We start from the raw sequence: 57,671 nt of genomic DNA on the forward strand, positions 1-57,671 counted from the left end.
GACCGGACGTCGTATCGACGCGACGACCGCTCTCCAATGGGGATTGGTCGACCACGTGGACGAACTGCCGGCCCCGTCGCCGGCTTCATGAGGCCGCGTACCGAAGGTGTCCGTCGACGACGGTGGCTGCGACCAGATCTGCCGACAGTTCGGCGAGCACGTCGTCGGGTCCGGCGGACATGAGGCACAGGTCTGCCCGATCCCCCGTACGAAGATCCCGCGTATTCGCCGGCGTGTGCAGGTCGCCGAGGAACATCGCCAGGGCGGCAGCTGCACCGACACGTTCATCTGGGCACAGGAGTTTTCCCGATCTGGTCCGCCGATCTCTGGCAGCACGCATGGCGGCCCACGGGTCGAGGTCCCCGAAGGGCGCATCCGTGCTACCGGCGATCGGCACCCCCGACCGACGAAGGCCGGCCACCCTCCACAACTCGTGATGCTCCGCCGGGGGTACCTCGCGGAGGTACTCATCTCCGCGTTCGGCCACGAAATTCGGCTGCGTCACCACGGTCACCCCGAGATCCGCGAGGTCGTCGATCACATCGTCGGGCACCATCGCCGCGTGTTCGATTCGGTCGCCCGCGCGCACACCCGCGCTCCGGAATGCCGACAGCGTGACGACGAGTTGCACGACAGTCACGCAGTGCAGGGCCACCGCGTAACCGTGCTCATGTCGCTCCGCGACCCAGGACGTCAACTCGTCGAGATCGAGTGTGCTGTCGTCGAGAATCCGTTTGACCGGACCGAACTCCAACCGTGAGTAGTGTCGTCCACCGTGCTGCGACATGACCATCACCCGCTGGGGGAGTCGTTCCTCACGTACGGCGGTGTCGAGTGCGTCGAGGTCGGCGGCACCGAGATCCGGGGTCGCTTCGGTGATCCCGGTGACGCCGAACCTGGCGAGCCGGACTCCCAGTGGTGTGAAATCCGTCGGACCGTCTGCGGTCACGGCAGCAAAGGTGTTGTCCTGGCGAAAGAATCGGCCGGTGGGATGATCCGGCCACCCGAGGGCGATGAGGCCTGGCGTGTTGACGATCCACATCGCACCGCTGCGATGCTGGATTCGGACCGGTGCGCGGGCGAACAGTTCGTCGAGGCGATGACGGTCCAATTCCCCTGCAACGCTGTCGTGATAACCAACAGCGCGGATCCAGCCGTCGTCGCGGGGTCGAGAACGGCCGAGAGCCTCGGCGAGTTGTTGCGGTGTGGCCACCTGTTGTGGGCCGACGGACACCGACTGCAGCGCAGCCACCGCCGCCCGGAGGTGTAGATGGTGATCATGTAATCCGGGAAGCAGAGTGCCGCCCCGGAGATCGAGGACCGGCTCGTCGTCCCCCGGCTCGAGGTGGACCGCGACGTCGGTCAGGCGTCGGTCGGTGATGCGTACCGCGACCGGCTCACCCGAGAGTCGCTGCGCCCCGGTGATCAGCATCTGGGACCTCGACGTTCATCGACGAGACGCAGAACCTCGTTGTCGCCGATCGTCTCGAAACCGGAACCGATTCGGGGAGCGGTGGGCGGCGTCACGGCGACGGTCACCCGCTCGGTGTCCTCGAGTACGGGGCACCCGGCGTACTTGGCGGCGACGCCGGCCATCGACACGTCGATTATCTCCCCGCCACCGCGGGCGAGCGACTGCACCACCGCAGTCGCTGCTTCCAGTCCGGTCAAGGGGTCGGCGATCGCGTCCCCGCAGAACACCGGCCCACGAGTGCCCCGGCCGACGAGTCCGCCGGCAACTGCGGCATCGTCGCCGAACGCGACGCGGTTCACCATCCCGGTAGCGCGACCGTAACCGGTGATCCGCACCCATACCCGCCCGGCGCGCGGCGACCTGGTGGACGCGTCCAGCCCGGCGTGTTCGAGAGCGCGCGGGCGGGAGGCCTCGATGACCACGTCCGCGACATCGAGCAACCCCGCGAGCCCAACCGCCCGGTGGCTCAATTGTGTGGTGTAGAACTGCTTTCCGCTGTTCATCCAGGCGAAGAAGTCGGGGTTTCCGGCTCGCGACCCATCGGGACGTTCGGGGCTCTCCACCTTGATCACGGTCGCACCGAGCTGTTGCAGAAGGTGACCGCACAACGGTCCCGCCCACATCGCGGACAGGTCCACCACCAGCAGCGACGGCGGGCGGGTGGCCTGCTGAGCGGGCCATGCCCTGACGATGTCGACGGGGGACGAACTCACCGATCCCAATGCGGCGGCGGGTATCTCGAGCAACTGCGCACGATCGACGACGTCGTCGACGTGAAGATGCGGCAACGCCTCGGCCAGTGCCTGCCACGGACTGTCGATCGGATCGTCCCGCGCGAAAAGCGCTTGCAGTGAGTCGATGTCGCTCGCCCGCGAGAGCGTCATCGCGATCCATCCATCGCGACACCGCATGAGACGGGAGCTGCCGCCCGCGGACTGTTGTCCGGCGCGGGAGCTGCCCATCAAGGCCGCCCGGCCGGTCAGCAGTTCGCCGACATCAGCGCCGAACACGTCGGCGAGCATGTCGGCCCGCGCCATGATCGGCGCGCGGGAGTAGTCAGGAGCTTCCGGTTCGCCGGTCAGGTAGGCCATACCGCTGCTGGCCCATCGCTGCGCGTGTGTCCCCATGTCGGCGCTTTTTCCCTCCGCTGCCCGCGGTCCGCCGGGACCGGCTGTGGTCAGTTCGACGAGGGGGTCGGCGTCTGTGGGTCAGCCCCTGTCGCCTGCGGTGGCCGGTGGAACACCGCGAGTTGCGCTGCCGCTGCCGCGAGCCCGACGCCCGCCGCGAGAGCGGCAGCTCGTCCCGAGCTGAGTCTCGAGTCCAGGCCTATGGCCCGGTCCACGCTGTAGTGGCCAGGCCCCAAGGCGGCCAACGCAATTGCTGCGACCGACAGATTGGCGACGTACTCCCAGCCCTCGGATGTGATGAAGAAGCCGTTGGGCAGGTGGACCGAACGTGCGGCGACGGCCATGGTCCCGACGACCGCGGCGGCCGCTACCGGGGTGGCCGCGCCGGCGACGATGGCGGCTCCCGCACCGACCTCCACCACCGCAGAGGCCTTCGCCTGGAGCGTGGGTTGCCGGAAACCGATCGACCGGAACCAGCCCGCGGTGCCTTCGATGCTGCGGCCGTGTTTGGTTCCGTGAGCGATCATCGTGCCCCCGATGGCACCTCGGAGAAGGAGTTGGACCGGAGTGAGGTCCGAGGCCGGCTTGGTGAACAGACGTGACATGACTTGCTCCATTCGGGTTCTTGTGGCAGCGAGCATAGCTGCTCGCTGCGTCGCGCAATTCGCCCCGCGTGACCCGCCCCGCAATGTGAGATGCGTCAATTCGGGCAGAGGGGGTGACGTACATCGCAGTTTGATCTAACATCACTGTCACCTTTGACCGCACAGCCGTGAGGATTGGCGTCTCTATGCAACATCTGGTGTTCTTGTTACTGGGGTTAGGTAACGGAGCGGTTTTCGGCGCACTGGCGCTGGCGGTCGTCCTCACCTACCGCAGTTCCGGCGTCGTCAACTTCGCGACGGGCGCCATCGCGTTGTACACCGCGTACACATACGCGTTCCTGCGCGAGGGTGAGTTGCTCATCCTGATCCCGGGGCTCCCCAACACGATCGACCTCGGCGGGCCGATCGGGATGTGGCCCGCGATCGCGATCTCGCTCGTGATCGCAGCTGCCCTGGGGCTCGTCCTGTACCTGCTCGTCTTCCGGCCATTGCGGACCTCACCCCTGGTGGCCCGCGCAGTCGCCGCTCTTGGTATCTCCCTCTTGATCGCGGGACTGGTGGCGCAGAAGCTGGGTACCGATCCGGTTTCGGTGGAACCGATCTTCCCGACTGACGTCTGGCAGTCCGGCGAGCTCCAGCTGTCTGCTGATCGGTTCTTCTTCGCGCTGACGATCGTGGTGCTGGCGATCGTGCTGGCTCTGGCCTTCCGCTACACGAAGTTCGGCCTGGCCACTCGTGCGTCGGCCGAGACCGAGCGAGGTGCTTATGTCAGCGGCATCTCGCCCGACCGGATCGCTGCCTACAACTGGATGCTTAGTTCGGCGGTGGCGGGTCTGGCCGGAATCCTGATTGCACCCATCGTCCCGTTGGTGCCGGTTGCTTACACGCTGTTCATCGTCCCGGCTCTGGCCGCCGCGATCCTGGCTCGCTTCGATCTCGTCGTGGTCGCGGTACTGGCTGGTCTGGCCGTGGGTATGCTTCAGTCCGAAGCGCAGTATCTGGCAACCCAATTCGACTGGCTGCCGTCCGTGGGCCTGCCGGATCTTGTGCCGCTGATCCTGATCCTGGCCGTCCTTCTGATCCGTGCGAAGCCGCTGCCGACCCGCGGTGCGATCATCCTGCAGACCCTCGGCAGGGCGCCGAGACCGAACCATGTGGCGTCCACCGCGGTGGTGATGACGATCATCGGGGTCCTGGCGCTCGTGTTGCTCGACGAACGGCTGCGCACGGGGCTGATAGTCAGCTTAGTCATGGCCATCATCGCGTTGTCCTCGGTGGTCGTCACCGGCTACGCGGGTCAGGTCTCCCTCGCCCAGCTGACTATCGCCGGTGTCGCGGGCTTCCTACTCGGGCCGATCGCCAACACGTTCCATCTACCGTTCCCGATCGCCCCTGTCGTGGCCGCGTTGTGTGCGGCTGCGCTCGGCGTACTGATCGGGTTGCCCGCGCTACGGATTCGAGGACTCACCGTGGCCGTGGTGACCCTTGCGATGGCGTTCGCAGTCGAAGCGATCTGGTTCCGTAACGTCGACATCGTCGGAGCCTCGGGGGTCAGGGCGCCCGAACCCAGCCTGTTCGGTTGGGATCTGGGTATCGGACAAGGTCTGGACTACCCGCGGGTCACATTCGGCGTCCTGGTGCTGCTCGTGCTCGTGGGGGTCGCCGTATTCGTCGCCCTGCTCCGGCGGAGTCGGCTCGGCGCCGAGATGCTGGCGGTCCGTGCGAATGAGAGATCCGCTGCGGCTGCCGGTGTCAGTGTCGTCCGCGTGAAGATCCTGGCCTTCGCGATCGGTGCGTTCATCGCCGGCATCGGCGGGTCGCTCCTGGCTTACCAGCAGCAGACCGTGACGTTCAACTCCTATGCCGCGATGGGTGGTGTCGCCCTGTTCGCGACTGTCTATCTGACCGGAATCACCTCGGTGTCCGGCGGTGTGCTGGCCGGCCTCACGGCCGCCAACGGTCTGCTGTTCATCGTCGTCGACGAGCTGTGGTCGGTCAGCGGCTGGTATGTGGTGATCTCCAGTGTGTTGCTGATCTTCACCGTGATCCTGAATCCCGAGGGAATCGTCGGACCGGCCCACACCTTGTTGGCCACGCGCCGCGCAGCGGCTATCCCGGATACGAGCGAGCCGGCAGCGGACGCGGACGCAGGGTCCGATGCCCGGGCAGTGGGGCCGTCGACACGAGCGCGGGTCGTCGATCGGTCGGCGGAGCCTGAACTCGTCCTGGCCGACGTCTCGGTGAAATACGGTGGTGCGGTGGCTCTGTCAGAGGTCTCGCTCGCGATCCCGAAGGGCGCTCTGGTGGGCCTGATCGGTCCGAACGGTGCCGGCAAGACCACGCTGATGGACGCGATCACCGGATTCGCCGAGTACACCGGCGACGTGACACTGGCGGGCGCGTCGTTGAGTGAACTCGCGCCGCACAACCGGATTCGCGCCGGCCTCGGCCGTACCTTCCAGGCCATCGAGCTGTACGACGACCTGAGCGTGACCGAGAACGTCAAGGTCGGTCGCACCGCCGCGGTCCACCGTCCCGACGCCAAGGCCGAACACGGCGACCTCGGTCATCTGTCGGAGGTCTTCGACCTCCTCGGCATCAGCGACATCGCCGAGCGGCCGGCAGGCGAACTGTCGCAGGGACAGCGGCAGCTGGTCTCAATCGCTCGCGCGCTGGCGGGCTCACCCAACCTGCTGCTGCTCGACGAGCCGGCGGGTGGTCTCGACAGTACCGAGAGTCGTTGGCTCGGAGAGCGACTCCGCAAGATACAGGACAGCGGGATCACCATCCTGATGGTCGACCACGACATGGATCTCGTGTTGAACGTCTGCGACGAAGTGCATGTCCTCAACTTCGGCGAACTCATCGCCTCCGGTACTCCGGCGGAGATTCGGGCGAATCGAACCGTTGCCACCGCATACCTAGGAAAAGAGGCTCAGGTCCATGGCTGACGTGAATACGGTCGACACCGTCAACGACTCCGACGCCGCCGTGCCCACGGGAGTCCCGATCCTGGAGTGCCGGGAGGTGACGGCCGGCTACGGCTCGGTCCGGGTGGTGCGCGATGTCGGCTTCTCGCTCCAGGAGGGTTCGGTGCTCGCGATCCTCGGCCCGAACGGGGCGGGGAAATCCACTCTGATGAACACGCTGGCCGGCCTGTTGCCACGCAAGGGAGGGGAGGTCATCGTGGAGGGCAAAGAGCTGCGCAGTGGTCGTCCCGCGGAGGCCAATCGGCATGGCCTGGTGCTGGTTCCGGACGACCGGGCTCTGTTCACCTCGCTGACCGTGCGCGAGAACCTGGCGATCGCCAAACGGTCCGGTGGATTCGGTGTGGACGAGGCCATAGAGCTGTTCCCGGCCCTGGGCAAACGCATCAAGGTCAGCGCGGGGTCTCTGTCGGGTGGCGAGCAGCAGATGCTCGCTGTGGCCCGTGCGCTGACCCAGAATCCGCGGGCGCTGCTGATCGATGAGATGAGCATGGGTCTGGCCCCGGTCATCGTCGAAGAGCTGCTCCCGGTCGTCCGTCGTATCGCCGATGAGACGAATGCTGTCGTGGTGCTGGTGGAGCAGCATGTGCAGCTGGCTCTCGAGGTGGCCGACGAGGCGCTCGTGATCGTGCATGGCGGTGTCCGTCTGCGCGGCCGGGCAAGTGAGATGGCCAAGAATCCGGCACTTCTCGAGCAGGCGTACCTGGGCGAGGCCGTCTGATCTGACCCCGCTCTGCCGGTCACTTCCGCCGTGTGGGGGGTGACTGGCATCGTCGTGTCCGCGGCTGGTGCGGTGAGCGAGTCCGGGCCGGTGAACCGTCCTGGGGCTGGTGGAGGCCGTGATCCCATCGGGAGAATGCCGGTATGGTGCACCGAGGAACTGTGATCCAGAGACGCGTGAGCGGGCTGGCAGGATGTATCACGACCGCCTCACCGAGCACGGTGTGCAGACCGTCGGAGTCACCCGCGAAAACATCGCACGATCACGACCCGGCGCGATGATCGCGCGCCGCGGCACCCCGATCTGGTAGAGCGGGAGCGGCCATCGCCGGCCAGGCCGGATCAGTGGGGGGTGGCTGACCTCACCTGCTGGTGGACCCTGGCAACCACGCGACTCCGGCTTGGCTGGATCGATCGGCACCGGGTAGATCACGGTGGCCTACCGGCGCAGCCCGGACGACGGGAGACGAATGGTGAAATGCGTCGGCCGCCATCCCTTGCGAGGATGACGGCCGACGCCGGGTCGTACTGGTCGGTCAGGGCTCAGGCGCCGGGTGTGTCGTAGAGCGAGGGATCGACGGTCACCTTCTGATAATCGGTGAGTTCGCCGTTCTTGGTCGCCTTGGCGAGGAGGCCGTCGGCGCTGCAGATGTTGGGGGAGATGGGGAGCTGTTCTCCGTTGCACTGGAACATGAGTCCGTTGGTCAGCGGATACTCGGTCGGCGGTGCCGTCTTCATGGCTGCCATGACGGTCTCCGCCGTCGGGTCGGTGACCTTTGCCGCGTTGAGTGCCTTGATCATGCCGAGCATCGGAGCGTAACCGACCGACGAGAGATTCCCGAACTTCGCGCCGTCACCGTACTTGGCGAGAACTGCTGAATAGAGTTGCGAGTCGGGGGCATCCGGGCTCAGATCGAGTGTGGTGGCGACGTTGATGCCCTCGTAGCCGTTGGGGATCGAGCTCCCCCCACCGATCGTCAGGCACCGATCGATCGCGAAGATCGGAGCATTCGGCTTGGTTGTCTTGATCGCCTTGAAGGCGCTGGTGCAGAAGCTGTCGTTACCGATCACGAAGAAGTTGTCGGCGTCACCGCCGGCCGCGCTGATCTGCGGTGTCATGTCTGCGGTGCCCGGCGGGATGCCGACCACACTGAAGTCGAGGCCGGCGTTGCCCCAGATCAGCGATCCGATCTGGCGGGTGGGTCCCTCGGCGCCGGGGACGCCGATGGCGATGCCGACGGTGTTCTTCAGCCCCTCGTCCTTTGCCGCCGTCGCCGAGCTCGCGAAGTAGGCGGTGCCGTTCGTCAGCAAGTACACGCCCGGCGCGCTGAGGCCCTTCTGGGTGGTGCCACTGTGAACCACCAGCGGGATCTTGGCTGGCGACAGGACGTCGATGAGGTGGTCCAGTTCACCTGGAGTGGGACCGACCACGGCGGCGGCACCGGCCTGCACCATCTGGTTGGCGCAGTCGGCGGCGGCGGCGGGTTGAGCCAACGCTTCGCACGACTTGACCTCGATGGGATGACCACCGATTCCGCCGAGGTACTCGTTGGCGTAATCGGCCGCGGCGACGGCGCCACGGATCTCGTCGCTGACGTCGATGGCCTGCGACTTCCCGTCGCTGATGAACCCGATGGTGATCGGTGTACCGGTGGCCTTGTTCGGGGTGCCCAGCACCGACTCATTGGCTGAGGGCTCCGCGGCGGAGTCGCCACCGTCATCCGAGCCGCCACAGGCGACCATGCCCGCGGTGAGGATGACCGACAGGAGGGTCGTGGTGATGAACCGCCGGCCGGTCCTTGATTTCGTCATGCTGTGCTCCTGAGTTCGGGACGAGGGATTCCGCCCGCAGATGGGTTTCTCGACTGAGCGTCGTACCGGACTCCGCGTCGATGGAGGGTGAGTCATAAAAAGTACGGACTGTCAGATGAGACACCTTGATACTGGACTATGGCGCGGGTCACTCCCAGCATTCCCGCCGTATGTTACCTAATCGTTACCGTAGAGTCTGGAATAAAGCGAGCTAGAACCCAGAAAAGCCATTGTCAAGCGAGGATGGTGAGCCCGCTTGAGCATGGTCGGCGTCTGACGGAGTAATGATCACTTCGTCAGAAATATGTGACGATCGTGAGTAGCGATGCGTCGGAGCTACGACAGGCGTGTCGCGAGGTACCTCAGTCCCCGCGGACCACCGCCCTCATCGAATCGACGTCGACGAACTTCACCCGCGGTCGCTTACGCGGCTTGCCCGCGGCCTTCTCCGCCTTGTCGATCAGGGTCCAGCCGGCGAAGTCGACGACTTCGGGTGCTCTCTCGGCCAGGAGTTCCGCGAACGAGTCCGCGTCCTGCGGCGGATCGGCAAGAGCTTCGGCGACGTAATCCTGGAGGAGGAGATCCACGGTGTCGGCTGCACATTTCTTGTTGGTTCCGATGACACCGGACGGACCACGCTTCACCCAGCCGGTGGCGTAGACGCCCTGAACGGGCTCGCCGCCGTGCAGAGTGACGACCCGGCCCTCGACGTTGGAGATGACCCCGCGAGCGTCGTCGAACGGCACTCCGGGGACCGGAACGCCGCGGTAGCCGACCGCGCGCAGCACCAGGGTCGTCTCGATGGCGTCGGTGACGTCGGTGGGAACGGCGACGACTCCGCCGGACTCGGTCAGTTGCAGTTCGTTGCGTGTGATGCTGATCGACTCGACGTGGTCTGTCCCGGAGATCTCGGTGGGGGAGGAGAGGTATCGCAGGACCAGACGTTTCGCCGCGCCTGTGTCGCCGTCCGCGGCAACCCTGCGGGCCAGGGAGATCTTCGCCTTCACCGACGACTCGGTGTCGGCGGCGTCGAGGATGCCCTGCGTGACCGGGTCGATCTCGACGTCATCCGGGTCTATCACGAGGTCGACGCCCGGAAGATGGCGCAGTGCCATCATCTCGGGGTTGGTGTAGCCGGCTTGTGCGACACCGCGGCGGCCGAGGACCACGACCTCGCGGATGTTGCTCGTGCGCAGCACCTCGAGTGCGTGATCGGCTATGTCGGTGCGGTCGAGGTCATCAGGATCGGTGAGCAGAATCCGAGCGACGTCGAGGGCGACGTTGCCGTTGCCCACGATGACGGCGCGCTCGCCGCTCAGGTCATAGGTCCGGTCCGCGTAGTCGGGGTGGCCGTTGTACCAGCCGACGAACTCGGTGGCGGTATGACTGCCCGGGAGGTCCTCGCCGGGGATGCCCAGGCGACGGTCCGACGACGCTCCCACCGCGTAGATGACCGCGTGGTTGTGGGCGAGCAGCTCCTCGTGCGTCAGATCGACGCCGATCTCGACTCCGAGGTGCAGCCTGAAGTTCTTGCGGCGCTCCAGTGTCCGGAAGATGTCGGTGACCGCCTTCGTGCCGGGATGGTCGGGGGCGACCCCTGAGCGCACCAGTCCGTACGGCGTGAGCAGGCGCTCGAACATGTCGACCTGAACGCCCTTCAGCGAGATCAGCTCGGCGGCCGCGTAGAACGCGGCCGGTCCCGAACCGACGATGGCCACGCGCATATCCGAGAAATCCGCTTTGCGCCACAACGGTTTCGGGACGTCGAGTTGTCCGGACTGCAGGGGGTGCTGTTCGAAGTAATCGGCATTGAGCTCGATGAACGGGAGCTCCGGGTCGTCCAGTTCGTCCTCGGCCTTGATCGCGTCGACGGGGCAGGCCTCCACACATGCGCCGCAGTCGATGCATGTCTGCGGGTCGATGTGCAGCATCTCGGTCCGCATGAAGTCCGGTTCGTCAGGCGTTGGGTGGATGCAGTTGACCGGGCAGACATCGACGCACGATGCGTCGTTGCAACAAGCTTGCAGGATCACAAAAGCCACGTGAGTCAACCTCCAATATCTGACAGTTACGTCTAGTTTGATCGTGAGTGTGTGCCTCTGTCAAGGGATGACCGAGCCGCTCTCGACTGGGTTCGGTATTTGATCTAACGTCTGTGTCACTATTGATCGGTGGGCGGCGCGCGGGCGGGCCACCCACCGCGTACGGACGAGGAGTGACATGACCGAACAGAACCGCTTGGTGGTGTGCGCGAGCCACAGCCCCGGCATGGAGCGCGACACCGATCTGGTCTTCGGAACGGAGTTCCGGGCGGGTCTGGCCGAGGCACGCGCCGTGGTAACCGAGTTCGACCCCGACTTCGTGGTGTTGTTCGGTGGCGACCACCGGCGGGCTTTCCGCCACATCGTCCCGACCTTTGCCGTCGCGCTGTCGGCCTCGATACTTCCCGAAGGCGGCCACGCGGAGGGTCGCCTGGACGTTCCGGCTGACATCGCCGCCGAGCTCGGCGCCCATCTGCTCGACTCGGAGTTCGACATCTCGATCTGTCGGGAGGTCGGCCTCGACCACGCGTTCGCGCAACCGCTACGAGATCTGACCGGAGACCTGAATGCGTACCCGGTCATCCCGCTACCCATCAACTGTGCGACCGGGCCGCTGCCGTCGGCTGCGCGGGTCCTGTCGTTCGGCGACGCGGTCGGACGGTTTCTCGACACGATCGACGCGCGCGTGCTCGTCGTCGGGACCGGCGGACTGTCGCACTCGCCGCCGAGCCTGGAACTCGATGCCTTCGACATCAGCGACGAGGAGCGGCGGCGCGTGATCACCGAGGGCGCCGCGGCCGCGCGGAAGAAGATCAAGCCCGAGTGGGACAGGGCCTTCCTGGATGCGCTGGCCGAGTGGGATGGTGCCGAACTCGCCGCACTCACCGACGACGCGCGTGCGCAGGCCGGCGTCGGCGCCAACGAGGTGCGAACCTGGCTCGCAGCGGGCGCCGCCGGCGGCGGGAAGCCGCTGCACACCGTCGCCTACCAGCCGGTCGAAGAATGGATCACCGGCATGGGTCTCGTCGTATCGCGTTGACCTGCGCCCGGCGACCGACACGATGAGGGGGTGGAGCCCCTGGCGCATCGCTACCAGGGGTCTCTCGCGACAGCCTCAGTTCGGCCGTCCGGACAGGTGGTCCGTCCGCCCGGAGGACGCGACCGGTCAGCGGCCCTGCCAGACCGGGGCGCGCCTCTCCGCGAATGCGCGCGGGCCCTCCTTGGCATCCTCGGAGCCGGCGACTGCGGGCAGTGCCGCGTTCGTCATCTCCCAGCCGACTGCTTCCTGAGGACGATCGCCACTCTCGTTCTGCGCCAGGGCGATTCGCTTGGTGGCGGCAACCGCGAGCGGCGCGTTGCCGGCGATCGTCGCAGCGAGCGCCAGCGCGGTGTCGAGAACGTCGGCCGCGGGCACCACCCGGTTGACCAGATGCAGGTCGAGTGCCTGGGCCGCGGTGATCGACTCGCCCGTCAACAGTAGTTCCATGGCGACCGCCGGCGGGAGTTTCGCGGCGAGACGGAACGCGCCGCCTGCTCCGGCGATCAGCCCGCGGGTCACCTCCGGCAACCCGAACACCGCGGTGTCGGCCGCAACGACCAGATCGCTGGCGAGTACCAGTTCGGTGCCGCCGCCGAGCGCCGGTCCGTTGACAGCCGCGATCGTGGGCTTGCTGATCGCCTGTCCGACGTATCCGGCCAGGCCCCACTTCTCGCGTCCGGGCGGGATCACAGCTTCCCCGCGCATGATCGCCTTCAAGTCGGCGCCGGCACAGAACGCCTTGTCGCCGGCTCCGGTGAGCACGACTGCGCGAACGTCGGGATCCTTGTCTGCTTCTGCCAGGGCATCCCCCACCAGAATGCACATCTCGGCGTTCACGGCGTTACGCGCCTGCGGGCGGTTCAGCGTGATGAGCAAGACGTGGCCGCGGCGCTCGATCAGCGCGGGGGCTTCGGCAGTCACGGTCATGATCAATTCCTCCAGGATCGGTAGTACGGACAACGGTTGACGATCAGGCCCAGACGTCCGCGGTCTCGGCCGGACGGCGAGGCGGTGGCGTCGGTAGTGCAGGCGACGTCCGTGAGAACGCCGGTGCCGGTGCGGGTTGGGTGACCCCGCCGATCGCGGTGAACACACCGCGACCGACCATGTGCGCATCGGTCTCGGCTTCGGCGAACGTCAGCACCGGGGTGACACACGCGTCGGTCCCGGCGAACATCGCGGCCCACTCGTCCCGTGTCCGCGAACCGAAGCGTTCGGTGAAAATCGTGCGCATCCGCGGGAAACCGGCCGGGTCTCGCTGCTCGCCCACCTCGAGCGGATCGATACCGAGTACGGCGAGGAGCTCCGAGAAGAACTGCGGCTCCAAGGCGGCGACCGCGACGTACTTCCCGTCAGCACACTCGTAGGTGTCGTAGAACGGCGCGGACCCGTCGAAGACGTTGACGCCGCGATCGTCTGACCACCGACCCGCGCCACGCATGGCCCACAAGAGGTGCCCGAGCATGGGGGCGCCGTTCACGATCGCGGCATCGACGACCTGGCCTCGACCCGACGACTGTCGCTCGACCAGGGCCGCGACCAGCCCGATCACCAGAAACATCGAGCCGCCGCCGAAATCGCCGAACAGGTTCAGCGGCGGCACCGGGCGTTCACCCGGCCGGCCCACGGCGTGGAGCAGCCCGGTCATGGCGATGTAATTCAGGTCGTGCCCGGCTTCGGCGGCACGCGGACCAGTCTGTCCCCATCCGGTCATCCGGCCGTAGATCAGTCGCGGATTGAGCTCGGCGACGTCGTCGGGTCCGAGGCCCATCCGCTCCGCCACGCCCGGACGGAACCCCTCGATCAGGATGTCGGCTCGCTGAACGAGCCCCCGGATGTCACGCAGGTCCGCCGCGTCCTTCAGGTCGGCCTCGACGATCGTCCGACCTCGAAGTCCGGCCGCGGCGGGGCGATCCGGGGCCAGCGAGCCACGACGCTGGACGCGGACGACGTCCGCGCCCAGATCGCCGAGCAACATCGCGGCGTGCGGCGCCGGTCCGACACCTGCTAGTTCGAGTACGCGAATCCCGCCGAGCGGTCCGCGCGCCGAAGTTGCGCCGTCAGTCACTCGAGGGGAGTGGCTTGGCGCTCTTGACGTCCAGCAGCTTCCCGTCCAGCGACAGGCTTCCGGTGCCGGGCTTGGTCACCAGGATCTCGACGGTGTCGTCGGCGTCGACGTAGCGTTTGCCGATCTGGGTGCCGCCGTCGAGGCCCGCGGCGGGGCTGAGCCCGGCCACCGGTGACTGCGTCACATCGATCATCGGCTGACCCCCGCAATCGAGTGCTGCCTCGCCTGCCGGCGCCTTGATGATGATGACCTGGGTGCCACAAACCTGGCTTTGTAGACGACTTCCGGTCTTGAACACGGTGTCTCCGTTCTCTTGCTGATCGGATCAGGTGGTGTGCACGCGCTACGCGTGTGCGGTCGCAGGACGATCGACGATGTCCTCGACGACTTTCTTGCGCAGTATCTTTCCGGTCGCGGTTGCCGGGAGGTCGTCGAGGAAGACCACCCTGTCCGGTGTCCGGGAACCACGGAGGCGCTCGCGTACGTAGGTGCGCAGTTCGTCGTGGTCGGGCGAGGAGCCCGCCTCGACGACCACGGCGGCCACGATGGCCTCACCCCAATGAGCATCGGGCACACCGACAACCACCACCGAATGGACCGCGGGATGCTGTACGAGTACGTCTTCGATCTCGGCGGGTGCAATGTTCTCGCCGCCACGGATGATGGTGTCGTCGTTGCGCCCCACGATGAACAGATACCCGGCGGAATCGGTGTATGCGAGGTCCTTTGTGGGAAACCAACCTTCGGCGTCGAGGACCGACCCGGCCCCCATGTACTCACCGGAGACCTGCGGTCCACGTACCCACAGCTCGCCTTGCTCGCCGTCGGCCACCGGGAGGCCGTCGGGGCCACGCAACTGGATCTCGATCCCGGGCACCGGCCGGCCGACGGAGCCCAGGCGTGCCTGGACGTCGCGATCGTCGCTCTCCATGGCCGCGCGATGGTCGTCGGGACCGAGAAGGGCAATGGTCGAACTCGTCTCGGTCAGTCCGTACGCATTGACGAAGCCCGCCTGGGGGAACGCGCGTAGCGCTGCTTCGAGGGTGGGGCGCGGCATCCGTGCCCCACCGTAGGACAACGATGCGAGAGCGGGAAGGTCGGCCGGCGCACCCGCGAGGGCATCGACGATACGGTCCAGCATCGTCGGCACGACCATCGCCGAGGTGGCGCCCTCGCGGCGGGCGAGTTCCACCCACCCGTGTGCGTCGAACTGGGGAAGATAGATCATCCGCCGGCCCGCGTAGACGTTCGTCAGGATCGTGCCCATCCCGGCGATGTGATAAGGCGGAACGCTGATCAGCGCGCCCTCGTTGTCCGCTGCGGAGCCGTATTCCACTGTGCTCATGACGTAGCTCAGCAGATGGCTGTGTCGCAGGATCACACCTTTGGGGGCGGAGGTGGTCCCGCTGGTGAACAGGACGATGGCCGGATCGTCGGGGTCGACGTTCGCGGCCGGCAGGGGGTCGGCGGCAGCGGCCCGCGCGGCCGTCGCGAACTCCTCGGTGGTCGTCACGTTGTGATCCGACGACAGTTCGGACACGTATCTCGGGTCTGCCACGACCAATGGAGAGCGGGTGCGCGCGATCAATTGCTCGAGTTGCGCGGCGGCCAGGCGGTAGTTCACCGGGACGAACGGGACATCGGCATGGGCCGCGGCGAACAGCAGCACCGGGAGTTCGAGTCCGGATTCCCCGAGGAAGACGACGTTCTCGGCGCCTGCCTGCGTGATGACGGTCGCTGCGCCGGTGACCAGTTCACCGAATTCGGCGTAGGTCAGGGAGGCTCCGTCGACGGTGATGGCCGTCTTGTCGGGGTTGCCCGACAAGGCCATGTCCAAGATCAGCGAGATGCTCATTCAAGACTTCCAAATCTCTCGTGTGAATGACGTGGGTCACTCCTGCACGGAACCATAGTAGATCATCTGACACCCTGTCCATGCAATGGCCGAGCCGAGTCCCTGACGCGGATGCGGCGAATATTTGCCCAGTTCAGAATCCATCATCGCAAGATGGGGGTGCCGAAGCCTGCTCGGTCCGGCCGCGATCGAGCGAGTCTTGAATATCGGTGATCTGACATCTAGGGTCAGTTTCGAACGTCGACAGGCCCGACGAGTTCGCAATCGAAAGGTGGCCGAGATGGCGCTTGCCATATCCTCCGAACACATTGACCTGGCCGACGCCGCCGTCGGCCATCTCGCGCGGCACGGTGTGCGTGCGGCTGCGCGGGCCTCTCTGGACGGGGCTGTCGAACTCGAGACCTTCTGGTCGAGCACTGCAGACCTCGGTTGGCTCGGCTTGCACCTACCGGAAGAGTACGGGGGCTCAGGCTACGGCATCGCCGAATTGGCCGTTGTCCTCGAGGCGATGGGGCACGAGTTGGCTCCCGGCCCGTTCCTGTCGACCGTGGTCGCGTCGGCCGTGATCGCTCACGCGGGCGACGAGGATCTCCGCGCCGAACTCCTCCCGGGTCTCGCCGACGGTTCCACGACAGGCGCTGTGGGGCTCGCCAATGGATTGTCCCGCGACGCCGACGGTCTGATCAGCGGCCAGGTGCGCGCGGTGTTGTCGGCACCTGAGGCAGACCTCCTCGTGCTTTCCCTCGGCGACGACCTCGTCGTGCTCGACAAGGCCACAGCCGGCGTCGAGGTCGCGGCGGCCGAGGCCCTCGACACCACTCGCGGTATCGGCACGGTGTCGCTGACCGCAGTCGCGGTCCCGACCAACCGTGTTCTGCGCAGCGCGAGTCGGGCGGGCCGCAGTGTCCTTCGCGTCCTGGCCGCCGCAGAGGCGATCGGCGGCGCGCTCGCGTGCCTCGAGATGGCCACCGATTATGCGAAGGTCCGCGAACAGTTCGGACGGTCCATCGGGTCATTCCAAGCGGTCAAACACCACTGCGCCAACATGCTCATCGCCACCGAGGCGTCGATCGCGGCCACCTGGGACGCGGCGCGTGCGAGTGACATCGACGGCATCTGGTTCGCCTCGGCGGTCGCTGCCGCGTACGCGGGCCCGGCCCAACTGGGCAATGCCCGGATGAACATCCAGCTGCACGGGGGCATCGGGTTCACCTGGGAACACGACGCCCACTTGTACTTACGCAGGGCGACCACCGTGGCCGCGATTCTGACCGACGGCGTCGATCCGCTCGCCGACATCGTCGATGCGTATCGTGCGGGGCAGGCGCAGGGCGCGTCGTTCGACCTGCCACCAGAGGCCGAGGAGTTCCGCGCGGCTGCACGCGCCGAGGCGCAGGCCGTACGATCCCTGCCCGAGGGGCAGCGCCGTGACCACCTGGTCGACAGCGGATACCTCGTGCCGCACTGGCGTAGGCCCTGGGGACGCGAGGCCGGAGCGATCGAACAACTGGTCATCGAGGAAGAGTTCGAGGGTATCGACCTGCCCGATCTCGGGATCACGGGTTGGGTCAATCTCACCATCGCGCAGGTGGGTTCGGATGATCAGCGAGAGCGGTGGATCGAACCGGTACTTCGCGGTCGCGACCAGTGGTGCCAGCTGTTCAGCGAGCCCGGCGCGGGTTCGGATGCTGCTGCTGTCCGGACCGTCGGCAAGAAGGTCGACGGCGGTTGGCGCGTGACCGGCCAAAAGGTCTGGACCAGTGTCGCTCTCGAATGTCAGTGGGGCCTCGCGACCGTCCGCACCGATCCGGACGCCTCGAAACATGCGGGTGTGTCGATGATGGCGATCGACCTCTCGTCCGAGGGAGTCCAGATTCGTCCGCTCCGCGAGATCACCGGTGAGGCGCTGTTCAACGAGGTCTTCTTCGACGACGTGTTCGTTCCCGATTCCGATGTGGTCGGGGAGGTGGGCGAAGGATGGAAGGTCGCCCGGGCCACTTTGGGCAACGAGCGGGTTTCCATCGGCGGCGGCAGCGGTTCCATCGACTTCGGCGTCGCGGAACTGGTCAAGTTGCTGGACGGGACCGGCGCCCGTGACGCGGAGCATCGGGTCGGCGAGATGATCGCCGAAGCCCACACACTGCGTCTCCTCAATCTCCGCCAGGCCGCCCGAGCGGTCATCGGTGCCGGACCAGGACCCGAGGCGAACGTCACCAAGCTGATCAAAGCCGAACACTCGCAACGAATCACCGAGCTGGGCATCGACCTGGCCGGTACCGCCGCGGTCACCGGAAACACTCCCGGCCTCACGTACGCCTACCTGTTCGCGCGTTGCCTGACCATTGCCGGCGGCACGTCTGAGATCATGCGCAACACCATCGCCGAACGTCTGCTGGGCCTGCCGCGCGAACCATCGGTTCGATGACCCCCTCCTTGCCGCTCGTCGGTATCACGGTCATCAGTCTCGAGCAGGCGGTGGCTGCGCCGTATGCCACTCGTCAGCTGGCCGACCTCGGCGCGCGGGTCATCAAGATCGAGCGCCCCGGGGTCGGGGACTTCGCCCGGGGTTACGACGAGACGGTGCACGGGGATTCGAGCTACTTCGTCTGGCTCAACCGGTCCAAGGAATCGTTGACGCTCGACCTCAAGAGCGAGGTCGGGCAGCGGATTCTGCGCGAACTGCTCGCAGATGCGGACGTGTTCATCCAGAATCTCGGTCCGGGGGCAGTGCGCCGGATGGGTTTGGGTGCCGACGACCTCGAAGCCTCGCATCCCGGTCTGATCGTCTGTGAGATCACCGGTTACGGAGAGGGGCCGTGGCAGTCGCGGAAGGCCTACGATCTGCTCGTCCAGGCCGAGGCCGGTCTGATCGCGGTGAGCGGGACCGAGGACGAGGCCGCCAAGGCGGGGATCTCCGTGGCCGACATCGCGGCCGGGACCTTTGCCTATTCGGGTATCCTCGCCTCGCTGTACACGAGGGCGACGACGGGCCGCGCGCCCGCCGTTTCGGTGTCGCTCTTCGAGGCCCTCGCGGAGTGGATGGGTTCCCCGATGTACTACTCCCGGTATGGAGGCACCGCTCCGCGTCGGACCGGAGCCAGGCATGCGACGATCGCGCCGTATGGTCCGTTCACCGCCGGTGATGGCGGTATCGTCCTGCTCGCCGTCCAGAATCAGCCCGAGTGGCAACGACTTTGTGCGGAGGTCCTCGGCCTGCCGGAGTTGGCGGATGATCCCAGGTTCACCAAGAACCCCCTGCGCGTGCTCAACCGGGAGGAACTGGAGGCGATCATCACCGCCGCGATCCAATCCCTCACGGCGGACGAGCTGGAAGACAAGCTCGAGGCCGCGGGTATCGCCAACGCCCGGACGAACACCATGGTGCAAGTGTGGGACCATCCGGTGCTGGCCGAACGCAAGCGGTGGCGCACCGTGCGCACACCCGGCGGACAGATCGGTGCGTTGTTACCGCCGGCTGATCTGAGGGGGGTCGATCCCCGGATGGATCCTGTTCCGGCACTGGGCGAACACAGCGAGAAGATCTTGGGGGAACTGGGCGTGGACGCGGCGACGATCGATCAGTGGCGGCACGCGAACATCGTGTGAGGCAGCGGTGAGCTGTGGCGGTTGCCTCCCGGCGCGCCCTACCCCATCGCAGACAACAACGGATCGAGTCGCTCGCCGGTGAGCGACTCGATCCGTTTGTTGTGTGGTCGTCAGGGTCCTATTTGGGCTGGAACCGCAGCGCTCCGTCGATGCGAATGACCTCGCCGTTGAGGTAGTCGTTCTTCGCGATGTGCTCCACCAGGGCGGCGTACTCTGACGGGCTACCCATCCGAGATGGGTAAGGAACCGTTGAACCCCAGTACTTTTCGGCCTCCTCCCGTTCCATCTTGAAGGCCGGTGTGAAGAAGGTGCCCGGTGCGATGGCCATCACGCGGATGCCCTGCTTGGTGAGGTCGCGCGCGGCAGGCAGCGTCAGACCGACGACGCCGCCCTTGGCCGCGGAGTAGGCGGTCTGTCCGATCTGACCTTCGAACGCGGCGATGCTCGCGGTGTTGACGATGACACCACGGTTGCCGACCTCGTCGGGCTCGTTCTTGGCCATCGAGGCGGCGCCGAGTCGCAGGACGTTGAAGGTCCCGTTGAGGAACAGATTGACGTACCACTGGAACTGTTCGAACGAGGCCGGCTCACCGTCGCGACCGACCACGCGTGACGCGCCAGCGGACCCGCCGTGCGCGTTGACGACTATCCGAAGGGGCGCAAGCTCGTTGGCGACCGCGAGGGCCGCGTTGACACTGCTCTCGTCGAGCACGTCGGTGCTGACGTAGCGCACGTGGTCACCGAGTTCGACTTCGAGGGCCTTGCCTTTCTCATCGTTCAGGTCGGCGATGACCACGGACGTACCCGCGGCGGCCAGGGTGCGAACCGTGGCCTCTCCGAGACCGCCGGCGCCACCGGTGACGAGCGCGGATGCGCGACTGATATCCATCTGAAGCTTCCTCTCCTGCTGCGGCATTCGGTCGAATGCCGATCAGACCACCCGTAATGAGTTCCCTCAAAGATGACATAGTCGTCAGAAGTAGTCAATGACGGACGGGTCCCAGGCTTCAGATGTCGTGTAAAGCAACGCTTCTGGCGAAGCAACTTTCCGACCATGGGTCAGAAGAGCACCGACGAGTCCGGTCTCAGGGGTCAGGCCAGATGGCTGAAGAATCCGCGCCGGATGCACGCGATCAGGAGATCGGCGGTCTCGTCCTCCGACAGCGGAGGTGACTGTTCCCGCGCGGCCTGCGGAATTCTGGCGACCAGTGAGCGGAAGATGATGGCCGCGACCACGGGGTCGAACGGATAGTCACGTCGCGTCGCGACGAGGTCGGCCACCATCGCCGCATCCATGGCCGCCTGCCCGCAGACGCCGAGTTGACCCACGATGTCGTTGTCCGTGGTCTGCTCGTTCCACSCCCCGATCGAACCCGAGTAGCGCCTCATGAAATCGTCCAGGCTGCGGATCCAGGCACGGAGCTCTGTGGTGTCCGGGTCGGTGAGATTGATCTTGCTCAGGCGCTCGGCGTGATCTATCGCCAGATCGGCGGCTTCGATGCTGATGGCGACCAGGAGGTCCTGCTTCTCGCTGAAGTACTTGTAGAACGTCCCGCGGGCGAGTCCGGCCTCTTCTACGATGTCGTCGACGCTCGTACGGTGATATCCCTTGAGCTGGAACTGCTTCGCGCCGGCATCCACCAGAGTGCGCACGGTGTTGATCGCACGCTTGCTCAGATTCGCGGTCCGGTCCTCGACGGACAGGCCGACGGTCGAAGGCAGCGGAGGCACCTCGATGACCACGTCCTCGGGCGGCGTCTCCAGAGGAATGCTGTTGAGGACGGACGACGGGGTCTCGGGGAACAGCAACAACTGCAGGTAGACAGACAGCGAGTCGACCACCGCCTGGGTGTCTCGACCGTAGGTGCGATCAGTGGCGAGGAACAGGTTGATGCGGTGCACGATCGCGATCATCGCCATCGCGGCCACCCGCGGTTCGATTCCCTGCAGGTCCGAACGCTCGAGCCTGTCGGTGACCAGCTTTGTGTAGGCCGACATGAAAGTGTCGATCTGCGGCCGGACGGAGGTGTCGGACATGGCCACACTCGTCCACTGCACGAACATCGTGGAGTATCGGTCGAAGACCCAGCTCCACTCGCCGAGCCACCAGTTGAGGTTGTCGAATCCGACCTTGGTCGGGCCCAGCGGGCCGATACGCCGCGCGACCCGGAACAGAGCCCGCCCGCACACATCCAGGAGTTCGAGGAAAATCTCGTCCTTGCCGGGAAAGTACTGGTAGAGCGTGGCCCTCGAGATGTCGGCCTCTTTGGCGATGGCGTCCACGGAGGTGTTGAAGAAGCCCAGCCGGCCGAACAGATCCAGGGAGACCTCGACGATCTTGGTGCGTGTGTTCGCGCCCCGGCTGCCCACCTCGGGGCTCGACGGGCCATAGCTGGCCCTGCGCGTTATCGGCGTTGCATCTGACATGGGAGTTCAGCCTAACCGCTGATCGCCACAGCGGACGACCGACCGTCCCGAAACGGCACGATCGTCTTCGTCACGCTGCCACATGTGGTACGACGAAATCGGCCGATCCGGCGATGGCGACCGCGCCATTCTGCCGGGTGCACGTCAACTCGACGGCGGCAATGGTCTCGCCGCGGGCGTTCTCGGTGATCGCGGTGACCGCGCCGGTGCAGGTCAGGACATCGTCCGGCCATACCTGTTCACGGAACCGCACACCGTAACGGCGTACGTTCTCGGCCCCGAGCCAGTCGGTCGCAAAGGTCGCGAGCAACGCGGACTGGTGCATTCCCTGCGAGAACACGGACGGGTTCCCGGCGCTGCGTGCCATGGTGTCGTCGTAGTGCATCGGGTTCAGGTCCCCAGAGGCTCCCGAGTACCGGACGAACATCTGACGGGTCAGCGGTCCGAACTGTCGAGGCGTGGCGGTGCTTCCGACGGTGAGGGCGGTCATCGGGTTGCTCCTCGGGCAGCGCGTTCGATGAAAGTTGCGGTGGCCTGGGCGACCAGATCACCGGTTCGGTCCCGGAACTCGGTTCTCACGACGGCGAATCGCATCTGACCTCCCCGCTTGCCGGGCTTCTCGTATCGGTCGACGATGCGCTCCTGCGCGATCAGGACGTCGCCGACCCTGGGGGGAGGGCCGACGAACGTGTACTCCTGCTCGCCGTGTAGCAGTCGTCTGCGGTCGAAACCGACGTTGATCCGTACTCCCGCCGGTGCCCACTGCGCGGCGTTGACGAGAAATGTCGGTGGGATGATCGCGTCGGGTCCCTGATAAGCGGGGTTGTCCGACTGCATCGCGGCGGCGAACTCGCGGATCTTGCCCTGTTCGATCACCATCTCCCAGGGTTGGCCGGTGGTGCCGACCGGCGACGGTTCAGGCGGTTCGCTGTTGGTCATCTGGTTCTCCAGTGCTCAGTTCGGTGAGATATCGGTCCACGAGTCCGACGACGGTGGTGGGATACCTGCGGGCGATCTCCATGTCGAGACCGTCTCTGGCCAGCAGGATGGCGAGACGGTTGTTGATGAGCGACAGCACAAACGCTGCCAGCAGTTTGTAGTAGCCGATGTCGCCGTCGACTCGTCCGCCGAGTTCGACGTATCGACGGAGAGTCGCTTCGCTGTCGAGGATACCGGCGGGGCGGATGAAACCGAGTGCTTCACAGAGGAATTCCTCGAACATCAGCCACCAACCCAGATCGATCTCGGGGGGTCCGGTGGTTGCGGTCTCCCAGTCGAACAATGCGGCGACCGACATGTCGTCGGCGAAACACATGTTCCCGACACGAGCATCACCCCACACCACGCCTTCGCGGTCGGTGGTCGGCGCCCCGGTCATGATGGCATCGAACGCGCGCGCCAGGGTCTCCGCGCCGACGGCGAGATCGGGGCGAGCCCACTCGTACCAACGTCGGAGGTTGTCGAGATAGCGGGCGAGCCCGGTCGACCCGGTCGCGGAAGCTTCGCGCAGGAAGTCCAGCACGTCCGGGTCGTCCACCTGATGGACGGCCACCAACGACTCGATCGCGTTGTCGTAGAGGAGTTCTCGCTCGGGAGTCGAGAGCTCGGTGGTCCAACCACGCTTGTGCCAGCTCGGCACGTCCGAAGGCGTGCGGCCACGGACACGTCGCATCAGATAGAAGGGGGCGCCGAGGATCGAGGAATCGCGTTCGATGCACACGATCTCCGGAACCGCGACGCGCGCCGTCCGGCCCAGCCGTTTCATGATCTCGGCCTGGCGGGGTGCGTCCGGAGTGGTGAACAACTGGTGGTCCGATGCCTGCATCCGCAGTACGAGGTCCGCGCGTCGCCGGTTTCCGGCCGGGTCCGTCCACGTCGCGGTCAGGAATACCGTCTTGCCCGAATAGCCCGCATCCGGCGCCGAGAGATCCGAGATCTCGAAGTCGGTGCCGTCGGGTGCGATGCGCGGGGGAAGCCAGGAGTCGAGAACCTCGCGTGCATCGCCGCCGAGGTCACCCCGGGTCGGTGTGTAGACCATACGAATTCCATTCCTCCGGCCCGGGCGCCGCCGCGAAACTCGGACTGCCACGCCCTTTCATAAAGTGACCAACACTGTCAGAATAGGCCCATGACCGACGAAAAAGCCAACTTTTCGGGGATCGCGTTCGATCCTGCGCTCGGGACCGGGCGACCGCCTCGGCCGGCGGTGGGTGCGTACACGCTTCCAGGGCGCGTACCGGATCCCCGGCCGGTGATCGGCCAGGCGGTCGAGGCCGAGCGCCTGGGCTTGAGCACACTGTGGCTCAGCGAGCGGTGGGGCACGAAGGATTTCGGTGTCATCGCCGGGTCGATCGGCCAGGTCACGGACACGATCGAGATCGCCTCGGGGATCACTCATTTCCAGTCCAGGCATCCGGCGATGCTCGCTTCGATGGCGATGACGGCCCAGGCGATGTCGAATGGACGGATCGTCATCGGGATCGGCCGCTCGGTCGACGCGATGTGGCGTGCGGTCGGGCTACCCCCATCCACGAATGCCTCGATCGTCGACTCGGCCGAACTGTTCCGACGGCTGTGTCGCGGCGAGAAGGTCACATACGACGGACCGGCCGGCAGATATCCCTCGCTACGCCTGGCCGATGTTCCGGACCAGCCGGTTCCGCCGTTGGTGTTCGCCGCGATCGGCCCCCGGGGGCTCGGCATCGCGGGCCGGTACTTCGACGGGGTGCTGTTGCACCCGTTCCTGACACCGGAGGCCGTCGCCCGATCGGTCCGGGTCGTCCGTCAGGCGGAGAAGGATGCGAAACGCGCCTCCGGCAGCGTGCGGATCTACGCCACCGTGGTCGTGGCCTCCGGCCTCGACCCCGCCGAGGAACTGGCCGTGATCGGTGGCCGTGCGGTGACGTACTACCAGATCCCGGGGTTCGGCGAGCAGCTGGCGAAGGTCAACGGATGGTCGGTCGAGGATCTGGACGCGCTCCGTGCGCATCCGCACCTGCGCGGTGTCCGGGGGGCGGCGGATTCGGTTCGGACACGCGAACAGCTCACCGAGGTGGCGTCCTCGCTACCCGAGGAATGGATCCGGTCGGCGTCCGCGGTGGGTTCGGGGACCGAATGCTGGCGGACATTCGATCGGTACCGCGATGCCGGCGCCGACGAACTGGTTCTGCACGGTAGTACGCCCGATCAGCTCGGACCGCTGTTCGGCAGCGCCGAGGGCGCGGTACCGTCGTTGGTCTAGGGTGACATTACTGCCAGAAATACGGACGGGCCGATGGGTGATCACGACATCGTGGCTGCCACGCTCGCAGAGCACAGTGAGAGGTTGTACGTGTACGAATTCGAAGGCATGTACGTATCGGGAAAATGGAGTCCGACATCGGGGCCGCCGATCGAGGTCCGTTCGCCCGCCGACGGCGAATTGCTCGGACGGGTCGGCGAGGCGACCGCGGCCGACGTCGCCGTCGCGGTCGAGGCCGCCCGGACGGCGCTCGAGCATGGCCCGTGGCAGTCCAGCACCGCCGCCATCCGCGCACAGGCGATCACCGCCCTGGCCGATGCGATCGGAGCACGGACGAAAGAGTTGGCCGACGTCGTCTCCGCCGAGGTCGGGTCACCACGGAAGTGGACGACCTTCGGGCAACTGGCCACCGCCCTCGGGGTCTACCGGGCCTGTGCGGCGATCGTCGAGGACTACGAGTTCGAGGAGAGACGCCCGTCGGCGACGGGTGGCGAGGTTCTGGTGCGTCGACTCCCGGTCGGTGTGGTGGGAGCGATCGTGCCCTGGAACGCACCGTTGTTCACCGCCGCGTTGAAGATGGCTCCGGCGCTGGCCGCCGGGTGCACGATCGTCCTCAAGCCGTCACCGGAGGCACCGCTCGCCCTCTCGATGCTGGCGGAGTGCATCGAGGAAGCCGGTATCCCGGCGGGGGTGATCAACATCGTCTCCGGTGGTGTGGCCACGGGAGCGGCGCTCGTCGCCCACCCTGGTGTGGACAAGATCAGCTTCACCGGATCGACCGCTGCCGGAAAACAGATCGGCGCCGCGTGTGCGCAGGACGTCCGTCGAGTGACCCTCGAATTGGGAGGCAAGTCGGCCGCTGTCGTGCTGGACGATGTCGTGGTCGACGCCACCCTCATCAACGGACTGGTCACCGGCGTGATGGCCAACAACGGGCAGATCTGTGCCGCGCAGACGCGGATCCTGCTGCCGCGCAGTTGCTACGACGAGATCCTCGAGCCGTTTGCGGCAGCAGTCTCGGCGATGCGCATCGGTGATCCAGCAGAACGTGACACCGAGGTGGGACCGGTCATCAACGCGGCGTCCCGCGACAGAATCGAGAACGCGGTGGCGGGCGCGGTCGACGCCGGTGCTCGCCTGGTCGCCGGCGGTACCCGCCCTGACGGTTTCGACAGCGGTTCGTATGTCAGCCCGACTGTGCTGGCGGACGTCGACAACGACATGGCGATCGCCCGTGACGAGTTGTTCGGGCCGGTTGCGGTGGTCATCGCCTACGACGACGAGAACGACGCGGTCGCCGTGGCCAACGACTCGGAGTACGGACTCGCGGGTGCGGTCTGGTCGGCGGATCCGGTGCGGGCAAGCCGGGTGGCGGCGCGTATCCGAACCGGTTCGGTGTCGATCAACTCAGCGGCGCCACTGGACTTCGGGAGTCCCTTCGGTGGTTTCAAGAAATCAGGTATCGGACGCGAGGGTGGCCCGGAAGGCATTGCGGCATACCTCGAATCGCAATCGATCATCCTCTGACGTCTCGTCGGAACGTAGTGTGGAAGGACAATAAATGGAGACCAAGGCCGCGGTTCTGTGGGAGCGCAACACAGCTTGGCAGATCGAGACCATCGAACTCGATGCCCCGAAAGAACAAGAGGTGCTCGTCGAGCTGCATGCCTCGGGGATGTGTCACTCCGACGAGCACATCGTGACCGGCGACATGCCGTTCCGGTTGCCCTGTATCGGCGGGCATGAGGGTGCGGGTGTGGTGAAACAGGTCGGCTCCCACGTGTCGTGGCTACAGCCGGGCGACCACGTCGTGTTCGGATTCATCCCGTCCTGTGGACGGTGCCCGTCGTGTTCCAACGGGCATCAGAACCTGTGCGATCTGGGTGCCAAGATCTACAGCGGGAACCAGATCCAGGACGATACGGCGCGCCATCACACCAAGGGGGAGGACCTCGCGCTCGCCTGTGGCGTGGGTTCTTTCGCCCACCACACGGTGGTCAACGAGGCGAGCTGCATCAAGATCGAACCGCACCACCCCCTGGACCGCGCATGCCTACTCGGTTGCGGATTCATCACCGGATGGGGATCGGCGGTCTACACCGCCGACGTCCAGCCCGGCGAGAACGTCGTCGTCGCCGGGGTCGGGGGCATCGGAGCCGCGGCGGTCCAGGGGGCGAAGCTCTCCGGGGCGCGGACGGTCACCGTCATCGATCCGTCGGAGTACAAGCGGGAGATCGCACTTCGGATGGGTGCCACACACGTGGCCGAATCGTGGGAGGACGCCCGGGGTGTGGTCGCGGAGGCGACGTGGCACCGGGGAGCCGACAAGTTCATCTGCGCCATGGGCGTGGGCGAGGGACGTCTGGTGGCAAAGGCCCTGGCGATGACGGCCAAGCGCGGGCGGCTCATCGTCACCAACATCCACCCGATGCTCGAGCGCGAGATCTCGGTGAACCTGATGGACCTCACCCTGCAGGAGAAGCAGATCGTCGGCAGCCTGTACGGTTCGGCCAATCCGCGCGCCGACATCCCGAAGGTTCTGGAATTGTGGAGCGGTGGGTTCGTCGACCTCGACGCGATGGTCACACGCAGCTACCCGCTCGAGGGCGTCAACGACGGCTACGACGACATGCGCGCGGGTAACAACGTGCGTGGCATCCTGCGTTACCCGGCTGCCGACGCGCCAGAGGATCAGTCGTTGGAAAAGGCTGCTGCCGGCGTGTGATCCGCTGTTCCTTCCACGCTCGAACAGCCGGTGTCAGACGAACAGAAGGGGAGGACGCCGTTCGGCGTCCTCCCCTTCGTCGGCTCGGACTAGAGGATCGCGCCGCTCACCTTGTAGTCGATGATCTCCTCCATGGGCAGTCCCAGCTCCTCGAGCACCGCGTCGGTGTGCTCACCGTGGGCCGGCGCACGGGTCAGCTCGCTGGGCGTCTCGTTGAACTGGATCGGGGTGCTCACCAACTTGTAGTCCACGCCGTTCACGTCGGTGAGGTCCGTGATGTAGCCGTTCGCCAGCACCTGCGGATCGGTGACGACCTCACGTGGTGTCTGGACCACCGACCAGGACCCGTCGATCTTGGCCAGTTCGGGCTTCCACTCCTCGAGCGTCCGTTTGCCGAATGCGTTGCTCAGGACCTCGATGACCTCGAGCCGATTCTCACCGCGCTTCGCGTGGTTCTCGAACCGGGGGTCGGTGATCATCTCGGGGATTCCGAGAACGGTGACGAGTTCGGGCCAGTAGCGGTCCGACTCGAGCATGACCAGCGAGATGAACCGACCATCGGCGGTCTTATAGGTGTTGACCAGCGGGTTCGCGGCCGTCGCGGGAGTGTGCTTGGGGTACCGCTCCATGTTGAACGCGTGCGCGCCCGCGATGGTCGCGCCCATCGACCATGCACCCATCGCCAGCAGGGAACTGTCCACGGTGAGGGCTTCGCCGGTGCGTTCGCGATGCAGGAGTGCGGTGGAGACGGCGCCGGCCAGGGTCAGGCCGCCGAGAACGTCGCCGAACGCCGGACCCGGCATGGTGAGGCGGTAGTCCAGTTCGTCCGGGCTGATGTTGTCGGCAGCGCCGCCGCGACTCCAGAACGAGGTCATGTCGTACCCGCCGCGGTTCGCTTCCTCGCCGCGCTGGCCGCTCGAGGAACCGCGAACGTACACGATCTTGTCGTTGACCGCCCGAACGTCCTCGACGTCGAGGCCCAGCTTCTTGCGGGCGTCGGGACGGAAATTGGTCAGGAATACGTCGGCGGTGGCGATCAGCCGCATCAGCAGGGCGCGTCCCTGTTCTGACTTGAGATCGATTGCAACGCTGCGTTTTCCGCGGTTCGGGAGTTCGAACATGTGATTGACCCCGCCGGCCGGGATCAATCCCGACGTCACGAGCCCGCGCTGGGGATCACCCGACTCGGGATGCTCGATCTTCAGTACGTCCGCGCCCCACTCGGCGAGGATCGCGCCCGCCACCGGCACATACGTCCAGGCCGCCACCTCGACAACACGAATTCCGTTCAGCACACCGACCACGTCAATTGTTCCTCTCGGTCCTGACTCGATGGGCCGCGACTGATCGTCGCCGTGCCCCATCGGGCTATATCTGACTAAGTGTACACGAAAATACCCGCGTTTTGTGTCGCGTGTCACTACGAAGTTGGACTCTAGATTGGCAGGTGGATGCGAGATCCACCCCTGCGACCCGATCCTTGAGCCAAGTTGGCAAATCAATATCTGACACAGTGGTGATGAATGCTAACCTGAGACCGGGGTGACCGCCGTCACGCGCGTCGCGCAGCTGCCGGCCGCCCGGACAACAGTGATTTTCGGAAGGACGAGCAGATGTCTAACGAGGCAGGTCGGATTCTGCCGGAGGTGACCCCGGAATCGGAGGCCTTCTGGACCGGAGGATTCGACGGTGAACTCCGCATATACCGATGTCGAGACTGTCGAGGCTGGATTCACCCGCCGGTCGGGGCATGCTGGCGATGCCGGAGTCGCAACGTCGGACCAGAGGCCGCGTCCGGGCGTGCACGAATCGCGTCCTTCACGGTCAATCACCACCCCTGGCTTCCCGCTTTCCCTCCTCCCTACGTCATCGCGGTGGTCGAACTCGACGATCAGCCCGATGTCCGCCTGACCACGTGCATCGTCGGCGTCGATGTGAATGCGGTCGAGATCGGACAGCCGGTCGAGGTCGTGTTCGAGTCACACGACGATGTGTCCCTGCCCTTCTTCAGGCCGTTGGCAGCATGAGTTTCGTGGACGACAAGGCGGTCATCAGCGGGATAGGTCAGTCCGAGATCGGCCGGCGGATCGGGCGTTCGGGTATCGACCTGGCGCTCGAGGCCGCCGAGCGCGCTGTGGCCCACGCGGGCCTGACGTTCGATGACATCGACGGTGTCGCAAGCTATCCGGGCCCGGTACAGGCGGAGGGCGGGTTCGTCGGTGCGACCACGCACGATGTCCGCGATGCCTTCGGGTTGAGGACCAGGTGGCACGTCAGCGGTGTGGAGACGTCGGGCCAGATAGGCACGCTGCTCGACGCGGCTGCGGCAATCTCTTCGGGCCGCGCCACACACGTGCTGTGCTTTCGGTCGGTCTGGGAGGCCACTGCCCAGGCATCTGGTCGCGCCGCCGCGCTGACGGGCAAGGCGATGCGTGCGTCGGGCCATGCGGAGTTCCGGATGCCATTCGGAGCCGCCTCCCCGGCCAGCTGGATCGGCATGTACGCACAGCGTTACATGTATGAGTTCGGCTTGACCAGAGAGCATCTCGGAAAGTTGGTCATCAACGCACGCACCAACGCGGCCCGGAATCCGAACGCCATCTACCGCAAGCCGATGTCGATGGTCGACTACTTGAACGCGCGGATGATCTCGACTCCCATGGGATTGTTCGACTGTGACGTCCCGTGTGACGGAGCGACCGCGATCATCCTGTCGCGGCGAGAAGAGACGGTTGGCCTGAAACAGACACCGATCACCATCGAAGCGGCAGGCTCGGCGCTCTACGAGCGACACTCCTGGGACCAGCGAACCGACCTCACGACGATGGCCTCACACGACGCCGCCGCGTCGATGTGGGAAGGGACCGACCTGACCCCGGCCGATGTCGACTTCGCAACGCTCTACGACGGATTCAGCTACCTGTGTTCGCAGTGGATCGAAGCGCTCGGCTTCGCCGAGCACGGCAAGGTCGGGCAGTTCCTCGACGACGAGGGGTACTACGCGATCGACGGCACGTTGCCGATCAACCCCCACGGTGGGCAGTTGTCGGCGGGCCGTCTGCATGGTTACGGGTTCCTGCACGAGGCCTGTACCCAATTGTGGCGGCAGGCCGGAGATCGCCAGATCAAGAAGGACCTGTCGGTGGCCGCCGTGGGGATCGGCGGGGGTCCGGAGGCGGGTTCCATGCTGCTGAAACTCGGTACCTGATCGGGACGGTTCATCCGACGTCGTTGGTGTCCACCCGCAATCCGGGTGGACACCGACGACGTCAGTTGCTGTGCGCGGGAGACGAACTCAGACACCGTCGACCGACGTAGGAGTACCCGACTGCGAACCCGGGGAAGTCCGGTCATGATGCCTGATCCGCCGGGGCAGAGCGAAGGGGTTGGACGCAATCAGCCGCTGCTCCCTCTCAGTGGGACCCCGCCGGCGGCATCGACGTCCGGATCGCTCCCCGGCACCAACCGCTTGGGGTGACATCAATGTCAGTTCTGAGCTGCGTTCGACCACCTCGACGTTCCAGATTCTTTGCGCGAATGCCGGATTTCTCCGAGAATAACTTGACTCTTGTGACGCCTGTCACTAAAGTGACATAGTGTCAGATATGGGAACGATGCCCAGGTTCACAGTGGCCTGTTCCCCCCCTTGTAGCCCGTCATACGTAGCAGGAGGCGTTGTGCCGCTCCAGGATTACATGCACTTGATCTCGGTCGACGATCACTTGATCGAACCGCCAGACGTCTGGTCGACCAGGTTGCCGAAGAAGTTCCTCGATGAGGGTCCGCGGATCATCGAGATGGACATGAGTCAGCAGCAGGGGGACGAAGGTCTCTCGGCGGCCCTGCTCAATGCCGCACGCGGCGAGGGCGGTCGGGCCGCGAAGAAGAAGATCGCGGAGGTGTGGTCTTACGAGGGCCGCATCTACCCGAACATCGGACTGAACGCGGTGGCCGGCAAGAAGCCGCAGGAGTACGGCATGGACCCGACGCGCTACTCGGACATGTTGCCCGGCTGTTACGACGCCAAGGCCCGCGTGGCCGACATGGACATCGATGGTGTGCAGGCTGCCCTGTGCTTTCCCTCGTTCCCGCGATTCGCCGGCACGGTCTTCCTGGAGGGCGAGGACAAAGAACTCGCCCTGCTGTCGGTGAAGGCATGGAACGATTTCCACCTCGACGAGTGGGCGGCGGCGGCTCCCGACCGGATCATCCCGCTGATCATTCTCCCGCTGTGGGACCCGCAGGCCGCCGCGGAGGAGATCTACCGCTGTGCCGCCAAGGGGGCCAAGGCGATCACTTTCCCGGAAAACACTGTCACGCTGGGTCTTCCGTCGTTCTACACCGACCATTGGGACCCAGTGTTCCGCGCGGCCGAAGAAACCAACATGCCGTTGTGCATGCACTTCGGTTCATCGGGTCGGGCCCCGATCACGTCGCCTGAGGCGCCGATGGCGGTCATGATCGCGCTATTCGGCACGAACTCGATGTATGCGACCGCAGACCTCCTGTTCTCGCCGGTCTTCTACAAATTCCCCAACCTGAAGATCGCTCTGTCCGAGGGCGGGATCGGCTGGATGCCGTACCTGCTCGAGCGAATCGACCTGACCTGGGAGAAGCATCGCTGGTATCAGAACGTGAACAAAGAGGTCCGTCCCTCGGATCTGTTCCGGTCGAACATCTACGGCTGCTTCATCGACGACCACGAAGGTGTTGCCCGTCGCCACCAGGTCGGTATCGACAACATCACCTGGGAATGTGATTACCCCCATTCGGATTCCAACTGGCCCAACAGCCGGCGGTACACCGAGAAGCTCCTCGCCGAGGTTCCCGATGAGGAGGCCCACAAGATCGTCGAACTCAACGCGCGGAAGTTGTACAACTTCCCGCGCACCGAGGCCGCGGCTCGCTGAGGACTCGATCATGGCTCATGGCAAAGACATCGACGCAGCCGACTGGGTCGATCAGGATCTGCTCACCAGGGACGAGTCCCGGGACCGTCTCGAGGAGGAGATCGAGTTCGAACGGAACAAGCTGAACGAGCTCCGATCCGGACCAGGTAACGAGGATTCGGTCGAATTGGCGAGGCGCAGACTGGTTGCCATGGAGAACCTGAGGGACTCGCTGTGACTGCACCGGGCACGCGGTTGCGCGGCAAGGTCGCTCTGGTCTCCGGATCCACCAGGGGCATCGGACGGTCGATCGCTCAGCATTTCGCGGCGGAGGGAGCGAAGGTTGCCGTCACGGGCCGAACTGTGGAGCGCGGCGAGAAAGTCGTGAACTTCATCCGTGACGCCGGCGGCGACGCCGAGTTCTTTCCGCTCGATGTCACCTCCGAGGACAGTGTGCGGAACACGATAGACGCGGTCGTCTCGCGTTTCGGTGGACTCTCGACGCTCGTCAACAACGCGGCACCGACAGACGTGGTCGCCACGACGGTCAAGCCGTTACATGAGTACTCCACCGCGGAGTGGGACTCGATCATGACCGGGACCCTCACCGGCAATGTGTTCTGGGCGTCGAAGTACGCCTGGCCGCACCTGGTCTCGGCCGAAGGAGCATCGATCCTGAATGTCTCATCCGGTCAGGCGATCGCAGGTTTCAAGGGGTTCGGAGCCTATGGCGCAGCGAAGTCTGCGGTGACGAGCCTGACGCGGTCACTCGCCGTCGAAGGTGCGGCGGATGGGATCCGGGCGAACTGCATCCTGGTCGGCCGCGTGGTGTCCGGACGCGGAGATTCAGGTCACCACACCGGTGGCGGACGGCTCACCCGCATCGGCAATCCGATGGATATCGCCTATGCGGCAACCTATCTCGCCTCCGATGAATCGGCCTTCGCAACTGGTTCGATGCTCACCGTCGACGGAGGGTTCTCCATCAACGGTGACGCGGTGTCCGATGCGGAAGCGGCAGCGTTCGCCACCAACTGAGGCTCGACGCCATCACCCCGGCAGCCGACGGATCACGTCGGCAGCCGGGGTGATCCGCGTCAGCATCGCCAGCATGTTCGTCACCATGTAGTCGTGACTCTCGGCACTCGTACCCGCTGTGCAGTCCTCTGCGAGAACGACGTCGTATCCTCGGTTCACGCCCTCGAGCGCCAAGCCGGGAAGCGCGACATCTGTGGATATGCCCGCGAGCACCAGCGTCTGTACACGCTGCAGTCTCAGCATCGCATCGAGATTGGTGCCATAGAACGCCGTCAGACCGGTCGCGCGTGAGCTGACCAGATCTGTCGGTTCGGGACCGAGGTCCGCGGGGATGACGATGTCGGGACTTCCCTCCACCATCATTCGACCGCGGATGGCCAGTTTGCTCAGATAGGAATTCGGCAGCATCCCCATCTGGTCGGACCGGTGGGCGATGGTGCAGTGAACGACGGGCAGCGACCGCGCTCGGAAGGCGCGGGCCAACTCTGCCGTGTTCCGGACCAGGCCGCGGACGGAGGCCTGCTCGGCGAGCCCGGAGAACAACCCCGGAGGCGGGTCGAGCAGCCCCTGCTGGCACTCGCTGATGACCAGGGCGGGGGAGCTGTATGGAGTCATTCTTCCTCCGTGACTCAGGTGACGTTGAAGCCAGTTAAGATCTGGAGTGGTTGATCAAAATCGTGTGAAGATGCAGTTCAAGGTATTTGCCAAAACATGACACGAATGCCAGAATAGCTCCAGCATAACTACCAGAGGCGGTGCCCATGATCGAAACCGACGAGATCGCGTCGACCCCGTTGCATGACCTTTCCTGGTGGCAGCAGTCCCCGGCCGAACGAGACGCGGAGTTCGCGACGCTGCGCCGCGATCGGCCTCGGATGTTCGTGCCGCTGGGCCCAGCCGAGGAGGGCCGACGCCCCAAGGGGTTCTGGGCCCTGACCACATACGAGGACATTCTCGAGGTGAGCAGGAGGCCCGAGGACTTCTCGTCGGGCATCGGTGGGACGCAGATCTTCGATCAGCCGGCCGAACTCCGGGAATACCGCGGTTCCATCATCGACATGGACAACCCCGAGCATGCGCGGCTGCGCAAGATCGTCTCGCGCGGGTTCACCGCGCGGAATCTGTCCGGGTTGCGCGACGAGATCGAGGAGACGGTCAGCGAGATCCTCGACGAGATGTCGCAGACCGGCGAGGCCGACTTCGTCGAGGAGTTCGCGTCGTTGTTGCCCCTGCGCATCATCGACAATCTGCTCGGAATCCCGCGTGAGCACGAGAAATTCATCCTCGAGGCCACCAACACGATCCTCGGCGCATCGGACCCCGAGTACATCGAGGACCAGTCCGCCCGCGGTATCGGCAAGGCGGTCACCGCCGCGAGCGAGGGACTGATCGCGCTTCTCAACGATCTCGCCGAGGACCGGATAGCCGATCCGCAGGATGATCTGATCACCAAACTCGTCGCCGCGGACGACGAGAACCTGACACCCCAGGAGATGGCGAAGTTCTTCATCCTGTTGGTCGGCGCGGGTAACGAGACCACTCGCAACGTGATCTCGCACGGCCTGCACGTGCTGACCCAGCACCCGGATCAGCGGGATCTGTGGTTGTCGGATTACGAGGAGTACGCGTCCACGGCCATCGAGGAGATGCTCCGGTGGGCGACACCGGTCATCCACTTCCGCCGCACGGTTGCCCGGGACGGGGTGATGCTGGGTGACCTCGAATTGTCCGAGGGCGACAAGGTGGTGATGTGGTACACCTCGGCGAACCGTGACGAGACGATGTTCGACGATCCCTATACCTTCGACATCACCCGAGATCCCAACCCACATGTGGCTTTCGGCGGTGCCGGTGCCCACTTCTGCCTGGGCGCACATCTCGCAAGGCTCGAGCTCGACGTCGCCTTCCGGATGCTGTTCGAGCGCTATCCGGACATCAGGTCGGTGGGCGAACCCGTGCGGTTGCGGTCGAACTTCCTCAACGGGATCAAGCACCTTCGTGCCGAGTACACCCCGGTGACGAAGTGACGGAACTCGCCTACGTGCGTGCCGACGAGGACGCGGTACAGAGTGGGCTGACCGACGGTGTCCTGACGATCCATCTGAACCGTCCACAGGCGGCAAACGCGCTTCGGCCCGATGATCGCGACGCGCTCACCGAGCTGTTCCTGGATGCGAACGCCGACCACGAGGTTCGCGTCGTCGTCCTCCGGGCCCGCGGGAGACAGTTCTGTGCCGGAGCGGATGTGGTGAAACTCGCCGATGGGCATGCCAAGAACGTGAAGCGGGCCACTGGGCCGATGAAGACCATCATGGGTGGTGCCCAACGTCTGATCGCATCGGTGCTCGACTGCAGCAGACCCGTGGTGACCGTGGTGCAGGGGGCCGCTGCCGGAATCGGCGCTCACCTCGCCTACGCCTCGGACCTGGTCGTGGCGACCGACAATGCGTACTTCGCCGAGTCCTTCGTCAAGCGCGGCCTGGTCGTGGACGGAGGCGGCGCGTACCKCCTCCCGCGGCGGATCGGAATGCAGAAGGCCAAGGAGATGGCGTTCTTCGGCGACAAGCTCTCCGCTCAGGAGGCATTCGACCTGGGCCTGGTGAACAGGGTGGTGCCGCCGGAGGATCTCGAAGCCGCCGTCGACGACTACGTCGGACGACTGGCCGTGGCGCCGACGAGTGCGGTGGGATTGACGAAGCGGTTGTTCAACGAGTCGCCCGACGTGGACCGAGCGGGATCGTTCGTCACCGAAGCCATGGCTCAGGAAATCCAGTCGTACTCGCTCGACGCCCGCGAGGGCGTGTCGGCCTTCGTGCAGAAGCGCCCACCGGAATTCGTGGGGTGGTGAGATGGCCGACACCGAAAAGCCGGCGGGGGTCCGGCCGGCGAAGCCCCGCGCCGACATCCCCACCGTCGAAGCCGCGACCACACCATATTGGGATGCCGCCGCGCAGGGCACACTACTCGTGGCCAGATGCGGGGACTGCGGAAAGGTCCACCACTACCCGAGGCCATTCTGTCCGTTCTGCTGGGGCGAGAACGTGACCAGTTTCGAAGCCAGCGGTCGAGGGACGCTGTATACGTACTCGACCGTCTACATGAACGACCTGCATCCGTTCAAAGAGCGGCTGCCGTACGTCGCAGCGATCGTCGAACTCGACGAGGGTCCGCGGCTGATGACGAACATGGAAGACTGCGAGCCCGCAGACCTCGAAGTCGGGGTGCGGGTGACCGTCGGCTTCCGTCCCATCACCGACGAGTTCACGGCCACGATCTTCCGTCCGGCCTAGGTCTCTCGACCGGCAGGGCTCGTGCGGTCGAAACATACACAACGCAGAGGAGTATCAGCACCATGAGCGGATTGCTCGACGGCAAGGTGGCTTTGGTCACGGGATCCGGACACGGAATCGGGCGAGGCCACGCGCTGGAACTCGCCAAGCACGGCGCGACCGTCATCGTCAACGACCTGGGTACCTCCCTGGATGGTCAGGGCACCGGCAAGGTTGCCGACGAAGTCGTGCAGATCATCGAAGACCGTGGCGGCAAGGCCATCTCGGATTTCAGCGATGTCGGTGACGAGGAGTCGGTCGATCTGCTCGTCGAACGCGCCTATTCCCAGCTGGGCCGCCTCGACATCGTGGTCAACAACGCCGGTATCGTCCGCGACAAGGCGATCTGGAACATGAGTGTCGACGATTTCGACCTGGTGATGCGGGTGCACGTGCGGGGCAGCTGGCTGACAAGCCGAGCCGTGGCCCGGAAGTGGCGTCAGGAATCCAAGGACACCGGCGCCAAGGTCTACGGGCGGATCATCAACACCACCTCCGGTGCCGGACTCCAGGGCCACTTCGGGCAGACGAATTACAGTGCGGCGAAGGCGGCCATCGTCGGGCTCACGCAGACGCTCAGCCTCGAGCTCGCATCGACCGGCGCGACCGTCAACGCGATCAGCCCGGGTGGGCGCACTCGCATGTCGGCCACCATCGCCGGCGCCGCGGCGCCGATCGAACCCGACGAGCGGTCCGAGGACGAGTTCGACCCCAAGGATCCGTCTCTTGGTTCGCCGGTGGTCGCATGGCTCGCCAGCCCGGAGGCCGGACACGTCAGTGGACAGGTCATCAAGGCACTGGGCGAGAACATCCAGTGGTTGAAGGGTTGGACCCCCGTCAGTGCGGTGTCAAACGGCGGAAAGCGCTGGGACGCCGAGAAACTCGGTACTGTCCTGGGGGTCGACCTGTTCGGCACGCGCGCCTCGGGGTTGCGTCTGGGCGGATAGTCCACGCACCCACCGCGACGACCGCGCCTGCCCTCTCGGACAGGCGCCGTCGAGTGGTCCATGCCGTCGGGTTCCGCCGGCCCGTCCAGGATGAGCTACCTCCGCATCATCCCGCTTGTCACGGTGGGCCCGCGTCCGAGGGGCGGATTCTAGCGATCCCCGCAACACCCTGGCTTTCAGGGAGTTGCGGGGATCGTGGTTTCTGCAGAGTTGAAGGATCGGTTCTTCGAGGCGCTGGATCGCGAAGGCGGGAGTGTCACGGTTGCCGCTCGTTGTGTGGGTGTTAATCGCAGTACTGCGTCTGGCTGGGTGCGTCGAGCCGGGTTACGCGGGCGTGGCAAGCCGGGGACCTCTGGGCATCCCGGGCGCGCTCGTTATGACGAGTTGCGGGCGGCTGGTGTTCGTCGTCGCGACGCCGCCCGGCAGGTGGGCGTCAATATCCGGACTGCGCAGGATTGGGATCAGGGGATACGCAAAGGTGCTCACGCGCGCCTTCATCCCGATGGTCGCCGCATCGACTACAAGACCGGTATGACGACGTACGACTCAGCGGGGCGACGGCCGTCGGTGGCCAAGATCGAAGCCCAGCTGCATCCTCGGTTCCTGAGCTTGTCTGAGCGTAAGCAGATCGCTGACATGCACCGTGCCGGCGACTCGTTGCGCGAGATCGGACGCCGGTTGGGGCGGGCGGCGTCGACGATCAAACGCGAGATTGATGCCTACTCAGTGTCAGGGGTATACCGTCCTTATCGGGCTCAAACGGCCTGGGCGAGTGCGCGTTTACGTCCTAAGGAGTCCAAACTCGCCACCGCTGGGCCGCTTCGGGATTACGTCCGCGACAAACTTGCCCAGCAGTGGTCTCCAGAACAGATCTGTCACGCTTTGATCATCGAGTTCCCCGATGACAAGGCAATGCGAGTGAGTACCGAGACGATCTACCAGGCGATCTACGTTCAGGCCCGCGGCGGGTTGCGCCGTGAAGTCGCCGACGCGTTGCGGACCGGACGTACACGTCGTAAGACTCGCCGGTCCCCAGACCGCCGCGCAGCCCGGTTTGTCGACGAGATGGTGATGATCTCCGATCGGCCGGCTGAGGTCGAGGACCGGGCGGTACCGGGCCACTGGGAGGGTGACCTGATCGTCGGTACCCGTTCGGAATCGGCCATCGTGACGTTGGTCGAATGCACGACTCGCTACGTCCTGCTCGGGCATCTGCCTGGCGGACACACAGCCGAGGAGGTTCGCGACGTGCTGATCCCGCTGATCGGTGCTCTACCCGAGCATCTGCGGGGGTCGTTGACCTGGGACCAGGGCTGTGAAATGGCGGCGCACAAGCAGGTCAGCGTCACCACCGGTGTGTCGGTCTACTTCTGCGACCCCCATTCACCATGGCAGCGCGGCTCTAACGAGAACACCAATGGTTTACTGCGCCAATACTTCCCAAAGGGAACCGACCTGTCGGTACACAGCGCCGAGGACCTCGAACTCGTCGCCCAAAGACCCAACGGCCGACCACGCAAAACGCTCGACTGGAGAACACCAGCCGAGCGCCTGCGTGATTTACTTGTGCCAGTCTAACCAACGGTGTTGCGAGGACCCCTAGAATCCGCCAGGAGCGCTCCGGGCCCTGATGACACCGGGATAGCGGCACCGATCGACCCGTGCTGTGCCTCAGGCGATATCGCAAGTCGGCACCGACGGTCGTCTTCCTGGTGCGTCGGAGTGTGCCGGACATCAGACCGACTGCGGCCGGCGATCTCTCGGCTTCCCGCGCAAGAACCCCGATCTCCCCGCTGGATACTGGAGCACGACTCGATTTCGGGGTTCGCGATCGCCCACGTGCCGCACGCTGCGCAGCCCCGAAGTCGATGTGGCGAACCGGATTCCGGTGGCCGTCGGTGACGACGTCCACGCTGTCGGTCAGAAAGCGGGGGACACCGTCGCTTCCCATGGCGCACGGTCGATTGATTCCGGCTGGTCGGATATGTTCCGTGTCCTCCGTGATGGCGAATGGAGTTCGCCACCACGGAGGACAGTCGTCTCCCAGACGGAGGAGATCAATCGTCGATGACCTTGATCGCGCTCATCGGACAGCGACTGGCGCCGTTGCGCGCCGCGGATTCCATGCCGCCACCGACGGTGAAGTCGGCGTTGGCCGCGTAACCGTCGTCATCCAGTTCGTACAGGTCTGGTTCGTGAAGCGCGCACATCCCGTGCGCCTCACATTCGTCGAGAGCGATGTGGACTCGCATCGTGAACTCCTCAAGGGGTCGTAGCGGGCTGCAGGTGACCCGGAGCTGTCCGGGTCTCGGTCGATCACGTGTTCCGAGCGTTGGCTGGCGGGGTACGTGACGGCGGTGGATTCTCGACGAGAAGATCTCGCAGGCGAGTCCGGTCGGTCTTGGCCATCGCCGTCTGGGGGATCGTGTCGACCAGCACGAGATGGTCGGGCGATTTGTAGTCGGCCAGCAAGGACGTCGTCCACTCGCGAAGTTCGTCCAGTGTGGGTGGTCGATGGGGATCCGCGGGTACGACGAACACAACGCCGATCTCACCGATCACCGGCGCGCCGTGCCCCACGACAGCAGCGTCGAGTACCAGAGGGTGCCGCGCAATCGCCTGCTCGACCTCGACCGGATGCACATTGAAGCCACCGCGGATGTACATGTCACCGGACCGGCCTGCCAGCCGGAGATTGCCCTCGGGCGTGAACGTGCCGAGGTCGCCGGTGAGCAGGTAGCCCTCGGAATCGAAAGCGGCAGCTGTCAACTCCGCATCGCGCCAGTACCCGCGCATCACACAATCACCCTTGATGCGGACCCGTCCGACCTGACCGGGAGGGAGAACCGCCCCCTCGTCGTCGACGACTTGCACAGTCATCCCGTTCTGTGGGCGCCCGACGGTCCGGGTTTGGACCTCGGGCGGATCAGCCGGGTCGGTTCCGCAGACCGTCGGTGACTCGGTCATGGCGTAGCGGACGACCAACGGAACCCCGATCAGTTCCGTCGTGCGCTCGACGAGTTCGGGTGACGCCGGTGCGGTGGCAACGACGCCGACCCGGAGATCGGGGAACGAACCCCGATCGAGACCGGGTAGTTCGAGCAGCTTCGCCCATTGGGTGGGGACTCCGCCGCCGACCGTGACGTGTTCGTCGGCGAGCGTACGAGCCATACCGGCTGCCGTCCACGGCGCCGGTGGAATGATGAGGGCTGTGCCCCAGAGCAGTTGGTCCCACAATTTAGACATGTAGCCGGCATGCGAGAACGGCGTAGAAGTCATGCGGCGGTCATAGGGGGCACTCATGATCCCAGCGGCCTGTGCCGACGCGGCGAGGTTGTCGGCGTCGAACCAGGCTCCTTTCGGCAAACCGGTTGTCCCGCTGGTGAAGATGATGGCGACCGGGTCGCTACGATCGACATCGACGACCGGGGGTTCTCCTGGATCGGAGTACCACGTTCTGAGCAGCCGCAGGTCGACGACGGGCACCCCGCACTCCGGTGGTTGGTTCGACGCATGAACGATGAGCGCCGGCGCGGACACCCTCAGGATGGCTCCGGTCTCTGTCGGGCCGAGCCTTCCGTTGACGCCCGCGGTGACGGCGCCGAGCATCGCGGCGGCGGCGTAACAGGTGGCGTAGTCGACACCGGACGGGAGCATCAGGGTGACGACATCACCCCTGCCGACGCCCAACGCGGCGAAGTGTGCGGCCACCGAACGCGCCCGGGACACCCACTGGGCGAAGGAGACCCGCGACCCCGGCTCGACGTAGGCGTCGCGTTCGCCGTGGAGTTCCGCAGCTGCTTCCAGCAGTTCCCGGGTGTTGGCGAAGGTGTCCTGCAGGGGCGGTGCGATCGCGGGTACGGCTGAACTCCGAGCGCTCACGGTTCTTCCGATCCGAGCAAGACCGTGCCGCTGGAACAGAACCAGCCTCCGGTACCGCTGACGCAGGCGATCTTCGCGTCCGGGACCTGTCGTGCACCACCCTCGCCGCGCAGCTGCCTGGCTGCTTCGACGAGTAGGAAGAGTCCACGCTGACCGGGGTGACACGCGGACAGGCCACCCCCGTCGGTGTTGGTCGGCAACGCACCGCCGAGACGTAGGTTCTGCTCGGCGACGAAGGCGCCACCCTCTCCTTTCCCACAGAACCCGAGATCTTCCAGGCTCAGCAGGAGCATGTAGGTGAATGCGTCGTAGATCTCCGCGACGTCGACATCAGACGGGCGCACACCGGCGCGTTCGAAGGCAAGTGGGCCGGTGACCGCGGCGGGACCCACGGTCATGTCTTCCCACTGGCTGGTGAGCATGTGGGAGGTGGCGTCCGCAGAACCCAGCACCCAGACCGGTGGTGACTTGAGATCGGGCACCCGATCCTCGGCCACCAGGATGATCGCTGCGCCGCCGTCGGAACGGATGCAGCAGTGCAGCTTGGTGAATGGATCGGCGATCATCGGTCCGGACAACACGTCATCGACGGTGATCGGGTCGCGGTACATCGCCTCGGGGTTGTCGGCGGCGTTGAACCGGGCCGACACCGCGACCTCCGCGAGCTGCTCGATCGTCGTACCGTACTGATGCATGTGACGCCGTGCGGCCATCGCGTATTTCGAGATCAGCGTGTGGCCGTATGGCGCGTCCCACTGCAGTGGGCCGCGGGCACCCCAGTTGATGTTGGCTCCCCGCAGCCCCTTCCGGATGTCGGCGCGGGCGGTGGACCCGTAGGTCAGCAACACCACGTCGGCGTGACCCGCGGCGATCGCGTCGGTCGCATGGGAGACCATGACCTCCCAGGACGCACCGCCGACGGAGGTCGAGTCGATCCATCGCGGTCTGATGCCCAGATACTCACCGACGTCGGTCGGGGGCAGCGTGCCCTGACTGGTCGATCCCAGCCCGTCGATGTCGGCGGGGCTCAGACCGGTGTCGGCCAGCGCCCGACGGCTGGCCTGGGCCATGAGCTCATACGCGTTCTTGTTGTCGACCTTGCCGACATCGGAGAGCGCGACACCGGCGATGGCGACCTTTCGATTCACTGTGCGGCCTCGAGGTCGAGCAGCTCGGCGAGTACTCCGGAGGCGCCTGCGAACAGATGCTTGTAGACGATGGCGCGTTTCAGATACAGGTGGGCGTTGTGTTCGAACGTGTAACCCATCCCGCCGTGCACCTGGATACTCCCGCTTCCGTTGCTCATAGCGGCCTGTGCCGCGACCGTCTTCGCTGCCAGGATCTGGAACTCGGTGTCCGACCGGCCCGCCTTGAATGCCGTCGCCGCGAAAAACGTCTGCGCCGTGGCGGACTCGGCCCGGACTGCCATGTCGACGACGGCATGTTTGATGGCCTGGTGCACGCCGATGGGCCGTCCGAACTGTTCGCGGGTCTTCGCATGCTCCACGCAGATCTCGGTGATCGCCTCGGCCAGGCCGGCGAGGTAGGCCGAGGCGAGGATCTGGGCGCGACCCCAGATCCACTCGCTGCCGGCCGGCAGCCAGGCGGTGACATCGCCCGCCGTCACCGTTGCGGTGGCCAACCGCGTTCCCGGGTCGACCGATTCGGCCGGTGTGACGTCACCGAACTCGACCAGTTCGATGAGCGCGGCACCGTCGCGGGTGACGAGGAGGGCATGGCTCGCGCCCGTGCAATCCAGGAGGTCGAAGGACCCCTTGAACCCGTCCGCGCCGATCTCCCCGTCGCCGCGGAGTTCCGCGAGCCCGACCATCGCGGTCCCCGCGGCGATCTGGTCGACGAGCTCGAGGTGTCCGGTCGCCGCGGCGACCCTGGCGCCGAGCGTCGACGCCAGGAAGGGCCCGACTGCGAGATGCTTGGCCAACTCCATGACCACCATCACCTCGTCGTCGATGCCCTGACCGAAACCGCCGAAATCCTCGTCGAGACCGAGAGTGAGCAGACCGAGTTCGGCACCGCCGCGCCATATCTCGGGGTCGACGGGTGACGCGTCGTCGCGATGAACGCGGATCTCTTCGACCGGTGGTCGCGAAGTGATGAAATCCCCTGCGGCGGCGACCAGCTCGAGCTGGTCGCCGGATGGGAGGAGGTTCATGGTGTACTCCTTGCTCAGCGCGGGAGTCCGAGGACCCGGTCGCCGACGATGTTTCGCTGGATCTCGGACGTCCCGCCGCCGATGGATTGCGAGAACGCGTACAGATAGTTGCCCACCCAGCCGTTCTCGTCCCAGCGGGAGGTGCTGCGCAGGGCGTCGGTTCCGATGATGTCCAACGCCAGTTCCGCGACCTGCTTGGCCAGGTCGGCGTAGAACAGCTTCAGCATCGACCCCTTGGGGCCGGGCGTATCCGTCTGCATGCTGCGGCAGATGCCGACGTAGGTCATGGCTCGCAGTGAGGTCACCGCGGCGCGCGCTCGCGCCAGTCGTCGTGCGATCTCGTCGTCGGCGATCGCCGGACGGCGTCCGTCGGGACCGACATGATCGCGGGCGAACTCGATGAGGTCTTCCACGACCTTGGCCAGACGGACCTGATTGGCCGTGAACGCTGTCCCGCGTTCGAACGAGAGCGTGGACATCGCGACGCTCCATCCGTCGTTCATCTCACCGACGACGTTCGAGAGCGGAATTCGTACGTTGTCGTAGAAGACCTCACAGAACTCGGCGCCGCCCTCGATCGTCTCGATGGGGCGGACCTCGATGCCCGGACTGGTCATGTCGCAGATGACCCAGGTGATGCCCTGGTGCTTGGAGCCGGTGTTGTCGGTTCGCACCAGAAGTTCCTGGTAGTCGGCAATCGTCGCGAAGCTTGTCCAGATCTTCTGTCCGTTCACGACGAGGTCATCCCCGTCGATCACCGCCCGGGCGCGGAGGGCGGCGAGATCCGAACCTGCTTCGGGTTCGGAGAAGCCCTGACACCAGATCGATTCACCACACAGAATCCGCCGGAGATGAGAACTCTTCTGCGCGTCGTTGGCGCGGGTGATGAGGGTGGGCCCCGCGTGCGACAGTCCGACGAAGTTGGCATCGATGCCCGGGAATCCCCGCGCGGCGTACTCCTCATACCAGATGAGCTGCTGCAACAGTGTCAGTCCGCCGCCGCCGTACTCCTTCGGCCAAGCGATACCGGCCCAGCCGCCCTCCCACTGGGTCCGCTGCCACGCAGTGTCGTATTCACGAATACCCTCGGCATCCCGGGGCCGGGGCTCGGAGGGTTTGTTCTCGTCGAGCCACGTACGCACCTCGTCTCGGAACTCCAACTGTTCGGTGCTGAAGTCCAAATCCATGTGGGGACCTTTCCTCGTCGTGCGAGACGGGACTCGCAGTGACACTATTGTCAGATCTTGGGAACGCAGAGTCAAGTGTCATGCGGAGTGGGGCGGTGCCGCGTACTGCTTGGCGAGGGCTTCACTGCCGCGGGCGAGGATCGTCACATCCGCGCCGACCAACACGAAAGACGCGCCGGCCGACATGTACCGACGTGCCACCTCCGGGTTGAAGGCGTTGACTCCGGCGGCCTTTCCTGCGGCCTTGATCTGCGATAAGGCTTCCTCGATCGTCGCCACGACCTCGGGGTGCTCGGGCTTGCCCAGGTAGCCGAGCGACGCGGCGAGATCGGCGGGCCCGATGAACACGGCGTCGACACCATCGACGGCGACGATCTCGTCCAGCTGGTCGAGTGCGCCGGCGGTCTCGACCTGCACGGTGAGCGACACTGCGGCGTCTGCGGTGATGAGATAGTCAGAAATGCGATTCCAGCGGGAGGCGCGGGCCAGTGCGCTTCCCACCCCGCGGATGCCCTCGGGCGGATAGCGGGTCGCGGCGACCAGGGCGCGGGCCTCGTCGGCGGTCTCGACCATCGGGACGATCAGATTGGTGGCCCCGATGTCGAGGAGTTGTTTGATCACGCTCGGGTCGCCGGTCGCCGGACGTACCAGCACCTCGACGGGGTAGGCGGCGACCGCCTGCAGTTGTGCAAGCGTGGAGCGGACGTCGTTCGGCACGTGCTCCAGGTCGAGCATCAGCCAGTCGAGTCCCGCGCCGGCGCAGATCTCCGCGCTGTAGGGATTCCCCGACGCGATCCACATCCCGATCCGGGGATGCTCGCCGTGCAACTGCCGGATCCAGGGGTTGCGTTCGCCGGTCATTCGGGAGCCTCCGGGGCGAAGTGGATGGACACCGTTCCGAGCGGTCCGTAGTCGGCCACGAACGTGTCGCCGGGTTCGGCGAAGACCGGCGCGGTGAACGACCCCGCGAGGATCACCTCGCCCGCGCTCAGTGCGACTCCGTGGGGGGCGAGACGATTGGCCAGCCACGCGACACCGTTTGCCGGATGGCCGAGCACCGATGCGGCGACCCCGGAGTCCTCGATCGAGCCGTTCCGTAGGAGAAGAGCCGAAACCCAGCGCAGGTCGACGTCCATGGGCGTCACCACGCGTCCGCCCAGGACGACCCCGGCATCTGCGGCGTTGTCGCTGATGGTGTCGACGATGGTCCGGCGGTGGCCGGACTCCGGGTCCGTCATCTGCACACGCGCGTCGAGGATCTCCAGCGCCGGGGTCACGTACTCCGCTGCCCGGAGAACGTCATAGAGGGTGATCCCGGGCCCGGAGAGGGATTCGCCGAGGATGAACGCCAGTTCGACTTCGATGCGCGGCCGGATGAATCGACGGGCCGGCACGATGCCACCGTCGTCGAAGAACATGTCGTCGAGCAATACGCCGTAGTCAGGTTCGGTGATGGACACCGCGCGCTGCATGACCTTGGACGTGAGGCCGATCTTGCGGCCGCGCGACACCGCGCCGTCGGCGACCTTCAGCCGGATCAGCTCGCGCTGCACCGCGTAGGAGTCCTCGATGGTCATCTCCGGATGCTCGAGGGAGATCTGCCGGATGGGGACCCGTGTCCTCTCCGCCTCGTAGAGGCGGCGTGCCAGGTCGGCGACGTCGGTGTCGCCCAGAGTCGTCGTCATCGGCGAAGGAACTCCACTGCGGTCGGGTTGAACGCGGCCGGGTCCTCGAAGTGCGGCCAGTGCCGGACCGCGGGCATCTCGAACACCTCGGCACGCGGGATCAGATCGGCGACGATGTGAGCAGTGCTCTGGTACTCGCCCTCGTCCTTGCCGGAGGCCACGACGAGCGTGGGCGCGGCGATCGTGGCCCATTTCTCCTCGGGGATGAGATTGCGGTCGCGCGTTTCGGCATCCTGCAGGATCAGCAGGTGATCGATCGTGGTGCGGGTGTCCTCGCGGCGGTAGATCGCCTGCCGCAGTGCGATCAGGTCGGGGAGTCGGTTGGCCTCATCGGCGATGAGGTGTGCGAACACCTTGTGGAGTGATTCCCAGCTGGGATTGTTGACGGCCTCGGTGCGCTCGGCGCGGATGCGTGCCATGTTCGACGCGGTCGCGATCAGGCCGGCGGGCGACATCAGGATGACCTTGTCGACGCGGTCGGGATGTTCGGTTGCGACCGCGGCCGACACCCACGCGCCCAGGGACATGCCGATGAAGTGCGCCGACGCCATGTTGAAGTGCGTCATCACCCCGAGGACCTGTTCGACATAGACCGCGATCTCGTAGTCGTAATCGGGCTTCTCGGAAAAGCCGTTGCCGACCATGTCGATCGCCACGCAGTGGAAATGTTCCGACAGCGGTCCGAGATTGGGCGCGAAGGTCTCCCAGTGGCCGCCGGTGCCGTGCAGCAGGATGGCGTGCGGTTTGTCCGGGGAACCGGCCTCGGCGTATCGGGTCCGTATCCCGCCGATGTCGACGAAACCCTGACGGAACTCCAGTTCGCGGAGGTAGGTCCAGATGCTCCGGTACTCGCCGGTGTCGGCCGCAGGGGTGGAAATCGTTGTCTCGGTCATGCTCGGGCCTCCATTGTGATCGGGTGAGGTTTCCACTATGTCCACATTAGATGGATGTGCCTGTGGTGTCTTGAACTGGGCCGACATGGAACTCAGAGCGGTTTGGTCTTCGATCCATGGGATTGTTTCTGACACCGGTATACGATATGACTATGAGGCGGGATGACCGCAAGGGCAAGTGGGTTCTGTCGAGTTGGCAGCAACTCTTCGAGAATTCAGCGGAGCAAGGTTGGGCGAGACGGGTCGTCGATGACTATGACCACACATGAACGTGCAGAATCCGGTGGCGACGAGCGCCGCGTGCGGCGTCGCGAACTCGCATCCCTGATCAACGAGTTCGCGGCGGTACGCCTGTCGCTGGATTCGACCGGCAACGGAGACCGGTTGCTCGTCGAAGACCTCGAGAGCGACGACCACATCTTCTTGTCGCCCTTGGAGCTCGTGAGCCTGTGTCTGGCGACGCCCGACGATCGCGAGGATTGGCTGCGCGTCGGAAATTACCGGGACGAGCGTCGTGACCGTTCACTGGGGCCACGGCCGGAACGGTCGTCGTGAGCGCGTCGATCGTGGGCCTGGGGATGACCCCGATGTCTTTGCGCCCGGGGGACAGTCCGCTCGAGCTGGCGTGTCAGGCGAGCCGGAATGCGTTGGCAGACGCGGGGATCGAGATCACCGACATCGACGGATTGCTCGTCGGTTCGTCGCAGGGTGTACGCCCGGACCGACTCGGGGTCGGATTCGCGTCCTCGGGTGGTTTCTCCGGCCTCCGCCTGCTCGAGCATGTGGAGATCAAGGGGGCCACCACGATCGCGATGATCCAGCGTGCCCAGTTCGCTGTGGAGAGCGGCAGCGCGCGAGTGGTGATGTGCGTCTTCGCCGACGCGCCGCTCGTCGCCGGAAAGGCCGCCGGCTCGACCTATGCACACAGCGGCGGCCACTCCGGTTCTCGGGGACTGGAGCGCGCCGGCGGCGTCCTCGGGTCCGTTCCGACCTACGCCCTTCTCACACAGCGGTGGTTGCACGTCAACGCGGGTACACCGGAAGATCTCTGTGCGGTGGCGACCACAGCGCGTGCGTGGGCGGTGGACAACCCGGATGCGGTGGTCCGCGCCCCCCTCGATGCCCAGGGTTACTTCGACAGCCCGATGATCTCCGAGCCGCTGCGGCGCCTCGATTGCGCACGCCCGGTCAATGGCGCGGTCGCGGTCATCGTCAGCGCAGACCCGGCGGTCGGACACGCTGTGCGGGTGAACATCCGCGGAACCGGGCGCGACCATCCGATCCGGCATCGGCGGGCCGGGGCCGAGTCTTGGTTCGGCGGGGGCAGGCGCTGTGTCGACGATGCACTGAACGCCGCCGGCATGACGCGCGACGATGTGGACACCGTCCAGCTCTACGATCCGTTCTCGGTCGTCACGTTGATTCTGCTGGAAGAGTACGCGCTCACCCGTGGAGCCCCGGCGGGACAGTTCGTCCGCGAAGGCCACACCGGGCGCGGAGGGAACCTGCCGACGAACACCGGCGGAGGGCAGTTGTCCGGGTTCTATCTCCAGGGGATGACCCCGCTGGCCGAGGCACTCGTTCAGCTCCGCGGCGACGGCGACGCGCGCCAGGTACCCGATGCGACAACAGCACTCGTCGGCGGGATCGGTGGTCGACTGGATCACCACGCCGCGCTGGTCCTGGAACGTGCAGCATGACCGTCGTCGATGACTGGCTGCTCGATGACAGCCTTGCGCCGGCGGTGGCGGGTGACCCGTTGGAACCCCTCTACGCCGGGGCCGCGCGCGGCGTCCTGGTGCTCCCGTTCTGTGCTCGGTGCGCGATCCCACTCGATCTCGAACAACACGTCTGCGACCGTTGCGGATCCGGCCGGATCGACTGGGCCGAAACAGTTCCGACCGGGGTCGTGCACTCGTCGACCACCATGCACCGCCTCGAACCGGGATTGGTTGCAACGACCGGTCCCTATCCGATCGTCGACATCGAACTCACGGGCGGACATCGCCTCATCATGACAACGGTCGACTGGCAGGCCGATTCGCCGCAGATCGGTGACGTGGTCGACATCGGCTTCAGAAACTTGGCCGGAGTAGCGATCCCGGCCGCGCAGCCCAGGAACACCACCGATACGGAGGCCCCAGATGACAACCGCTGAGTCGAAACACGGCACGGCCGACGACTTCGACGTGTCGAAGATCGTCCAGGACGATCGCGTACACGGTTCTGTCTACACGTCACCGGAGATCTTCCAGCGCGAGATGGACACCATCTTCCGGACCGGATGGGTCTATGTTGCCCATGACAGTGAGGTCAGTGAGCCCGGTGACTACCTGACCCGCCGGATCGGCAGCGAGCCGGTCGTCGTCGCGCACGGCAAGGACGGAGAGATCCGGGTGCTGCTCAACCGGTGCTCGCACCGGGCGAACAAGCTGTGCAATGCCGAGAAGGGCAACGCCAACGCCTTTCGGTGCCCCTACCACGGCTGGACCTTCAGCAACACGGGTTCGCTGACCGCGGTTCCGATGAAAGAGGGCTACGGCGAGGCATTCCGCGCGGTCCGGTCCGAGCTCGGGATGGCCGAAGCGCCCAGGGTGGACAGTTACGGCGGGTTCATCTTCGCTTCCCTGGCTGCCGACGGTCCATCGCTCACCGAACATCTCGGGGGTGCCGTCGCCGCCTTCGATCGCCTGCTCAACCTGTCGCCGACCGGGACGATCGACCTGCGCGCCAACTGGATGAAGCATCTGCACCACGCCAACTGGAAGATGGTGGTGGAGAACAACGTCGATGGCTATCACGCATTGTTCACCCACGCATCGGTCTATGACGCTATTCGACCCGCGAAGGTCTCGCACATCCCATCCAAGACCGACGTCGTGGTCCGCGACATCGGTGACGGACATTCCGAGATCGACTACTCGGCGGAGTATCGAAAGCTGGACGAGGAGTTCATCTGGTACGGCCGGATACCCCGGACCAAATTACCGAAGTACGTTGCTGCGCTGGAGAAGAAGTACGGCGAGGAGAAGGCGCACGATTCGTTGGTGGTCGGACCGCCGCACACCCTGATCTGGCCCAACCTGTTCCTCGCCGAGATGAACGTCATGTACGTCGAGCCGATCGGCCCCGACGAGACGATCGCGTACACCACCGCGGCGCTGATCCCGGGACAGGATGAACTCAATCTGCGTACACTCCGCCGGTCCGAGGGCGCCATGGGCCCAGCCGGATTCCTGATCGCCGACGACGGCGAGATCGGWATGCGCAATCAAGCGGGACTGGCGGCCAGGGATCCGGAATGGCTGCGGTTGTCACGTGGCCTGGAAACCGATGTGACCGACGAGACCGGCATCGTCAACAGCGACAAGAGCGCCGAGACACCTCAGCGCGGTTTCTACCGTCAGTGGGCAGATGTCGTGGGACAGGAGATCAACCGATGAGCACACTCGACGAGACCGACGTACTGTCTTCGGCACTGCAGCCGCTGCCGGCGCCGTCCCCGGAGATCGCGAGTTTCCTGTCCCTCGAGGCCAGGCTGGCCGACGAGGCACGCTACTCGGAGTGGGAATTGCTGTGGGACGACGACGCGCTGTACTGGGTGCCGATGCACCCCGACGACGACCCGGCAACCAACCTGGCGTACATCTATGACAACCGTCGCCGGATCAAAAGCCGAGTAGCACAGTTGAACACCGGCAATCGACACTCGCAGACCCCGCCGTCGGTGATGCGGCGTCTGCTGACCAATTCCGAGGTCCTCGACACCACCGACGACACGGTCACGGTGGGATCGAATTTCGCCCTGTTCGAATATCGTCACACCCAGCGTGTGTGGGCTGGGAGGGTCATCCACAAGGTCCGCCGGCACCCCGATGGACTCAAGCTCGCGGGCAAGACTGTCCACTTGATCAGTGCCGGGGGACCAGTCGACACTCTCGCCTTCCTGATCTGACGCCGTCGGATCTCCATTTCCCCATCCCAGTCTCGCGGAGGCTCAGTCCTTCGCGCCGAAGTACCTGTGAGGCAACGTGCTTGTAGGTGACATCTCGAAGAACAACGCGCGCCGATACCCGAACAAGCCCGCGATCGTCGAATCAGGGCGGACCCATACCTGGGCCGAGGTGGACGAGCGGGCCCGCCGGCTGGCCAATCACATGTTGGCCGCCGGGCTCCGCAAGGGCGATCGGGTGATCGTCATCGCGCGCAACTGTATCGAGTGGCCGGAGATCACCTTCGCGTTCGCGAAGGCGGGCCTGGTCACCGTCCCGGTGAACATCCGGCTCGCACCGGACGAACTGGCGCACGTGCGTGACGATTCCGGTGCCACCGCGGCGGTGGTCCACACCGATCAGGTCGACCGCTTCGGTTCCGAGTTGAGCGACCTGGCGGTGGTCCTCGAGATCGGTGGCGACACGGTGGGGAACGAGTACGAGGCGGCGCTGGGGGCGGCCGCCGCCCACGATCCGACACCGAAGTCGTTGCGCCCGGACGACATCCAGTTCATCTTGTACACGAGCGGCACCACCGGCCGGTCGAAGGGCGTCATCAACACGCATCGTGGCATGCTCGCGCAGGCCGTCGACACCACACTGGTGACCGAGGCCAACCGCAGCGACATCTTCCTGGCGACGACACCCTTCTTCACCGCCGGCGGGATGGTGCGCACCCTGACGTGGACGTATCTGGGGCAGACCATGATCATCCACAAGCGATTCGATCCCGAGGCGGTCATCGACGAGATCGAGCGCAGTGGCGTCACGTTCACCACGTTCATCCCCACCATGCTGCAGCGCACTCTGCGAATACTGGAAGAGGGTGCGGCCCGCGACATGTCGAGCCTGCGCCGCATCAGCTACGGCTCGGCACCGGTGCCGCCCGGGCTCGCGAAAAGGGCGATGGATCTGCTCGGATGTGACCTGCAGCAGCGCTACGGCCTGACCGAATGCGGCGGCCAGGCGACGATCCTCACCCCCCAGGACCATCGCGACATGGTGGCGGGCAAGACGAGCATCCTGACGTCGTGCGGCCAGGAGACCCCGATGTGCTCGATCCGGATCGTCGACGCGGACGGCAATGAGCTACCGACCGGTGAGGTCGGCGAGATCGTGATCGTGAGCGAGGCCAATGCCGTCGGCTATTGGAATCGCTCGGATCAGACCAGGCAGACGTTCCGCCGCACCGGGTTGTGGTCGGGCGACCTCGGGTACCTCGACGCCGAGCGTTACCTGCACGTCACCGGCCGCAAGACCGACATGATCATCTCGGGCGGATTCAACGTCTACCCGGCCGAGATCGAACGGGTGATCGGTCACCACCCGGCGGTGGACATGGTCGCCGTGGTGGGAGTCTCCGATCCGGAGTGGGGCGAGACGCCGGTTGCGGTCGTGGTTCCGAAGGGGACGATCGACGAGGATGCCCTCAGGACCGAACTGACCGCGCTGTGCCGCGCCGAACTGGCGGGTTACAAACAGCCGCGACGTTTCGAGTTCTGGTCCGAACTCCCCCTCGGGCCCGCAGGCAAGATCCTCAAGCGCGAGGTCGCCGGTTCCCTGGTGGCGTCGCAGGATACGGTCTCGACGTCGCAGGGGCCGGTGTGACCACTCCGCAGCGCACACCGGTCGTCGGTGTCGCGGGGGCTGCCAACTACTGGGATCTCCTGATCGAACGTGCTCGCCTGAGTCCGAACCGTGAGTTCGCAACTGACGAGCACGGCCGCCGGGTCACCTTCTCAGCCCTCGTGGACCTCGCCGAGTCCACCGCGGCCGCGCTCCACGAGCAGGGTGTCCAGGCAGGCGACGTGGTGTCGTGGCAACTGCCGACCAGCATCGAGGCGATGGCGCTGTCGTTGGCCCTGGCGCGGATCGGCGCGGTGCAGAATCCCATCATCCCGATGTTGCGGGAGAGTGAGGTCGCATTCATCACCGAGCAGGTCGGCGCCTCACTTCTCATCGTGCCCGACAACTTCCGCGGGTTCGATCACGCCGCGATGGCGTCCGCGATCGCCGGTCGAAACGAGCGGCTTCGGATCCTGGTCGTGACAGACGAATGGATCAGCGGGGACGCCACGCAACTGCCGACCCGAACAGACCGTGACGATGACGCGGTGAGCTGGATCTTCTACACGTCCGGAACGACCGCCGCGCCCAAGGGAGTCAAGCACTCGGACTCCGGATTGATCTCCGCGGCAAAGACATTCGTCACGAATGTCCAGGTCACGGCCGATGAGCGTTGTGCGGCGTACATCCCGATCACCCATGTCGGCGGCATCGCCCACGTCCTGAGCAGTCTGTTGGTCGGGCACACTCTCATCACGGCGTCGGCATTCGTCCCCGAGCACAATGCGGATCAGTTGATAGCCGAGCGCGCGACGCTCATCGGTTCGGGCCTGCCCTTCACCACGGAGTATCTGCGCATCGCGCACGAACGCGGTACCGCGCCGCTGTTCCCGAACGCGCGGGCAACTCTGGGAGGCGGCTCGGGCCGGCCGGTCGACCTCAGCCGGGCCGCGGCGGAACATCTGGGGGGCGTCGGCATCATCTCCGGCTACGGGATGACCGAATGCCCGTACCTCACCTGGGGGAGCCCCGACGACACCGCCGACGAACACGCGCGTTTCGAGGGCACGCCGGGCTCGGGCGGCCGGGTACGGATCGTCGGGCCGGACGGATCGGGGTTGCCGACCGGTGAGGTCGGGGAGATACGAGTACTCGGGCCACAACTCTTCAAGGGTTATGTGGATTCGGCGCTGGACGCGTCCGCGCTCGACGAGCAGGGGTACTTCCGCACGGGGGATCTCGGATTCCTGAACGCGGCGGGCCGTCTCGCGGTGACGGGACGGATCAAAGACATCATCATCCGCAAGATGGAGAACATCTCCGCACGCGAGGTCGAGGAGGCCCTGATCGACCATCCTGCGATCGCCGACCTCTCGGTGATCGGTATGCCCGATGAGGAAACGGGCGAGCGTGTGTGTGCCGTCGTGGTCCCGTCCGACTCGAGCGCACCACCCGACCTCGGATCGCTGCACGAGTACCTGGCGACGACCACCCTGAACAAACGCAGATACCCGGAACAGATCGAAGTGATCGCTCAGATCCCACGCAATTCCCTCGGCAAGATCAACAAGTCGCAGCTACGTGAGGAACTCCTCGCGTCCCCGGTGCAGAACGGTGTCCACCATGACGTCTGAGAACAGCTATAGCACCGTGGAATTCGAGATCGACGACCATGTCGCGACGATCACGCTCAATCGTCCGGACCGGCTCAACTGCTTCAACGAGGTGATGACCGGCGAGATCGCCGAGATCTGGGGGCGTGTCCGCGATGACGACGACATCCATGTCGCGGTGCTACAGGCAAACGGCGACCGGGCCTTCTGTACCGGCGTCGACGTCGGCGAAGGCCCGTGGTGGACTCATGTCAACCGGTTCAACCAGGAGGATCCCGGCGTGCTGCTGGGGCCCAAGCACCACCGGGTGTGGAAGCCGGTGGTCTGCGCCCTGCACGGGATGGTTGCCGGTGGAGCGATGTATCTCGTCAATCAGTCCGACATCGTCATCTGCAGCGAGGACACCAACTTCTTCGATCCCCATGCCAATGCCGGGATCGTGTCCGCGCTGGAGCCGATGGGCATGCTGTCCCGCGGTGTTCCGCTGGGCGACGTCTTGCGCTGGGCCCTGGTCGGAAGCGACGAGCGGATCACCGCCCAGACCGCGCTGCGGACCGGACTCGTCAGTGAGATCACCACACGCGACTCCCTCCGCGAACGCGCGCAACAGCTGGCATCCGAAATTGCCGGCCGGCGACCGGAAGCCATCCAGGGAACGGTTCGGGCGATCTGGGAGTCCCTTGACATGACCCCGACCACCGCGCTTCGCACCGGCCTGTCGTACACGCAGATCGGCAACCCGGGATCGGGACGCAGCGACTCACGGAAGAACAGGCGTGAGCCCCGATTCCGCTGACACCCGACAGGTTCGTTTAGGAGTGCAAGTGACCACTGACCAACTCACCGAACAGATCGCGACCGTTCCATTGCTCATCGGAGGCGAGGAGGTCACGGCCGAGTCCGGCAAGACTTACGAGAGCATCGACCCGTTCACCGGCCGGCCCTGGATTCGGGTGCCCGACGCCGGAGCCGTCGACATCGACCGTGCGGTGCAGGCCGCTCGTGATGCGCTGTCGGGCCCGTGGGGCGAGCTGACCGCCACAGCTCGTGGCAAGCTGCTCTGGCGACTCGCCGAGCTCATCACCCGCGACGCCGACGAACTGGCCGAGCTGGAGGTGCGCGACGGCGGTAAGCTCCTGCGCGAGATGTCCGGGCAGATGCGCGGACTCCCCGAGTACTTCTACTACTACGCGGGTATGGCGGACAAGCTCGAAGGCAGCGTCATCCCCACCGACAAGCCGAACTTCCTCGTGTACACCACCCATGAGCCGGTCGGTGTGGTCGGGGCGATCACGCCGTGGAACTCCCCGCTGCTGTTGCTGGCGTGGAAGCTGGCGGCGGGACTGGCCGCGGGGTGCACGTTCGTGATCAAGCCCAGCGACCACACCCCCGCGTCCACGCTGGCGTTCGCGAAGCTGTTCGCGGAAGCCGGTTTCCCGCCCGGCGTCGTCAACGTCGTCACCGGTTGGGGTCCCGAGACCGGGGCCGCGCTGGCTTCCCATCCCGGTGTGGACAAGATAGCGTTCACCGGTTCCACCGGTACCGGGATCCGCGTCGGTCAGGCCGCCGTGGCGAACATGACCCGGTTCACCCTGGAGCTCGGTGGGAAGTCGGCTCAGGTCGTGTTTCCCGACGCGGATCTCGACGCCGCGTCCAACGGGGTGATCTCGGGCATCTTCGCCGCGACCGGACAGACCTGCCTGGCCGGGTCGCGGTTGCTGGTGCACGAGAGCGTCGCCGACGACCTGATCGCAAAGGTCGTCGCACGCGCCTCGACCATCATCCTGGGCGACCCGAAGGATCCCCGGACCGAGATGGGCCCGGTCTCCAACGAGCCGCAGTACCAAAAAGTGCTGTCGCACTTCGCTGCTGCACGCGAAGAGGGCGCCACCATCGCCTACGGCGGGGTGCCGGCCGGGGAACTGGGTGGCTATTTCGTGAAGCCGACGGTCCTGACCGGCGTCACCGCGGACATGCGAGCCGTCTCCGAGGAGATCTTCGGACCGGTCCTGACGGTGTCGACATTCGCCGACGAGGCCGAGGCGATCGCGTCGGCCAACTCCACGGAATTCGGTCTGGCCGGCTCGGTCTGGACCAAAGACGTGCACCGCGCCCATCGGGTGGCGGCCAAACTGCGAGCGGGCACGATCTGGATCAACGCGTATCGCACGGTCGCTCCGCACGTACCGTTCGGCGGAGTCGGCGCGAGCGGTATCGGCCGTGAGAACGGTATCGACGCCGTCGCGGACTTCACCGAGACCAAGGCCGTCTGGGTAGAACTCAGCGGCGCCACTCGCGACCCCTTCACGCTCGGCTGAGGCCGCGCACACCGAACGAAAGATTCAGCCATGTCAACAATCGAAGCCGTCATCGTCGCCGGAGCACGCACGCCCGTCGGCACGTCGTTCAAAGGGACCCTGCGTGACACCACGGCGATGGAACTCGCCGAGGTGGTTGTCGCAGAGGTCCAGAAACGATCAGGCCTGGCCCCCACGCAGATCGACGACATCATCCTCGCCGAATCGAACTACGGCGGAGGTGATGTCGCGCGGCACGCGGCAGTGGTCACCGGAATGACCCGGGTCCCCGGGCAGGCCGTCAACCGGCACTGCGCGGGAAGCCTGACCGCGGTGGGAAACGCCGCAGCACAGGTCATCTCCGGTGCAGAGCGGGCGATCATCGCAGGGGGCACCCAGTCCATCTCCACCAGTCCGATGCAGTCCTTCCGGACCCCCGGCACCGTGGACGA

Annotated in this window: 53 protein-coding genes and 1 pseudogene (2 of these 54 cut by a window edge); 30 read left to right on the plus strand and 24 right to left on the minus strand. The window is 65.6% G+C overall.

The annotated features are described in order from the left end of the window. Positions 1-91, plus strand: partial view of an enoyl-CoA hydratase/isomerase family protein gene (locus tag A9310_RS22835; protein ID WP_065632601.1) — the 3' end only. It extends 815 nt beyond the left edge of the window; only the last 91 of its 906 coding nucleotides appear in the window; its start codon lies beyond the left edge, outside the window; it ends in the stop codon at positions 89-91. On the opposite strand, the gene A9310_RS22840 is transcribed toward A9310_RS22835, so the two are convergent. Genes A9310_RS22840 through A9310_RS22850 form a run of 3 tightly spaced genes read right to left on the minus strand, consistent with a single transcriptional unit; the run spans position 86 to position 3,206 of the window. Then, positions 86-1,432 carry an amidohydrolase family protein gene (locus A9310_RS22840; protein WP_065632514.1) on the minus strand — a complete coding sequence of 449 codons (1,347 nt, stop codon included), beginning with the start codon at positions 1,430-1,432 and terminating at the stop codon, positions 86-88. The genes A9310_RS22835 and A9310_RS22840 overlap by 6 nt on opposite strands. Then, positions 1,426-2,601 carry a CoA transferase gene (locus A9310_RS22845; RefSeq protein WP_065632515.1) on the minus strand — a complete coding sequence of 392 codons (1,176 nt, stop codon included), beginning with the start codon at positions 2,599-2,601 and terminating at the stop codon, positions 1,426-1,428. Before A9310_RS22845 ends, A9310_RS22840 begins: the two co-directional genes overlap by 7 nt. Before the next feature lie 50 nt (positions 2,602-2,651). Then, positions 2,652-3,206 (minus strand): DoxX family protein, encoded by a 555-nt coding sequence (locus A9310_RS22850; RefSeq protein ID WP_065632516.1) that lies wholly within the window; start codon positions 3,204-3,206, stop codon positions 2,652-2,654. A 197-nt stretch (positions 3,207-3,403) separates the two neighbouring features. Between A9310_RS22850 and A9310_RS22855 the strand changes: the two genes are divergently transcribed. The 3 genes and pseudogenes from A9310_RS22855 to A9310_RS26450 form a co-directional block, all read left to right on the plus strand. After that, positions 3,404-6,157 (plus strand): branched-chain amino acid ABC transporter permease/ATP-binding protein, encoded by a 2,754-nt coding sequence (locus tag A9310_RS22855; protein ID WP_254661322.1) that lies wholly within the window; start codon positions 3,404-3,406, stop codon positions 6,155-6,157. Next, complete coding sequence (locus tag A9310_RS22860) at positions 6,150-6,914, plus strand: ABC transporter ATP-binding protein (RefSeq protein WP_065632518.1); 765 nt, start codon at positions 6,150-6,152, stop codon at positions 6,912-6,914. The genes A9310_RS22855 and A9310_RS22860 overlap by 8 nt, the downstream gene beginning before the upstream one ends. A gap of 249 nt (positions 6,915-7,163) precedes the next feature. Beyond that, positions 7,164-7,298, plus strand: a pseudogene (locus tag A9310_RS26450) (IS3 family transposase); the annotation flags it as partial. 158 nt (positions 7,299-7,456) lie between these two features. On the opposite strand, the gene A9310_RS22865 reads toward A9310_RS26450, so the two are convergent. Together A9310_RS22865 and A9310_RS22870 are read right to left on the minus strand one after the other, a co-directional pair. Next, the gene (locus A9310_RS22865; protein WP_065632519.1) at positions 7,457-8,725 is read right to left on the minus strand and encodes an ABC transporter substrate-binding protein; all 1,269 of its coding nucleotides are present in this window, start codon (positions 8,723-8,725) and stop codon (positions 7,457-7,459) included. Positions 8,726-9,087: 362 nt separating this feature from the next. Then, positions 9,088-10,767, minus strand: coding sequence for an FAD-dependent oxidoreductase (locus A9310_RS22870; protein ID WP_065632520.1), 1,680 nt, complete (start codon positions 10,765-10,767; stop codon positions 9,088-9,090). Between the two features lie 178 nt (positions 10,768-10,945). Between A9310_RS22870 and A9310_RS22875 the strand changes: the two genes are divergently transcribed. Further along, a complete protein-coding gene (locus tag A9310_RS22875; protein ID WP_175401198.1) occupies positions 10,946-11,806 on the plus strand; it encodes a 3-carboxyethylcatechol 2,3-dioxygenase in 861 nt (286 codons plus the stop codon). 126 nt (positions 11,807-11,932) lie between these two features. Here the strand turns inward: A9310_RS22875 and A9310_RS22880 are convergent, their stop codons facing one another. Genes A9310_RS22880 through A9310_RS22895 form a run of 4 tightly spaced genes read right to left on the minus strand, consistent with a single transcriptional unit; the run spans position 11,933 to position 15,729 of the window. Continuing rightward, positions 11,933-12,733, minus strand: a complete 801-nt coding sequence (locus A9310_RS22880; protein WP_065632521.1) for an enoyl-CoA hydratase-related protein — start codon at positions 12,731-12,733, stop codon at positions 11,933-11,935. A gap of 43 nt (positions 12,734-12,776) precedes the next feature. Then, on the minus strand, positions 12,777-13,874 hold the full coding sequence (locus A9310_RS22885; RefSeq protein ID WP_065632522.1) for a CaiB/BaiF CoA-transferase family protein: 1,098 nt from the start codon (positions 13,872-13,874) through the stop codon (positions 12,777-12,779). Next, a complete protein-coding gene (locus A9310_RS22890) occupies positions 13,867-14,172 on the minus strand; it encodes a hypothetical protein (RefSeq protein WP_065632523.1) in 306 nt (101 codons plus the stop codon). The genes A9310_RS22885 and A9310_RS22890 overlap by 8 nt, the downstream gene beginning before the upstream one ends. 45 nt (positions 14,173-14,217) lie before the next feature. Next, positions 14,218-15,729 (minus strand): class I adenylate-forming enzyme family protein, encoded by a 1,512-nt coding sequence (locus A9310_RS22895; protein ID WP_065632524.1) that lies wholly within the window; start codon positions 15,727-15,729, stop codon positions 14,218-14,220. Between the two features lie 280 nt (positions 15,730-16,009). On the opposite strand from A9310_RS22895, the gene A9310_RS22900 reads away from it, so the two are divergent. Next, positions 16,010-18,154: an acyl-CoA dehydrogenase gene (locus A9310_RS22900; RefSeq protein WP_083207507.1), complete on the plus strand. Its 2,145-nt coding sequence runs from the start codon at positions 16,010-16,012 to the stop codon at positions 18,152-18,154. Further along, positions 18,151-19,335 carry a CaiB/BaiF CoA-transferase family protein gene (locus A9310_RS22905; RefSeq protein WP_065632526.1) on the plus strand — a complete coding sequence of 395 codons (1,185 nt, stop codon included), beginning with the start codon at positions 18,151-18,153 and terminating at the stop codon, positions 19,333-19,335. The genes A9310_RS22900 and A9310_RS22905 overlap by 4 nt, the downstream gene beginning before the upstream one ends. A 118-nt stretch (positions 19,336-19,453) precedes the next feature. On the opposite strand, the gene A9310_RS22910 is transcribed toward A9310_RS22905, so the two are convergent. The 5 genes from A9310_RS22910 to A9310_RS22930 all read right to left on the minus strand — a co-directional run bounded on the left by A9310_RS22910 (position 19,454) and on the right by A9310_RS22930 (position 23,800). Further along, complete coding sequence (locus tag A9310_RS22910) at positions 19,454-20,224, minus strand: SDR family NAD(P)-dependent oxidoreductase (protein ID WP_065632527.1); 771 nt, start codon at positions 20,222-20,224, stop codon at positions 19,454-19,456. Positions 20,225-20,427: 203 nt separating this feature from the next. Beyond that, on the minus strand, positions 20,428-21,762 hold the full coding sequence (locus A9310_RS22915) for a TetR/AcrR family transcriptional regulator (protein WP_065632528.1): 1,335 nt from the start codon (positions 21,760-21,762) through the stop codon (positions 20,428-20,430). Positions 21,763-21,832: 70 nt separating this feature from the next. After that, complete coding sequence (locus A9310_RS22920; RefSeq protein WP_065632529.1) at positions 21,833-22,252, minus strand: MaoC/PaaZ C-terminal domain-containing protein; 420 nt, start codon at positions 22,250-22,252, stop codon at positions 21,833-21,835. Beyond that, entirely contained in the window at positions 22,249-22,701 is a 453-nt protein-coding gene (locus A9310_RS22925; protein WP_083207502.1) for a MaoC family dehydratase N-terminal domain-containing protein, read from the minus strand. The genes A9310_RS22920 and A9310_RS22925 overlap by 4 nt, the downstream gene beginning before the upstream one ends. After that, complete coding sequence (locus tag A9310_RS22930) at positions 22,679-23,800, minus strand: phosphotransferase family protein (RefSeq protein WP_065632530.1); 1,122 nt, start codon at positions 23,798-23,800, stop codon at positions 22,679-22,681. The genes A9310_RS22925 and A9310_RS22930 overlap by 23 nt, the downstream gene beginning before the upstream one ends. A 90-nt stretch (positions 23,801-23,890) precedes the next feature. On the opposite strand from A9310_RS22930, the gene A9310_RS22935 reads away from it, so the two are divergent. The 3 genes from A9310_RS22935 to A9310_RS22945 all read left to right on the plus strand — a co-directional run bounded on the left by A9310_RS22935 (position 23,891) and on the right by A9310_RS22945 (position 27,728). Further along, complete coding sequence (locus tag A9310_RS22935) at positions 23,891-25,003, plus strand: TIGR03857 family LLM class F420-dependent oxidoreductase (protein WP_083207503.1); 1,113 nt, start codon at positions 23,891-23,893, stop codon at positions 25,001-25,003. Between the two features lie 90 nt (positions 25,004-25,093). Beyond that, a complete protein-coding gene (locus A9310_RS22940) occupies positions 25,094-26,530 on the plus strand; it encodes an aldehyde dehydrogenase (RefSeq protein ID WP_065632605.1) in 1,437 nt (478 codons plus the stop codon). 34 nt (positions 26,531-26,564) lie between these two features. Continuing rightward, a complete protein-coding gene (locus tag A9310_RS22945) occupies positions 26,565-27,728 on the plus strand; it encodes an NDMA-dependent alcohol dehydrogenase (RefSeq protein WP_065632531.1) in 1,164 nt (387 codons plus the stop codon). Between the two features lie 89 nt (positions 27,729-27,817). Here A9310_RS22945 and A9310_RS22950 read toward each other — a convergent pair whose 3' ends face one another. After that, a complete protein-coding gene (locus tag A9310_RS22950) occupies positions 27,818-29,032 on the minus strand; it encodes a CaiB/BaiF CoA-transferase family protein (RefSeq protein ID WP_175401199.1) in 1,215 nt (404 codons plus the stop codon). A 309-nt stretch (positions 29,033-29,341) separates the two neighbouring features. Here A9310_RS22950 and A9310_RS22955 point away from each other — a divergent pair, with 309 nt between their 5' ends. The 5 genes from A9310_RS22955 (at position 29,342) to A9310_RS22975 (ending at position 33,655) form a co-directional block, all read left to right on the plus strand. Next, complete coding sequence (locus A9310_RS22955) at positions 29,342-29,755, plus strand: Zn-ribbon domain-containing OB-fold protein (protein WP_065632532.1); 414 nt, start codon at positions 29,342-29,344, stop codon at positions 29,753-29,755. Continuing rightward, positions 29,752-30,936: a thiolase family protein gene (locus A9310_RS22960; protein WP_065632533.1), complete on the plus strand. Its 1,185-nt coding sequence runs from the start codon at positions 29,752-29,754 to the stop codon at positions 30,934-30,936. The genes A9310_RS22955 and A9310_RS22960 overlap by 4 nt, the downstream gene beginning before the upstream one ends. A 469-nt stretch (positions 30,937-31,405) precedes the next feature. Next, positions 31,406-32,638, plus strand: a complete 1,233-nt coding sequence (locus tag A9310_RS22965; RefSeq protein ID WP_247450260.1) for an amidohydrolase family protein — start codon at positions 31,406-31,408, stop codon at positions 32,636-32,638. Positions 32,639-32,648: 10 nt separating this feature from the next. After that, positions 32,649-32,855 carry a hypothetical protein gene (locus tag A9310_RS22970; RefSeq protein ID WP_065632534.1) on the plus strand — a complete coding sequence of 69 codons (207 nt, stop codon included), beginning with the start codon at positions 32,649-32,651 and terminating at the stop codon, positions 32,853-32,855. Continuing rightward, positions 32,852-33,655 (plus strand): SDR family NAD(P)-dependent oxidoreductase, encoded by an 804-nt coding sequence (locus A9310_RS22975; RefSeq protein ID WP_065632535.1) that lies wholly within the window; start codon positions 32,852-32,854, stop codon positions 33,653-33,655. The genes A9310_RS22970 and A9310_RS22975 overlap by 4 nt, the downstream gene beginning before the upstream one ends. 12 nt (positions 33,656-33,667) lie before the next feature. On the opposite strand, the gene A9310_RS22980 is transcribed toward A9310_RS22975, so the two are convergent. Continuing rightward, entirely contained in the window at positions 33,668-34,270 is a 603-nt protein-coding gene (locus A9310_RS22980) for a cysteine hydrolase family protein (RefSeq protein WP_065632536.1), read from the minus strand. A 146-nt stretch (positions 34,271-34,416) separates the two neighbouring features. Between A9310_RS22980 and A9310_RS22985 the strand changes: the two genes are divergently transcribed. From A9310_RS22985 to A9310_RS23005, 5 genes are all read left to right on the plus strand, one after another. After that, on the plus strand, positions 34,417-35,682 hold the full coding sequence (locus tag A9310_RS22985; protein WP_065632608.1) for a cytochrome P450: 1,266 nt from the start codon (positions 34,417-34,419) through the stop codon (positions 35,680-35,682). Then, entirely contained in the window at positions 35,679-36,503 is an 825-nt protein-coding gene (locus A9310_RS22990; RefSeq protein ID WP_254661323.1) for an enoyl-CoA hydratase/isomerase family protein, read from the plus strand. Before A9310_RS22985 ends, A9310_RS22990 begins: the two co-directional genes overlap by 4 nt. Before the next feature lies 1 nt (position 36,504). Continuing rightward, positions 36,505-36,945: a Zn-ribbon domain-containing OB-fold protein gene (locus A9310_RS22995; protein WP_065632537.1), complete on the plus strand. Its 441-nt coding sequence runs from the start codon at positions 36,505-36,507 to the stop codon at positions 36,943-36,945. A gap of 62 nt (positions 36,946-37,007) precedes the next feature. Beyond that, on the plus strand, positions 37,008-37,931 hold the full coding sequence (locus A9310_RS23000; protein WP_065632538.1) for an SDR family NAD(P)-dependent oxidoreductase: 924 nt from the start codon (positions 37,008-37,010) through the stop codon (positions 37,929-37,931). A 531-nt stretch (positions 37,932-38,462) separates the two neighbouring features. Continuing rightward, positions 38,463-39,509 carry an IS30 family transposase gene (locus tag A9310_RS23005; RefSeq protein ID WP_247452148.1) on the plus strand — a complete coding sequence of 349 codons (1,047 nt, stop codon included), beginning with the start codon at positions 38,463-38,465 and terminating at the stop codon, positions 39,507-39,509. A gap of 479 nt (positions 39,510-39,988) precedes the next feature. Here A9310_RS23005 and A9310_RS23010 read toward each other — a convergent pair whose 3' ends face one another. From A9310_RS23010 to A9310_RS23045, 8 genes are all read right to left on the minus strand, one after another. Continuing rightward, entirely contained in the window at positions 39,989-40,183 is a 195-nt protein-coding gene (locus A9310_RS23010) for a ferredoxin (protein WP_065632540.1), read from the minus strand. A 64-nt stretch (positions 40,184-40,247) separates the two neighbouring features. Continuing rightward, positions 40,248-41,813: a class I adenylate-forming enzyme family protein gene (locus A9310_RS23015; protein WP_247450257.1), complete on the minus strand. Its 1,566-nt coding sequence runs from the start codon at positions 41,811-41,813 to the stop codon at positions 40,248-40,250. Continuing rightward, a complete protein-coding gene (locus tag A9310_RS23020) occupies positions 41,810-42,961 on the minus strand; it encodes an acetyl-CoA acetyltransferase (protein ID WP_065632541.1) in 1,152 nt (383 codons plus the stop codon). Before A9310_RS23020 ends, A9310_RS23015 begins: the two co-directional genes overlap by 4 nt. Then, the gene (locus A9310_RS23025; RefSeq protein WP_065632542.1) at positions 42,958-43,986 is read right to left on the minus strand and encodes an acyl-CoA dehydrogenase family protein; all 1,029 of its coding nucleotides are present in this window, start codon (positions 43,984-43,986) and stop codon (positions 42,958-42,960) included. The genes A9310_RS23020 and A9310_RS23025 overlap by 4 nt, the downstream gene beginning before the upstream one ends. Positions 43,987-44,000: 14 nt before the next feature. Beyond that, the gene (locus tag A9310_RS23030) at positions 44,001-45,173 is read right to left on the minus strand and encodes an acyl-CoA dehydrogenase family protein (RefSeq protein WP_065632543.1); all 1,173 of its coding nucleotides are present in this window, start codon (positions 45,171-45,173) and stop codon (positions 44,001-44,003) included. Positions 45,174-45,251: 78 nt separating this feature from the next. After that, positions 45,252-46,034 (minus strand): aldolase/citrate lyase family protein, encoded by a 783-nt coding sequence (locus A9310_RS23035; protein ID WP_065632544.1) that lies wholly within the window; start codon positions 46,032-46,034, stop codon positions 45,252-45,254. Next, the gene (gene hpaH, locus A9310_RS23040) at positions 46,031-46,858 is read right to left on the minus strand and encodes a 2-oxo-hept-4-ene-1,7-dioate hydratase (protein WP_065632545.1); all 828 of its coding nucleotides are present in this window, start codon (positions 46,856-46,858) and stop codon (positions 46,031-46,033) included. Before hpaH ends, A9310_RS23035 begins: the two co-directional genes overlap by 4 nt. Continuing rightward, positions 46,855-47,751 (minus strand): alpha/beta fold hydrolase, encoded by an 897-nt coding sequence (locus A9310_RS23045; protein WP_065632546.1) that lies wholly within the window; start codon positions 47,749-47,751, stop codon positions 46,855-46,857. The genes hpaH and A9310_RS23045 overlap by 4 nt, the downstream gene beginning before the upstream one ends. Positions 47,752-48,006: 255 nt before the next feature. On the opposite strand from A9310_RS23045, the gene A9310_RS23050 reads away from it, so the two are divergent. The 10 genes from A9310_RS23050 to A9310_RS23095 all read left to right on the plus strand — a co-directional run. After that, positions 48,007-48,306, plus strand: coding sequence for a hypothetical protein (locus A9310_RS23050; protein ID WP_065632547.1), 300 nt, complete (start codon positions 48,007-48,009; stop codon positions 48,304-48,306). Between the two features lie 23 nt (positions 48,307-48,329). Further along, a complete protein-coding gene (locus tag A9310_RS23055; RefSeq protein WP_065632611.1) occupies positions 48,330-49,451 on the plus strand; it encodes a thiolase family protein in 1,122 nt (373 codons plus the stop codon). Continuing rightward, entirely contained in the window at positions 49,448-49,909 is a 462-nt protein-coding gene (locus A9310_RS23060) for a Zn-ribbon domain-containing OB-fold protein (RefSeq protein ID WP_065632548.1), read from the plus strand. Before A9310_RS23055 ends, A9310_RS23060 begins: the two co-directional genes overlap by 4 nt. Beyond that, on the plus strand, positions 49,896-51,194 hold the full coding sequence (locus A9310_RS23065; RefSeq protein ID WP_065632549.1) for a Rieske 2Fe-2S domain-containing protein: 1,299 nt from the start codon (positions 49,896-49,898) through the stop codon (positions 51,192-51,194). Before A9310_RS23060 ends, A9310_RS23065 begins: the two co-directional genes overlap by 14 nt. Continuing rightward, complete coding sequence (locus tag A9310_RS23070) at positions 51,191-51,706, plus strand: aromatic-ring-hydroxylating dioxygenase subunit beta (RefSeq protein WP_065632550.1); 516 nt, start codon at positions 51,191-51,193, stop codon at positions 51,704-51,706. Before A9310_RS23065 ends, A9310_RS23070 begins: the two co-directional genes overlap by 4 nt. 76 nt (positions 51,707-51,782) lie before the next feature. Next, positions 51,783-53,351: a class I adenylate-forming enzyme family protein gene (locus tag A9310_RS23075; RefSeq protein ID WP_065632551.1), complete on the plus strand. Its 1,569-nt coding sequence runs from the start codon at positions 51,783-51,785 to the stop codon at positions 53,349-53,351. After that, positions 53,348-54,943 (plus strand): class I adenylate-forming enzyme family protein, encoded by a 1,596-nt coding sequence (locus A9310_RS23080; RefSeq protein ID WP_065632552.1) that lies wholly within the window; start codon positions 53,348-53,350, stop codon positions 54,941-54,943. The genes A9310_RS23075 and A9310_RS23080 overlap by 4 nt, the downstream gene beginning before the upstream one ends. Further along, positions 54,933-55,718, plus strand: coding sequence for an enoyl-CoA hydratase/isomerase family protein (locus tag A9310_RS23085; RefSeq protein ID WP_065632553.1), 786 nt, complete (start codon positions 54,933-54,935; stop codon positions 55,716-55,718). The genes A9310_RS23080 and A9310_RS23085 overlap by 11 nt, the downstream gene beginning before the upstream one ends. A gap of 28 nt (positions 55,719-55,746) precedes the next feature. Next, positions 55,747-57,240 carry an aldehyde dehydrogenase gene (locus A9310_RS23090; RefSeq protein WP_065632554.1) on the plus strand — a complete coding sequence of 498 codons (1,494 nt, stop codon included), beginning with the start codon at positions 55,747-55,749 and terminating at the stop codon, positions 57,238-57,240. A gap of 30 nt (positions 57,241-57,270) precedes the next feature. After that, positions 57,271-57,671 carry the beginning of a thiolase family protein gene (locus tag A9310_RS23095; RefSeq protein WP_065632555.1) on the plus strand. The gene runs 799 nt beyond the window's last position, so 401 of the gene's 1,200 nt are visible here — the first part of the coding sequence; the start codon lies at positions 57,271-57,273; the stop codon falls past the right edge of the window.

Origin of the sequence: Gordonia sp. UCD-TK1, assembly GCF_001691435.1 — a bacterium.
Taxonomy (GTDB): domain Bacteria; phylum Actinomycetota; class Actinomycetes; order Mycobacteriales; family Mycobacteriaceae; genus Gordonia; species Gordonia hongkongensis.

Coding starts and splice junctions, on each gene's coding strand:
- A9310_RS22840 (WP_065632514.1), bottom strand. CDS start 1,432: ATGCTGATCACCGGGGCGCAGCGACTCTCGGGTGAGCCGGTCGCGGTA.
- A9310_RS22845 (WP_065632515.1), bottom strand. CDS start 2,601: ATGGGGACACACGCGCAGCGATGGGCCAGCAGCGGTATGGCCTACCTG.
- A9310_RS22850 (WP_065632516.1), bottom strand. CDS start 3,206: ATGTCACGTCTGTTCACCAAGCCGGCCTCGGACCTCACTCCGGTCCAA.
- A9310_RS22860 (WP_065632518.1), top strand. CDS start 6,150: ATGGCTGACGTGAATACGGTCGACACCGTCAACGACTCCGACGCCGCC.
- A9310_RS22865 (WP_065632519.1), bottom strand. CDS start 8,725: ATGACGAAATCAAGGACCGGCCGGCGGTTCATCACCACGACCCTCCTG.
- A9310_RS22875 (WP_175401198.1), top strand. CDS start 10,946: ATGACCGAACAGAACCGCTTGGTGGTGTGCGCGAGCCACAGCCCCGGC.
- A9310_RS22880 (WP_065632521.1), bottom strand. CDS start 12,733: ATGACCGTGACTGCCGAAGCCCCCGCGCTGATCGAGCGCCGCGGCCAC.
- A9310_RS22895 (WP_065632524.1), bottom strand. CDS start 15,729: ATGAGCATCTCGCTGATCTTGGACATGGCCTTGTCGGGCAACCCCGAC.
- A9310_RS22900 (WP_083207507.1), top strand. CDS start 16,010: ATGGCGCTTGCCATATCCTCCGAACACATTGACCTGGCCGACGCCGCC.
- A9310_RS22905 (WP_065632526.1), top strand. CDS start 18,151: ATGACCCCCTCCTTGCCGCTCGTCGGTATCACGGTCATCAGTCTCGAG.
- A9310_RS22910 (WP_065632527.1), bottom strand. CDS start 20,224: ATGGATATCAGTCGCGCATCCGCGCTCGTCACCGGTGGCGCCGGCGGT.
- A9310_RS22920 (WP_065632529.1), bottom strand. CDS start 22,252: ATGACCGCCCTCACCGTCGGAAGCACCGCCACGCCTCGACAGTTCGGA.
- A9310_RS22925 (WP_083207502.1), bottom strand. CDS start 22,701: ATGACCAACAGCGAACCGCCTGAACCGTCGCCGGTCGGCACCACCGGC.
- A9310_RS22930 (WP_065632530.1), bottom strand. CDS start 23,800: ATGGTCTACACACCGACCCGGGGTGACCTCGGCGGCGATGCACGCGAG.
- A9310_RS22935 (WP_083207503.1), top strand. CDS start 23,891: ATGACCGACGAAAAAGCCAACTTTTCGGGGATCGCGTTCGATCCTGCG.
- A9310_RS22945 (WP_065632531.1), top strand. CDS start 26,565: ATGGAGACCAAGGCCGCGGTTCTGTGGGAGCGCAACACAGCTTGGCAG.
- A9310_RS22955 (WP_065632532.1), top strand. CDS start 29,342: ATGTCTAACGAGGCAGGTCGGATTCTGCCGGAGGTGACCCCGGAATCG.
- A9310_RS22960 (WP_065632533.1), top strand. CDS start 29,752: ATGAGTTTCGTGGACGACAAGGCGGTCATCAGCGGGATAGGTCAGTCC.
- A9310_RS22970 (WP_065632534.1), top strand. CDS start 32,649: ATGGCTCATGGCAAAGACATCGACGCAGCCGACTGGGTCGATCAGGAT.
- A9310_RS22980 (WP_065632536.1), bottom strand. CDS start 34,270: ATGACTCCATACAGCTCCCCCGCCCTGGTCATCAGCGAGTGCCAGCAG.
- A9310_RS22985 (WP_065632608.1), top strand. CDS start 34,417: ATGATCGAAACCGACGAGATCGCGTCGACCCCGTTGCATGACCTTTCC.
- A9310_RS22995 (WP_065632537.1), top strand. CDS start 36,505: ATGGCCGACACCGAAAAGCCGGCGGGGGTCCGGCCGGCGAAGCCCCGC.
- A9310_RS23000 (WP_065632538.1), top strand. CDS start 37,008: ATGAGCGGATTGCTCGACGGCAAGGTGGCTTTGGTCACGGGATCCGGA.
- A9310_RS23005 (WP_247452148.1), top strand. CDS start 38,463: ATGACGACGTACGACTCAGCGGGGCGACGGCCGTCGGTGGCCAAGATC.
- A9310_RS23010 (WP_065632540.1), bottom strand. CDS start 40,183: ATGCGAGTCCACATCGCTCTCGACGAATGTGAGGCGCACGGGATGTGC.
- A9310_RS23025 (WP_065632542.1), bottom strand. CDS start 43,986: ATGAACCTCCTCCCATCCGGCGACCAGCTCGAGCTGGTCGCCGCCGCA.
- A9310_RS23030 (WP_065632543.1), bottom strand. CDS start 45,173: ATGGATTTGGACTTCAGCACCGAACAGTTGGAGTTCCGAGACGAGGTG.
- A9310_RS23035 (WP_065632544.1), bottom strand. CDS start 46,034: ATGACCGGCGAACGCAACCCCTGGATCCGGCAGTTGCACGGCGAGCAT.
- hpaH (WP_065632545.1), bottom strand. CDS start 46,858: ATGACGACGACTCTGGGCGACACCGACGTCGCCGACCTGGCACGCCGC.
- A9310_RS23045 (WP_065632546.1), bottom strand. CDS start 47,751: ATGACCGAGACAACGATTTCCACCCCTGCGGCCGACACCGGCGAGTAC.
- A9310_RS23050 (WP_065632547.1), top strand. CDS start 48,007: ATGACCACACATGAACGTGCAGAATCCGGTGGCGACGAGCGCCGCGTG.
- A9310_RS23055 (WP_065632611.1), top strand. CDS start 48,330: ATGACCCCGATGTCTTTGCGCCCGGGGGACAGTCCGCTCGAGCTGGCG.
- A9310_RS23060 (WP_065632548.1), top strand. CDS start 49,448: ATGACCGTCGTCGATGACTGGCTGCTCGATGACAGCCTTGCGCCGGCG.
- A9310_RS23070 (WP_065632550.1), top strand. CDS start 51,191: ATGAGCACACTCGACGAGACCGACGTACTGTCTTCGGCACTGCAGCCG.
- A9310_RS23085 (WP_065632553.1), top strand. CDS start 54,933: ATGACGTCTGAGAACAGCTATAGCACCGTGGAATTCGAGATCGACGAC.